At 37.9% G+C, this 57,671-nt stretch carries 44 protein-coding genes (1 of these 44 running past the window's edge); 23 read left to right on the top strand and 21 right to left on the bottom strand.

Features of this window, described 5'->3' with window-relative positions; all coding sequences use genetic code 11:
• On the top strand, positions 1-507 hold the 3' portion of the coding sequence (locus LGQ90_RS09625) for a thioredoxin family protein (protein WP_229340551.1). The gene continues 36 nt to the left of window position 1, outside the view; only the last 507 of its 543 coding nucleotides appear in the window; its start codon lies beyond the left edge, outside the window; the stop codon is at positions 505-507.
• A 2-nt stretch (positions 508-509) separates the two neighbouring features.
• Here the strand turns inward: LGQ90_RS09625 and LGQ90_RS09620 are convergent, their stop codons facing one another.
• The 5 genes from LGQ90_RS09620 to surE are packed head-to-tail and all read right to left on the bottom strand — an operon-like array spanning position 510 to position 5,315.
• Positions 510-2,555 carry a ComEC/Rec2 family competence protein gene (locus LGQ90_RS09620; RefSeq protein ID WP_229340549.1) on the bottom strand — a complete coding sequence of 682 codons (2,046 nt, stop codon included), beginning with the start codon at positions 2,553-2,555 and terminating at the stop codon, positions 510-512.
• A 34-nt stretch (positions 2,556-2,589) separates the two neighbouring features.
• Positions 2,590-3,141 (bottom strand): C40 family peptidase, encoded by a 552-nt coding sequence (locus tag LGQ90_RS09615; protein WP_229340547.1) that lies wholly within the window; start codon positions 3,139-3,141, stop codon positions 2,590-2,592.
• Positions 3,142-4,257, bottom strand: a complete 1,116-nt coding sequence (gene lpxB / locus LGQ90_RS09610; protein ID WP_229340545.1) for a lipid-A-disaccharide synthase — start codon at positions 4,255-4,257, stop codon at positions 3,142-3,144. It lies immediately after the preceding gene.
• A 1-nt stretch (position 4,258) separates the two neighbouring features.
• On the bottom strand, positions 4,259-4,540 hold the full coding sequence (locus LGQ90_RS09605; RefSeq protein WP_229340543.1) for a hypothetical protein: 282 nt from the start codon (positions 4,538-4,540) through the stop codon (positions 4,259-4,261).
• On the bottom strand, positions 4,533-5,315 hold the full coding sequence (gene surE, locus LGQ90_RS09600) for a 5'/3'-nucleotidase SurE (RefSeq protein WP_229340541.1): 783 nt from the start codon (positions 5,313-5,315) through the stop codon (positions 4,533-4,535). The genes LGQ90_RS09605 and surE overlap by 8 nt, the downstream gene beginning before the upstream one ends.
• A 148-nt stretch (positions 5,316-5,463) precedes the next feature.
• On the opposite strand from surE, the gene LGQ90_RS09595 reads away from it, so the two are divergent.
• On the top strand, positions 5,464-7,617 hold the full coding sequence (locus LGQ90_RS09595) for a carboxy terminal-processing peptidase (RefSeq protein ID WP_229340539.1): 2,154 nt from the start codon (positions 5,464-5,466) through the stop codon (positions 7,615-7,617).
• Between the two features lie 135 nt (positions 7,618-7,752).
• On the opposite strand, the gene rodA is transcribed toward LGQ90_RS09595, so the two are convergent.
• The 6 genes from rodA to purH are packed head-to-tail and all read right to left on the bottom strand — an operon-like array spanning position 7,753 to position 14,809.
• Positions 7,753-9,003: a rod shape-determining protein RodA gene (rodA, locus tag LGQ90_RS09590; RefSeq protein WP_229340537.1), complete on the bottom strand. Its 1,251-nt coding sequence runs from the start codon at positions 9,001-9,003 to the stop codon at positions 7,753-7,755.
• Entirely contained in the window at positions 9,004-10,872 is a 1,869-nt protein-coding gene (locus LGQ90_RS09585) for a peptidoglycan D,D-transpeptidase FtsI family protein (protein ID WP_229340535.1), read from the bottom strand.
• Positions 10,869-11,375 carry a rod shape-determining protein MreD gene (locus LGQ90_RS09580; protein ID WP_229340533.1) on the bottom strand — a complete coding sequence of 169 codons (507 nt, stop codon included), beginning with the start codon at positions 11,373-11,375 and terminating at the stop codon, positions 10,869-10,871. The genes LGQ90_RS09585 and LGQ90_RS09580 overlap by 4 nt, the downstream gene beginning before the upstream one ends.
• Complete coding sequence (gene mreC, locus LGQ90_RS09575) at positions 11,365-12,192, bottom strand: rod shape-determining protein MreC (RefSeq protein WP_229340532.1); 828 nt, start codon at positions 12,190-12,192, stop codon at positions 11,365-11,367. The genes LGQ90_RS09580 and mreC overlap by 11 nt, the downstream gene beginning before the upstream one ends.
• Positions 12,193-12,206: 14 nt before the next feature.
• Positions 12,207-13,235, bottom strand: coding sequence for a rod shape-determining protein (locus LGQ90_RS09570; protein WP_229340530.1), 1,029 nt, complete (start codon positions 13,233-13,235; stop codon positions 12,207-12,209).
• Positions 13,236-13,276: 41 nt separating this feature from the next.
• Positions 13,277-14,809, bottom strand: coding sequence for a bifunctional phosphoribosylaminoimidazolecarboxamide formyltransferase/IMP cyclohydrolase (gene purH, locus LGQ90_RS09565; RefSeq protein WP_229340528.1), 1,533 nt, complete (start codon positions 14,807-14,809; stop codon positions 13,277-13,279).
• A 147-nt stretch (positions 14,810-14,956) separates the two neighbouring features.
• Between purH and LGQ90_RS09560 the strand changes: the two genes are divergently transcribed.
• Positions 14,957-16,213: an ABC transporter permease gene (locus tag LGQ90_RS09560; protein WP_229340526.1), complete on the top strand. Its 1,257-nt coding sequence runs from the start codon at positions 14,957-14,959 to the stop codon at positions 16,211-16,213.
• 296 nt (positions 16,214-16,509) lie between these two features.
• On the opposite strand, the gene LGQ90_RS09555 is transcribed toward LGQ90_RS09560, so the two are convergent.
• Complete coding sequence (locus LGQ90_RS09555; RefSeq protein WP_229340524.1) at positions 16,510-16,983, bottom strand: GAF domain-containing protein; 474 nt, start codon at positions 16,981-16,983, stop codon at positions 16,510-16,512.
• An 88-nt stretch (positions 16,984-17,071) separates the two neighbouring features.
• On the opposite strand from LGQ90_RS09555, the gene xrtF reads away from it, so the two are divergent.
• Complete coding sequence (gene xrtF, locus LGQ90_RS09550) at positions 17,072-17,620, top strand: exosortase family protein XrtF (RefSeq protein WP_229340522.1); 549 nt, start codon at positions 17,072-17,074, stop codon at positions 17,618-17,620.
• The gene (locus tag LGQ90_RS09545) at positions 17,605-18,060 is read left to right on the top strand and encodes an exosortase F system-associated membrane protein (RefSeq protein WP_229340520.1); all 456 of its coding nucleotides are present in this window, start codon (positions 17,605-17,607) and stop codon (positions 18,058-18,060) included. Before xrtF ends, LGQ90_RS09545 begins: the two co-directional genes overlap by 16 nt.
• Before the next feature lie 27 nt (positions 18,061-18,087).
• On the opposite strand, the gene LGQ90_RS09540 is transcribed toward LGQ90_RS09545, so the two are convergent.
• Positions 18,088-19,035: an NmrA/HSCARG family protein gene (locus LGQ90_RS09540; RefSeq protein WP_229340518.1), complete on the bottom strand. Its 948-nt coding sequence runs from the start codon at positions 19,033-19,035 to the stop codon at positions 18,088-18,090.
• A gap of 241 nt (positions 19,036-19,276) precedes the next feature.
• Here LGQ90_RS09540 and LGQ90_RS09535 point away from each other — a divergent pair, with 241 nt between their 5' ends.
• The 11 genes from LGQ90_RS09535 (at position 19,277) to LGQ90_RS09485 (ending at position 34,285) form a co-directional block, all read left to right on the top strand.
• Complete coding sequence (locus tag LGQ90_RS09535; protein WP_229340515.1) at positions 19,277-19,669, top strand: HYC_CC_PP family protein; 393 nt, start codon at positions 19,277-19,279, stop codon at positions 19,667-19,669.
• Between the two features lie 111 nt (positions 19,670-19,780).
• The gene (locus LGQ90_RS09530) at positions 19,781-23,605 is read left to right on the top strand and encodes an efflux RND transporter permease subunit (protein ID WP_229340513.1); all 3,825 of its coding nucleotides are present in this window, start codon (positions 19,781-19,783) and stop codon (positions 23,603-23,605) included.
• Complete coding sequence (locus tag LGQ90_RS09525) at positions 23,602-24,867, top strand: TolC family protein (RefSeq protein ID WP_229340511.1); 1,266 nt, start codon at positions 23,602-23,604, stop codon at positions 24,865-24,867. The genes LGQ90_RS09530 and LGQ90_RS09525 overlap by 4 nt, the downstream gene beginning before the upstream one ends.
• Positions 24,854-26,569 carry an efflux RND transporter periplasmic adaptor subunit gene (locus LGQ90_RS09520; protein ID WP_229340509.1) on the top strand — a complete coding sequence of 572 codons (1,716 nt, stop codon included), beginning with the start codon at positions 24,854-24,856 and terminating at the stop codon, positions 26,567-26,569. Before LGQ90_RS09525 ends, LGQ90_RS09520 begins: the two co-directional genes overlap by 14 nt.
• Positions 26,570-26,606: 37 nt before the next feature.
• Positions 26,607-27,095 carry a DUF305 domain-containing protein gene (locus LGQ90_RS09515; RefSeq protein WP_229340508.1) on the top strand — a complete coding sequence of 163 codons (489 nt, stop codon included), beginning with the start codon at positions 26,607-26,609 and terminating at the stop codon, positions 27,093-27,095.
• 55 nt (positions 27,096-27,150) lie between these two features.
• A complete protein-coding gene (locus LGQ90_RS09510; protein ID WP_229340506.1) occupies positions 27,151-27,720 on the top strand; it encodes a DUF3347 domain-containing protein in 570 nt (189 codons plus the stop codon).
• 78 nt (positions 27,721-27,798) lie between these two features.
• Entirely contained in the window at positions 27,799-28,365 is a 567-nt protein-coding gene (locus LGQ90_RS09505; RefSeq protein ID WP_229340504.1) for a helix-turn-helix domain-containing protein, read from the top strand.
• Between the two features lie 95 nt (positions 28,366-28,460).
• On the top strand, positions 28,461-29,468 hold the full coding sequence (locus tag LGQ90_RS09500; RefSeq protein WP_229340502.1) for a potassium channel family protein: 1,008 nt from the start codon (positions 28,461-28,463) through the stop codon (positions 29,466-29,468).
• A 116-nt stretch (positions 29,469-29,584) separates the two neighbouring features.
• The gene (locus tag LGQ90_RS09495) at positions 29,585-29,905 is read left to right on the top strand and encodes a four-helix bundle copper-binding protein (protein WP_229340499.1); all 321 of its coding nucleotides are present in this window, start codon (positions 29,585-29,587) and stop codon (positions 29,903-29,905) included.
• Positions 29,906-30,029: 124 nt separating this feature from the next.
• Positions 30,030-32,795, top strand: coding sequence for a heavy metal translocating P-type ATPase (locus tag LGQ90_RS09490; RefSeq protein ID WP_229340497.1), 2,766 nt, complete (start codon positions 30,030-30,032; stop codon positions 32,793-32,795).
• Positions 32,796-33,061: 266 nt separating this feature from the next.
• Positions 33,062-34,285, top strand: a complete 1,224-nt coding sequence (locus LGQ90_RS09485; RefSeq protein WP_229340495.1) for a permease — start codon at positions 33,062-33,064, stop codon at positions 34,283-34,285.
• 61 nt (positions 34,286-34,346) lie between these two features.
• Here LGQ90_RS09485 and LGQ90_RS09480 read toward each other — a convergent pair whose 3' ends face one another.
• From LGQ90_RS09480 to lysS, 4 genes are all read right to left on the bottom strand, one after another.
• A complete protein-coding gene (locus LGQ90_RS09480) occupies positions 34,347-34,706 on the bottom strand; it encodes a hypothetical protein (protein ID WP_229340493.1) in 360 nt (119 codons plus the stop codon).
• Positions 34,707-34,802: 96 nt separating this feature from the next.
• Positions 34,803-35,279 carry a hypothetical protein gene (locus LGQ90_RS09475; RefSeq protein WP_229340491.1) on the bottom strand — a complete coding sequence of 159 codons (477 nt, stop codon included), beginning with the start codon at positions 35,277-35,279 and terminating at the stop codon, positions 34,803-34,805.
• 128 nt (positions 35,280-35,407) lie between these two features.
• The gene (locus LGQ90_RS09470; protein WP_229340489.1) at positions 35,408-37,900 is read right to left on the bottom strand and encodes a zinc-dependent metalloprotease; all 2,493 of its coding nucleotides are present in this window, start codon (positions 37,898-37,900) and stop codon (positions 35,408-35,410) included.
• Between the two features lie 209 nt (positions 37,901-38,109).
• Positions 38,110-39,801 (bottom strand): lysine--tRNA ligase, encoded by a 1,692-nt coding sequence (gene lysS, locus LGQ90_RS09465; RefSeq protein WP_229340487.1) that lies wholly within the window; start codon positions 39,799-39,801, stop codon positions 38,110-38,112.
• 200 nt (positions 39,802-40,001) lie between these two features.
• Between lysS and LGQ90_RS09460 the strand changes: the two genes are divergently transcribed.
• The 4 genes from LGQ90_RS09460 (at position 40,002) to LGQ90_RS09445 (ending at position 45,409) form a co-directional block, all read left to right on the top strand.
• Complete coding sequence (locus tag LGQ90_RS09460) at positions 40,002-40,160, top strand: YqaE/Pmp3 family membrane protein (protein ID WP_229340485.1); 159 nt, start codon at positions 40,002-40,004, stop codon at positions 40,158-40,160.
• A 3-nt stretch (positions 40,161-40,163) separates the two neighbouring features.
• Positions 40,164-40,862, top strand: a complete 699-nt coding sequence (gene lipB / locus LGQ90_RS09455; RefSeq protein WP_229340483.1) for a lipoyl(octanoyl) transferase LipB — start codon at positions 40,164-40,166, stop codon at positions 40,860-40,862.
• A gap of 154 nt (positions 40,863-41,016) precedes the next feature.
• Positions 41,017-44,040 (top strand): SusC/RagA family TonB-linked outer membrane protein, encoded by a 3,024-nt coding sequence (locus tag LGQ90_RS09450; protein ID WP_229340481.1) that lies wholly within the window; start codon positions 41,017-41,019, stop codon positions 44,038-44,040.
• A 10-nt stretch (positions 44,041-44,050) separates the two neighbouring features.
• Positions 44,051-45,409: a RagB/SusD family nutrient uptake outer membrane protein gene (locus LGQ90_RS09445; RefSeq protein WP_229340478.1), complete on the top strand. Its 1,359-nt coding sequence runs from the start codon at positions 44,051-44,053 to the stop codon at positions 45,407-45,409.
• A 48-nt stretch (positions 45,410-45,457) separates the two neighbouring features.
• On the opposite strand, the gene LGQ90_RS09440 is transcribed toward LGQ90_RS09445, so the two are convergent.
• The 4 genes from LGQ90_RS09440 to LGQ90_RS09425 all read right to left on the bottom strand — a co-directional run bounded on the left by LGQ90_RS09440 (position 45,458) and on the right by LGQ90_RS09425 (position 50,319).
• Complete coding sequence (locus LGQ90_RS09440) at positions 45,458-46,303, bottom strand: cyanophycinase (RefSeq protein ID WP_229340476.1); 846 nt, start codon at positions 46,301-46,303, stop codon at positions 45,458-45,460.
• 469 nt (positions 46,304-46,772) lie between these two features.
• On the bottom strand, positions 46,773-47,174 hold the full coding sequence (locus tag LGQ90_RS09435; protein ID WP_229340474.1) for a hypothetical protein: 402 nt from the start codon (positions 47,172-47,174) through the stop codon (positions 46,773-46,775).
• A gap of 82 nt (positions 47,175-47,256) precedes the next feature.
• On the bottom strand, positions 47,257-49,689 hold the full coding sequence (locus tag LGQ90_RS09430) for a hypothetical protein (RefSeq protein WP_229340472.1): 2,433 nt from the start codon (positions 49,687-49,689) through the stop codon (positions 47,257-47,259).
• A gap of 33 nt (positions 49,690-49,722) precedes the next feature.
• Positions 49,723-50,319: a ribonuclease HII gene (locus LGQ90_RS09425; RefSeq protein ID WP_229340470.1), complete on the bottom strand. Its 597-nt coding sequence runs from the start codon at positions 50,317-50,319 to the stop codon at positions 49,723-49,725.
• Positions 50,320-50,488: 169 nt separating this feature from the next.
• Between LGQ90_RS09425 and LGQ90_RS09420 the strand changes: the two genes are divergently transcribed.
• The 3 genes from LGQ90_RS09420 to LGQ90_RS09410 all read left to right on the top strand — a co-directional run bounded on the left by LGQ90_RS09420 (position 50,489) and on the right by LGQ90_RS09410 (position 57,001).
• Positions 50,489-53,566: a SusC/RagA family TonB-linked outer membrane protein gene (locus LGQ90_RS09420; protein ID WP_229340468.1), complete on the top strand. Its 3,078-nt coding sequence runs from the start codon at positions 50,489-50,491 to the stop codon at positions 53,564-53,566.
• A gap of 9 nt (positions 53,567-53,575) precedes the next feature.
• The gene (locus tag LGQ90_RS09415) at positions 53,576-54,988 is read left to right on the top strand and encodes a RagB/SusD family nutrient uptake outer membrane protein (protein ID WP_229340466.1); all 1,413 of its coding nucleotides are present in this window, start codon (positions 53,576-53,578) and stop codon (positions 54,986-54,988) included.
• A gap of 114 nt (positions 54,989-55,102) precedes the next feature.
• A complete protein-coding gene (locus tag LGQ90_RS09410; RefSeq protein WP_229340464.1) occupies positions 55,103-57,001 on the top strand; it encodes a putative porin in 1,899 nt (632 codons plus the stop codon).
• Positions 57,002-57,671: the final 670 nt, after the last annotated feature.

Genomic DNA, 57,671 nt, shown 5'->3' with positions numbered 1-57,671 from the left:
TCTGTTGCCACCATTCAGGCGCAGGAAATTAAGTGGATGAGTATGAATGAAGCTTTAGAAGCACAAAAGAAAGTACCTAAAAAAATATTTGTTGATGCCTATACCACCTGGTGTGGGCCCTGCAAAATGCTTGATAAATATACTTTCACCAATAAAGATGTGGTTGAATACGTCAATAAGCATTACTACGCGGTGAAATTTAATGCGGAAGGCAATGAAGTGATCAACTTTAAAGACAAGGTTTTCAAAAATCCTAATTATGATCCCAATAAGAGCGGGAGGAATGCGGTTCACCAGTTTACGCTGGCAATGGGGGTTAATGCCTATCCCACTATGGTCTTCTTTGATGAAAATGCCGGTTTTCTATCTCCGGTGAAAGGATATTTAAAACCCGAACAGTTGGAAATTTTTCTAAAAATCTTCGCTACCGATGATTATAAAAAGGTAAAAACAGACGAAGAATGGAAAAAATATCAGGAAGAGTTTGAAGGCACTTTTTCCAGTTAGGACTATTTACCAGGTTTTATAAAATATGCTCCCTTTTCTCCAGTATGGTGAAAAGGGATTTTTTTATTCCCGGCGGTTTCCTGCCAACGCTTTACCAGATAATTATAATTACTGCCGTCTGCTACTATCTCTTTCGGTGAAAGTTGATCTATAATTCTTTCCAGATTTATCTTTGGAGAATTTCTAAGTATAATAATTTCAGGATTAAAATTACTCAGTTGGTAATTTTTTGTGGTGTCTATAATCAGGCTAAGTTTCGTTGAAAGATCCATTATTTGTGGGATCTTTTTTGTTTTTACTTTGCCAAGCTTTCTTTCTCTTACATAATCGGCTATGAAATCTGGGTCCAAATTTTCTTCAGAATAAAGGCTCAGGTTTTGATCGTTTTTAACCCCGATAATAGTTTGCCTGGACTTATGAAAAATTATAGCTTCTGAAGCAGGAATATTTTTTCTGAAATAGAACGTGGATAACTGAAAAACCAGGATGCTGATAAGGAAAAAATAGATTCGCTTATAATCGGGACTTCTAAGAAGTAGTAAAATGGCCAGAATAATCAGGTACAGGGAGAGGGTTTGAAAAAGACTTAAATGAATATTGCTAAAAACAAATGATTCCACCCCGGCAATCCATTCTATAAATCCGTTCATTAATCGCAGAATAAGATCAAAAAGTTCAGCAATAAAAGGAGGCAGCGAATTGATAGCGGCAAGGAGAATTACGATAATTCCATAGGCCAGGAGGAGACCTAGAAAAGGAAGTATAATTAAATTGGTGAGCAGAAAAAGACCCGGGAACTGATGAAAATAATAAAGGCTTAATGGGATAACGCCAATCTGAGCGGCTATACTTACCGAGCTTAATTTCCATAGATAATCTACAGGTTTTATCTTCGATTGGAATAGTCCTGAAATGAGTGGTTGAAATACGATAATACTAAAAACAGCCAGGTAACTCAGTTGAAAGCCCACCTGGAAAATATAATGGGGATTTATCAAAAGCAGGATAAATAATGAAAGAAACAAACTGTTGAGGGCACTGGTCTTTCTTTTCAGCTGAAGACCGATCGCGATAAAGGAAAACATCGTAACCGCTCTCACTACAGACGCGCTTAATCCTGTTAAAACTGCAAAACTCCACAGTAAAAGAATTAGAATAATAGCTTTGATAAGTTTTCCGTATTTAATTCTATCTAAAGCTCTGAAGAGAAAATTTAAAATAATTAGCAATATTCCAATGTGCAGGCCGGAAATTGCCAGAATATGAATCGCTCCTGCTGCGGCATAATTTTTATAAAGAGTATTGCTTATTTCCCTTCTTTGTCCCAGGATGAGCGCCTGGAAAATTGCTATTTCATTTTCTCCAAAATCATATTTTTTCAGATCTGAAATAAGTTGTTCCCGTAATTGCCAGGATCTCGATTGAAGATCATGACGCTCAATATTACTTATTTCGAGTTCTGACGTTTGGATATTGAGTTGTCTTTTGATGTTTAACTCATTCAGGTAGTCCTTGTAGCTAAATTGAAAGGGATTTAAGGGTTCTTTGATCTCTTGTGGGGACCATGGAACCAAAACCTGCATTCCCGGCTTTAAAATTGTCGTGCGGGTAGAATCTGGACTCAGGTTAAGTAATACTTTTCCTTTAACCTTAAGTTTTTCTTTCCTGCCAATTATCCTTTCTGCATTAATTACAAATCTTTGAGAAAAAGCGGTTGGTTTCAGTTCTTCAGAAATACGAGCAGAAACAATGGGATCCGGAAGTTCTTTACTATCCAGATTTATGAAATGCTCTTTCTGGTTTTCAGGAATATTAAAATAGGTAGCTGAAAAACCGAGGTAAAATATCAGCAGAAAAGCAGTTATTCCGAATAATGCGTCAGGAAAAATATTTCTGTTTGCTCTGAAATAGGCAATAAGGAACAGGCAGAAGATGAGTATGCCTGAAATTATTAAGATTTCCGTAGGTACGGAGAAATTAAATGCCGCGAGTATTCCTAAAATAAGATAGAAAGAGAGCCTTAAAAATATAAACCGAAAGTCCTTCAATGATTGTTTTTTGCAATCTGAAGGTATGAAAAAATCAAATCACCCGCCTGGCCATCACAAAATTATTATACCAATAAGACTCTGATAATGAGGAAATAATAACACCTCTGGAAGTGGAAGAGTGAATAAAATAGATCCCATCATCATCTACCTCTACCACCAGGCCTACATGGTTAATTACTTTGCGATTCTTATTGGTTTCGAAGAAAAGAAGATCTCCCACGCTTACTTCCTTTAGATACAAACGTTCGCCTTGTAAAGACATCGCTCTTGATGTCCTGGGAAGAGACACTCCTTCTTGGAGAAAGGAGGTATAGATCAGGCCAGAACAATCCATTCCCCTTTTATCGGTGCCGCCATATTTATAGCGCGTACCTTCAAACTTTTTAGCAGTACGCACCACCTTATAGGCTTTTTTGTCTTCAGGCTCTGCGGCAGGAGTTCGCTCGTATACTGGAGTGACTCTTTCTGATCTGTTATGTTCATGTTTGGTGGTCACAACCCTGGATCGCGAAGAGCCACAGGAAGCAAAAAGGAAAATGCTAAAAATAAGAATGGTAGATTTTAGAAAAAGTCCTTTTTTCATTTATGCTTTAGTATTATTATAGATCAATTTAGCAGTTTTCATACTAGCCCCTTTACCGCCAAGTTTTTGTTCAAGTTCAAAATAATCCTCAAAAATTCTTTTGCGATTGGTTTCATCAAGAATCTTATTCAGCTCAATTTTTAAATTTTTCGTATTGAAATCATTCTGGATCAATTCCTTCACCACCTCTCTGTGCATGATTAAATTGACCAGGGAAATATAATCCAGGTTTACGATCCTTTTTGCAATATGATAAGATATAAAACTTCCCTTATAGCAAACAACTTCCGGAACTTTAAAAAGTGCAGTTTCCAGAGTTGCAGTCCCCGAAGTTACTAACGCAGCATGAGAGATGCTTAGTATATCATAAGTCTTATTCATGATAAGACCGATATTGGATTTTTTAATAAATCTCCTATAAAATTCCTTATCCTGACTGGGAGCTCCGGCGATCACGAATTGATACTCTTTAAATTCTGAAGTTACGCTAAGCATTACCTCAAGCATTTTTTCAATTTCCTGTTTTCTGCTACCTGGGAGTAAAGCAATTACCGGCCTGTGATCTAAGCCATTATTCTTTTTAAAAGAATCAGTGTCTACAGGTGCACGGTTATCAATTGCATCTAATAGGGGATGACCTACAAAGTGTACCGGAAAGTCATGTTTTTCAGTATAAAAATCTTTTTCAAACGGAAGGATCACGTACATCTCATCTACATCACGTTTAATCTTTTTGATCCTGTTCTCTTTCCAGGCCCAGATTTGAGGGGAGATATAATAAGTGGTTCTATATCCTTTTTTCCTGGCCCATTCGGCAATTCTCATATTGAAACCGGGATAATCTACAAAGATGATCACATCAGGATCGTAGGTCTCAATATCTTCTTTACAGATCTTGATATTTCTGAAGATGGTTCTCAGGTTCATGATCACTTCAGAAAAGCCCATAAAAGCCAATTCTTTATAGTGCTTTACCAGAGTGCCTCCCTGATTTTCCATGAGATCGCCGCCCCAGAAGCGAAAATCTGCAGCATTATCTGTTTCTTTTAAAGCTTTCATCAAATTAGAAGCATGGAGGTCACCCGAAGCTTCACCTGCAATGATATAATATTTCATTTTAAAAGAATTTGAATATTGCTACAGCCACTGCAACGCTTACAGTTGCCAGTAAAACTCCGCGGGCATGATAATTTTGTTTCTTTTTTAGAAAAACAAAGAATGGCAGAAAGTTTAAAACAGCGCCAAGAGCTATTATTTTTCCTAAATAATCATTTTCAACAGCATCCTTTAAGGTCGCATCTAACTCGGCATTGGAAAGCAGGGAAACATACAACATCACCCCGGCGATATTCGCCGCGATGCCTGTTAAGAATCCTGTAAATACGTTTTGTTTAATCATTGAGGGACCAGCTGCTTAAATCTTTTATAAAATGATGAGCGGTTAGATCAAATTGAACTGGAACTACAGAAACATAGCCTTCTTCCAGTGCTTTTTCATCTGTGTCTTCTCCTTCATCTTTATTTACAAATTTCCCGGTAAGCCAGTAATATTCTCGTCCCTGCGGATTTGTTCTTTTATCGAATTCCTCTTCCCAATGCGCATTCGCCTGCCTGCAGACTTTAATGCCTTTAATGTCAGATTCTTTCAGTTTCGGGATATTTACATTTAGAACCACTCCTTTGGGTAAACCATTCTTTAAAACATTCCTTGTTATCGTTTTAATAAATTTTCTTGTCGGTTCAAAATCGGCATTTAAGGAATAATCAAGTAGAGAAAAGCCAATTGCCGGAATACCTTCAATTCCTGCTTCCACAGCTGCACTCATCGTTCCTGAATAAATAACATTTATGGATGAATTTGAGCCATGATTGATACCGCTAACACAAAGGTCCGGTTTCCTGTGAAGAATCTCCTGGGTGGCAATTTTTACACAGTCCGCTGGAGTTCCCGAGCAGCTATATTCCTTATGTTTGTAAGATTCCTTAATGGTAACCTGTTCGCAAAAAAGGGTGTCACTTATAGTGATAGCATGTCCCATGCCACTTTGAGGACTATCCGGAGCTACTACAATTACGTCTCCGAGTTCTTTCATTACTTCTACCAGGGTCCTTATTCCGGGAGCCGTAATGCCATCATCATTGGTCACCAGTATCAATGGTTTTTCTTTATTCATGCATAAGTATTTGGTTTTGCTAAAATAAGAATTTTAATATGGAAAGCTTATATTAGTGCGTTCACAAATTAGTGCGTAGGTTATAGCTTATTGGCACAGTTTTTACTATAATTATGGTAACCACACGATGACGAAATTTAAACGAATTATGAAAAGGAATTTTAAAATTATAGCAGTCGTACTTTTAATGGCTGCCGCTTCCTGTAGTTTTACTACCAAGAAGTTTGAAGACCCCAATAAAGATAAACTGCTTATAGACTTAATTACATATGTTCTTAATCAAGGGCATTATGAAGCGAAAGATATAAATGACAGTTTTTCAGCAAATGTCTATGAAGATTATCTTGAAGGTCTGGATCCTTCCAAGCGATTTTTCTATCAGAAGGATATTGAAGAATTTGATGCCTTCAAACAAAAGATTGATGATCAGATCAAAAACAAGAATATAGATTTCTTCAATCTTACTTATGCCCGTTTAGGCGATAGAATGGAAGAAACAAGATCACTTTACAAAGAGATCCTTTCAAAACCTTTTGATTTTTCAGAAAATGAAAAAATCAATACCTCCTACGATAGTTTAGATTACGCTTCTTCAAAAGAAGAGATGAGGAAGAGGTGGAAAGAACAATTGAAGTTCAATACTTTAATTACTTATCACGATCTTAAACAGGATGAAAAAAGTAAAAAAGAGGATGATGCGTCTTATGAAATGAAGACAGACGTTGCACTTGAAAAAGAAGCCAGAGAAACAACGCTTTCCAATATAGACAGGTATTATGACTTTACCGATGATCTTCAGAGAGAAGATTATTTTTCAGTATATATCAACGCGGTAGTTGAGGAATTTGATCCTCACACATTTTATTTCGCACCTCAGGATAAAGATAGGTTCGATATCGCCATGTCTGGAAAGCTTGAAGGGATAGGCGCACGTTTAATCAAGGATAGCGATAATATTACCATTACTGAAGTTATTTCTGGTGGACCTGCATGGAGAAGTGATGAGATCTCAGAAGGAGATGTTATCCTTAAAGTTAGGCAGGAAGACGAGAAAGAAGCGGTAAGCATTGTAGGGATGAGACTTGACGATGCGGTAGACCTAATTAAAGGTCCAAAAGATACCAAGGTTTACCTTACTGTTCGTAAAAAAGTAATGGGGAATATTGAAGAAGTTACTCTAGTTCGGGATATAATCGAAATTGAAGAAACTTATGCAAAAACTTCTATGGTTAAGAAAGATGACCGAAAATTTGGGGTAATAAATCTTCCAAAATTCTATTTTGATATGGAAGATTACAACAAGAGAAATGCTGCTTCAGATATTAAAGAAGATATTATCAAATTGAAAAAAGAAGGAATGGAAGGTCTTGTTCTGGACCTGAGAAATAACGGTGGTGGTTCCCTGAAAACAGTAGTGGATATCGCCGGAATGTTCATTGAAGAAGGACCTATTGTTCAGGTAAAATCAAATGGAGCCCGTAAAGAGGTCTTAAAGGATGAAGATCCACAGGTGTTATGGGATGGGCCGCTGGTAATTCTTGTAAACGAATTATCTGCTTCTGCTTCAGAAATTTTAGCCGCCGCAATGCAGGATTATAAAAGAGCCATTATCATAGGAAGCAAACAAACCTATGGAAAAGGTACTGTGCAGAACGTAATAGATCTTAACAGATGGCTTAGAAATAACGACATGGGAGACATGGGAGCTCTTAAGATCACCACTCAGAAGTTCTACCGCGTAAATGGAGGTTCAACTCAGCTGGAAGGTGTTAAGAGTGACGTAGTGGTGCCAGACAGGTATAGTTTTGTAGATATTGGAGAGAAAGACCAGGAAAATCCACTGCCATGGGATAAGATAGATGCAGCAGATTTTGATATTTGGAATGGATATGTGGGTTATGATGAAGCGATTGAGGCTAGTAAAAAAAGAATGGATACCAATAATCAACTTAAGCTTATTGAAGAAAATGCCAAATGGGTAAAAACTCAGAGTGAAGATAGAAGCTATCCTTTAAATTATGAGGAATATGCCGAGGAAGCAGAAAAAGATAAGGATATGGCAAAACAATTTGATGCCATTAAAGATTATAAAACCAATCTTACTTACAACTCTCTTCCGTATGAAGAAGATCTTTTCACTACAGATACTATATTAAAGGAGAAGAGAGAAAGATGGCATGAAAGTCTTAGCAAAGATGTTTATATTGAGGAAGCTATCAATGTACTTTCAGATATGAAAATGAACAATATCACCAGAAATAAACTGGCCGATACTAATTCTAAAAAGAAAGTAAAAAACTAATATTGAAATAATAAACTAAAACCCGGAAGTTTCTTTTCCGGGTTTTTTTATGTCTTATAATATGAAAAGAAAATATATCTATCCGGTTCTAATTTTGCTGGTTGCCGCCATTCTGTTGATGGTGGATAAATGTGCTTAGTAAGAAAGCCTGTCTGAATCTAATTTAATAAAGATAAAAAGCAGGATCGTAAATCCCCAAAGTCCCGATCCTCCATAGCTGAAAAAGGGGAGTGGAATTCCCACCGTTGGAAAAACACCAATCACCATCCCGATATTTACCAGGAAGTGGATAAATAATATTCCAATGACTGAATAACCATATATCCTGTAAAATTGATTGCGTTGTCTCTCTGCAAGTACAAGGAGTCTCAGGAGTAGTAACACAAATAGGATCACCACCATAGCACTGCCTAGAAATCCCCATTCTTCTCCCACAGTACTAAAGATATAATCAGTATGTTGTTCGGGCACAAAATGGCCTTTCGTTTGTGTTCCTTCGGTCCAGCCCTTTCCAAGCCATCCACCACTTCCAATGGCAATTTCACTTTGGTTAGTGTTGTAGCCAATACCTCTTGAATCAACTTCCTTTCCTAATACGATATTGAATCTATCCCGGTGTCTTTGTTCAAATACATTTTCAAAAATATAGTTAACTGAAAAGCTCAGGGCGATGGAGATTATGGCGAATAATGTAATTAATATTCTTCCCGGTCTTTTTTTACGCTTTCTGAAGAATACCATTAATGCAATAATAAAAACCCCTATGCTAACCCATATCGGACCAAAAAGCAGGGTGAATATAAATACAGCAACGGCAGATAATCCTGTTACCAAATAAAATCCGGATAATCCTTCCCTGTATAAGGGGAAAAAGAAAGCTGCATATACAAGTGCACTTCCGGGATCTGGTTGGGGAATGATTAAAAGTGCAGGAATTGCGATTATTATAAAGGCTTTGACCTGATGACTTAGTTGCTTGATATTGGTTTGAATGTCACTCAAATATTTAGCTAAAGCCAAAGCGGTAGCGAATTTGGCAAATTCAGAAGGTTGAATACCAAAACTACCGAAAGAATACCATGAGGTAGCCCCTGAAATTGTTTTCCCGAAAACAAATAACCCGGCCAGGGATAGCAGGGAAATTATATAAATAATACTTGAAAAACGCTGGTAGAACTTAGCTTCTATCGAGAGAACTATAATGACCAGGAATATGCTTAATCCAATGAAGAGTGCCTGTTTTCCATAAGGCTGATTGAGATCAAAAAACGATCCTGATGAACTTCCTAGGGAAGCAGAGTAGATATTAGCCCAGCCAAAACAGATTAAAATTAAATAAATAAAAATACTGATCCAGTCAAATCCTGCTGCGCTGCTCTTCGCCATTTACTGATTAATTATAAAAGGTTCCCCGCTAATAGGTTTTGCGTATTCATTTTCCAGACTGTGACTTAGTATCCAGTCTTCCATATCTGTTCTGGTAATTGTGCCTTTCATATATTTTTCTATCATTAAACTAGCCATACGGCCTGCGTAACGACTTCCCCAATATCCATTTTCCACAAAAACTGCGATGGCGATCTTCGGGTTTTCAACCGGTGCAAAAGCGACAAAAATTGAATGATCGGTTAATTGCACTCTTTTCCCACCCACTTTGGCAAAATTTTCTGCAGTTCCGGTTTTTCCTGCTATTTCAACCCCCGGAATTCTTAATGTAGATGCGGTACCACTTTTGTATACCTCATGCATCCCTTCGATCACGGGTTCATAATTTTTTGCGTCTATAGTGGTAAAATTCTTTTTGGTAAATTTTTCTTCCTTGATAGGCTGACCATTGATCTCTTTTAGAATATGAGGGGTGTAATACCAGCCTTTATTGCTAATGATCGCGGCCATGTTCGCTAACTGGATTGGTGTCATTAGAACCTCTCCCTGCCCAATTGCGTTAGATATAGTCGCCGTCGCATACCATTTATAGGTAGGGTAATCATATATCTGATTATAATATTCAGCATCAGGAATTTTTCCCGGCCTGCCTGTGCTAAGATCAGATCCCAGGTAATCTCCTAATCCAAAACTTTTCAGATGGGCATTCCAGGTATTCATACCTTCCTGTGGAGTTGGATATTTCTCAATAATACGCCGGTACACATTGGCAAAATATGCATTACAGGATTGAGCGATGCCGGGAACCATCGATAACGGGCTTGGATGTGCGTGACATCCTAATTTTCGTCCTCTACCGTAAGTATACCCGTGGTTACAGGAGAAACTGTCCTCAGTATCAACCACTCCTTCCTGAAGTCCGATCAGCGCATTTAAAGTTTTAAAAGGAGAACCCGGAGGATATTCGGCAAGTAAGCCCCGGTCATATAATGGTCTGGCAATGGTGTCGTAATATAATTCTGTGAAATTGGGAGAGCGTTTCCGGCCAACCAGTTTAGCAGGATCATAGGTTGGTGCAGTTATCAGGGCAAGGATTTCACCTGTTTCAGGTTCCAGGGCAACTATGCCACCTCTCTTTCCTTGCATCAATTTTGTACCGTAAGCCTGTAAAGCAGCATCTATGGTAATGGTAATGTCTTTTCCTTTTTCCGGAAGGGTGTCATAAATCCCATCTTTATAAGCTCCAATATCTCTGTTGAATCTGTCTTTCTGGATATATTTCACTCCTTTTACTCCACGTAATAATTCTTCGTACTGGCTTTCAACACCTGCACGACCAATAAGGTCACCTGAAATATAATAAGGGTTTTTACTTACGATGCTTGGGTTGACTTCAGCAATATATCCCAGAACGTTTGCACTATGATCTACCTGGTAATCTCTAAGTGATCTTTTCTGAATATAAAAGCCTTCATAATTCCTCATTTTCTCCTGAAGAATTGCATACTCACTTTTTGTTAACTGCGGAATCACCACAGAAGGTAACATGGGAGAGTAGATGCGTGCTTTATCCAGTTTTTTCTCCAGGTCTTCCCTGGAAAGATTCAGTATATTGCAAAATTCTGTAGTGTCAAAAGGCTTAAGGTTTCTTGGAATCACCATCACATCATAAGATGGTTGGTTAGAAACCATCAGCTCGCCGTCCCTGTCATGAATATATCCTCTTTGGGGATAATCATAAACCACTTTAATCGCATTATCCTGCGACCTAATAGCCAGTGAAGTATCTACAACCTGAAGATAGAATAGTCTTCCAATAAAGAGTATACCGGTAGTTAGAATGGTTATGTAGAGTAATACTTTTCTCATCGATATTTCTTACTAAATAGCGTAAGGCTTAAAAGTGTAAGGATTATAGTGAATATACTTGAAAAAAATGTCTTTTTCAGAATTAGGAGTATATGATTTAGACTGAACATTTCCAAAGAAAACAATACAAAATGGTGTATGATCACCATCATGAATATATAACTCAGTTTCGATCCAAATGCAGTGTTCGCAAGTCTTATGTTTTGATGATCATAGCTAATACCGAAAGAAAATCGAAGTAAATTTGGTCTAACAAATGCAGCCACCAAACAGGCTGCAGCATTGATTCCGCCGCTGTCTTCAAAAATATCAATGCTTATTCCCAGGAAAAATGACAGGAAAAGAAAAAGGCTTTGATTTCCGGTAAAGGGGTAAAGTAAAATAAATAAGACATATAAATGCGGATTTATATATCCCGCAAAATTGATATTATTAAGGACTAATACCTGTAGAAATACAAGAATTACAAAACGGGTGATATTTGAAAATAACTTACTGCTCATTGGTTGTTTTCTGTAATTCTTCTACCACCTCTTTATTCACATTTTCAATAATATAGACGTAACCTATATTTGTCATGTCATTGAATAATTTGATATTGATGGTATAATAACTTTGGGTCTGGTCTAAGCTGAAATCTTCAATACTTCCTATGGGAATTCCCTTTGGAAAGATCAATGAGCGTCCCCCGGTGATTATTGTATCTCCTTTTTGTAGTGGTGCCTGTCTGGGAACATCGGTTAATTGAACGACATTCGGGTCTTTTCCGTCCCAAATGAGGCTGCCAAAATGATTGGTGTTGCTTAGTTGGGCATTGATCCTGGACCTACTATTTAAAATAGAAATTACCCGGGAATATTCCTTATTTGTTCTATCTACAATTCCCACGATACCCTGACTGGTAATTACTCCGTATTCAGGTTGTATTCCAGAGTTTTCTCCACGGTTAAGAGTAAGATAATTATCTACTTTCGTGAAATTGTTATTGATCACTCTGGCCGTCCTGAATAAATAATCTCCTTCAAAAGATATACTGTCTAATTGTTTTTCAACAGAAATGCTATCGTTGATGTTGGAAATAATATTCCGAAGCTTATTATTTTCCTCCAGAAGTCGTTCGTTGTATTCGTCTAAATGGAGATAAGTATTAAGGTTGTTTGACCAGGAATAAACCCCACCTGTAACAAAATTGGCAGAGCTTATAAACCGGCTTTTTTGAAAGGCGTGATTCTGAATGGTTAGAAAAACAGATACAGCAAGCAGAATTAAGAATAAAATTGAATTCTTATTCCTTATAAGAAAATTGAAAATCTGCTGCATAAATTAAACTTCTCCTACTTGATCAAAATTCCTTTGTATCTGTTCAATGTTTTTAAGGTGATACCAGTTCCACGAACTACTGCTCTTAATGGATCTTCTGCGATATATACAGGAAGATCTGTTTTTTGAGATAGACGTTTATCCAGTCCTCTTAACATAGAACCACCACCAGCAAGATAGATCCCGGTGTTGTAAATATCAGCAGCAAGTTCCGGGGGAGTTTGAGATAAAGTTTCCATCACCGCATCCTCAATTCTAAGAATAGATTTGTCCAGAGCCTTGGCGATCTCACGGTAAGAAATATTTACCTGTTTAGGTTTTCCTGTTAGTAGATCTCTACCCTGAACACTCATTTCATCTGGCGGAACCTCAAGGTCTTCGGTAGCTGCACCAATCTGAATTTTTATTTTTTCTGCAGTACGCTCTCCTACATAAAGGTTATGTTGCGTACGCATGTAATATACAATATCATTGGTGAAGACATCCCCGGCAATTTTAATAGACTTGTCACAAACAATACCTCCAAGGGCAATTACCGCGATCTCTGTTGTACCACCTCCTATATCCACGATCATATTTCCTTTTGGCTGCATAATGTCAACGCCAATACCAATAGCTGCTGCCATTGGTTCATGAATTAGGTAAACCTCTTTTCCGTTCACTCTTTCTGCACTTTCCTTAACGGCTCGCATTTCCACTTCGGTAATACCTGAAGGAATACAAATAACCATTCTTAAGGCGGGAGTAAAAAGTTTCTTTTTAAGAGCCGGTATTTCTTTGATGAACATAGTGAGCATTTTTTCACTAGCATCAAAGTCGGCAATAACCCCATCCTTTAAAGGGCGAATAGTTTTAATATTCTCATGAGTTTTTCCCTGCATCATCGCTGCTTCTTTACCAACTGCGGTAATCTTGCCGGAAGTGCGGTCGCGTGCCACGATAGAAGGACTGTCCACAACAACTTTGTCGTTATGAATTATCAGGGTGTTGGCTGTACCTAAGTCGATTGCAATTTCTTCAATGAGAAAGTCAAAAAATCCCATAGTGTTTTATAAGTATTGAGGTTTGGGTAAATGTACTAAAATTAATGTTTAAAATGGCGTGTTCCAGTCATCAGCATTGCGATATTATTCTCGTTACAATAATCGATGCTCAGCTGATCTTTTATAGAGCCACCGGGCTGTATTACTGCTGTGATTCCTGCGTTTCCTGCAATTTCCACACAGTCTGGAAATGGAAAGAACGCATCACTCGCCATAACTGCCCCTTTTAGATCAAAATCAAATGATCTTGCTTTTTCAATGCTCTGGGTTAGGGCATCAACTCTTGATGTTTGTCCTGTACCACTTGCACAAAGTTGTTTGTTTTTTGCTAAAACGATGGTATTCGATTTAGTGTGTTTGCAGATCTTAGATGCAAATATCATGTCAGATAACTCTTCATCTGTTGCTTTATTGTTTGTAGCTTGCTTTAGATCTTCAATTGAATCTGTTTTTAGATCTTTATCCTGAACTAAAACACCATTTAAACAGGTTCTTACCTGGTTTTTCGGAAGTGCTACATCTTTAAGAATTAAAAGAATCCTGTTCTTTTTACCTTTTAAAATTTCCAGCGCTTTTTCTGAATATGATGGAGCGATCACCACTTCGCAGAAAAGTTTGTGGATTTCTTCAGCAGTTTCGGCATCAATTTCCACATTGCTTATCAAAATTCCACCGAAAGCAGAAACAGGATCTCCAGCCAGGGCATCTACATAAGCCTGGTGAATAGTGTCTCGTTGTGCAAGTCCACAGGCATTGTTGTGTTTTAAGATCGCAAAAGTTGGCGCTTCTCCTTTAAATTCATTCATTAAGTTCACCGCGGCATCAACATCAAGTAAATTGTTGTATGAAAGTTCTTTTCCATGAAGTTTATCGAAAATAGCCTCAAAATCACCGAAGAAAGTTCCTTTTTGATGCGGGTTTTCACCATATCTCAATTCCTTTCCTTTTAGTTCACTTTGCTTGAAAGAATTTACCTCAGCTTCTTTATTGAAATAATTGAAGATCGCTGAATCGTAATGAGATGAAATATTAAAGGCTTTGGTGGCGAATCTTTTTCTGTCTGCAAGACTTGTCTCTCCGTTTTTCTCATTTAGAAGATCAAGAAATTCCTGATACTCATCTACAGAAGAAACGCAGGTAACATCTTTGAAATTCTTAGCTGCTGCCCTGATCAGGGAAATTCCGCCAATATCAATTTTTTCAATGATATCCTGTTCTTCAGCTCCAGAAGCTACCGTTTTTTCAAATGGATAAAGATCCACGATCACAATGTCAATTTGAGGAATTTCAAACTGTTCCAGCTCTTTTACATCTCCTTCGTGATCCTGACGGTTAAGAATTCCGCCAAAAACTTTAGGGTGAAGCGTTTTTACTCTTCCGCCTAAAATAGATGGGTAAGAAGTAACATCTTCAACAGGAATCACATTAATTCCCAGGTCTTTAATGAATTTTTCGGTTCCTCCCGTAGAATATATGCTGATGCCCAGGTCGTCAAGTTTTCTAACGATGGGTTCTAGTCCGTCTTTGCTGAAAACTGAAATTAAAGCAGATTTTGCTTGTTTTAATTCGCTCATTGTGTTGTGTTTGTTAAAGCTGCAAAAGTAGTTAATTAAGCCAAAAATTTGAAAGTAGATTGAATGAATTCTCGATAAATTTTGTAACGAAAAATTCCTTTATGCGTCCTATCTTTAAATCGTCTAAAAACAGCTGATTACTATACCATGCTAATTTATTTACGCGTTCTCAAGGAGAGCTTTAATTTTGCGATAAACGCTCTTAAAAATAATCGTCTACGTACGTTTCTCTCTTTGTTGGGTGTTACTATTGGTATATTTTCAATTATTGCTGTGCTGGCTGCTGTAGATTCTTTAAAAAAAGATATCAAGGGAAGCCTGAGTTCTTTGGATAACAGCACGATTATCCTTATGAGATTTAATTTTGGACCTTCCGACATTCCCCGTTGGAAAAGAGAACAATTTCCCGATGTTTCCTACGAAGAATATCAGAGTTTAAAGAAAAGCATGCCAGACCTGGAAGCCATAAGTTTTGCTTTGGGAATCCCGGGAGGTGCTTCTTTAAAATACCGGGATGTGACCAGTGCTGGAGTAGATGTGGGTGCGGTAACTCATGAATATTATGATATCGAAGCTTTTGAACTGGCTGAGGGGCGTTTTTTTAATGAGCCTGAAGCGGTAAGCGGTTCCCCAGTTATTATTTTAGGGCACGAGGTCGCCACAAATTTATTTGGTGAAATCAATCCTATGGGGAAAGAGATCAGAATTTTTGGTAGAAAAGCTACGGTAATAGGAGTGATGAAGAAACAGGGGCAATCCTTATTTGGAAATTCCAGAGATGGGCAGGCTTTTGTTCCTGCAAATTTTGCACGTCGGGTTTATGGCACTACCAAGGGTACAGTCTTTCCGCAAATAGTTTTAAAGCCTGAAGAAGGGGTGGATAATGATGAATTTATTGCCATTCTGGAGCAACAGTTACGAAATATGCGGGGAATTAAACCCGGAGAGATCAATAACTTTTTTGTTAATCAGTTGCAGGGTTTTGCAGATTTTATAGACAATATTACGGGACAACTGAATATCATAGGTCTTGTGATTAGCGGATTTTCTCTTCTTGTGGGTGGTTTTGGGATTGCCAATATCATGTTTGTGAGTGTAAAAGAGAGAACAAATCTTATCGGGATCCAAAAATCCCTCGGGGCTAAAAATAAATTCATTCTTTCACAATTCCTTTTTGAAGCGATCATTCTATCAGTTATTGGGGGAATGGTAGGTCTCTTTGTTGTCTGGCTTGTTTCTGTTATAGCAACACAGTTTACCGGTGATTTTGAATTTGTATTATCACCTTTAAATATTTCGATAGGCTTAGCAGTTTCGGCTATGATAGGTTTGGTATCAGGGATAATACCCGCAATTTCAGCCTCTAAACTGGATCCTGTAGAAGCGATTAGAACCGGAATGTAAAAATCTCGTTAATATTCCTCGAGGCTTCCCACATAATTTTCCTTAAATTCTTATAAAAAGCACTAAAGTTAGTTAAATACCTAATTTCCAGTTATTCCCTGAAGTATATTTATCTCAAAACTAAGAAAAATGGGAAATGAAATTGAAAAGGATTATGTGTCTTCAGTAGTACAGTTACTGGGTTTTTTTATAATCTTATTTGTTATTATAGCATTTCAATTCTAGAAAAATATTGAACTTTAAAGTTCAAACTTGCCTACACGCTAAAAAAAAGCCCCGAAATTTCGAGGCTTTTTTTATTTGTTGAATTTTATCTTAAGAATTTCTGAAACTTTTTCATTTACCCATTCCAGAAAAAGTTCATCTTCATGTGAAAATGGATCTTCGGTATGACTATCTATATCTATCTGACCCACGTTCTCTCCTTTCACAAATAGTGGAATAACAATTTCAGCTTTTACATGAATACTACATGCGATATAATTGTTTTGAGCTTTTACATCTGGCACCACAAAATTTTTATTTGATACGGCCACCTGTCCACAGATACCCTTTCCAAAAGGAATAATTTCATGATCTGTAGGTTCCCCGGCAAATGACTTTAATTTTAATTCTTCTTTATCGCCATTTTTAAAATAAAATCCCACCCAATCGTAATACGGGATATTGCTTTCCAGAACCTCACAAACTTCAGTAAGACGCTTGTCTACGCTCGCATTATCGTTTTGAAGTATTTCTTCAATCTGTGGTTTTAATTTATCAAAAGTCATATTAACAATCTTTAGTGCAAAAGTATTCAATTTCTTATGTAAAGAGAGCACATGATTTCTATAAATTTGTTAAAAACCTCTCAGGAATTTGCTCGGTCTATTCAGAAAATATCGACTTGTTTTAAAATTCATATTTATATTTCTGGGGAGCTATTTTCTATTTTCCAGTCTTTATAATGGATTTCTGATCCTGTATGATACTGAAAATCCTGTTCCAGATCCTTTAACACAATTGGTTGCCCGGCAAAGTGGAACTCTAATGCAAGGACTGGGTTATGAGAATGTAGAGGTTGTAATGCACTATACAGGTCTGTCGATGAAGCTTATGGTAGAGGACTATTTTTTAGCCGGAATCGTAGAGGGCTGTAATTCTGCCAGCATAATAATTTTATTTGCTTCTTTCGTGCTGGCTTTTTTTGGGAAACCGATGTCTACTTTTCTTTTTTTATTTGCAGGTTCGGTCATTATTTACGCTATTAATATTTTAAGAATTGTCATTCTGGCGGTGAGTATATTGGAATATCCCCAATATTCCGGTTTCATGCATTCGATATTTTTCCCTCTTGCTATATACGGAACCGTTTTTATCCTGTGGCTGATCTGGGTTAGAATTTATTCGCAATGGAAAAGAAGCTAAACACAAAAATGAATCGGGCTCTCCAGATAGGTATTTTAATACTCATGCTTACAGCCGTTCGCTTTTTTGAGCAGGATATTTTCTACGATCCATTAATAGTTTTCTTTAAATCAGATTATCTTCTGGGGATTATTCCGCCCATGGATATGGCTGAACTTATGATCAACCTAACTTTTAGATATGCTTTAAACACAATGATATCGCTGACCATTATTTATATAAGCTTCCGCGATTTGAATATTCTCAAATTTTCGGCAATTCTCTACGTGGTCTTATATATATTGGCAACGGCTGTATTTATCTTTCTTGTGCTCAATATTGAAAGAGAACATTACCTGGCCCTTTTTTATGTAAGACGGTTCTTGATACATCCTTTGTTTCTATTAATACTTCTACCGGCATTCTACTATTACAGACTTAGAGAGTATAAGAAAATTTGAAAAAGATACTGCAGTTAAGTTATATTTTTAAATTTCCATTTTCTCCTTATTCTGCTGTAACCAATCTTTGAAATTGAGTAATTCCGGGTTAAGTTTTCGGGTGGTATTTACATCTCGCATGGTGCAAAAATATTCTTCCTGCTCTGCTTTGAACTGGAACATATTCCCCAGGTCATCGGCTCCGGGGAAGTCAAAATTTCTATAGACTTCCGGATCAACAGCATTATATTTTATCTTTTTACCATAGACTTCAGAAAATATTTCTGCCATTTCCTTACCGGTAAGATGTTCCCCGGCTATAGCGACAATCTTATTTTTATAGGTGTCTCCAGCCTTAAAAATTCTGTAGGCGCATTTGCCTATATCTTCTGCGGCAATTCCTGGTAGTTGCTTATTATCCATAGGGAAAGTTATGGCCAGCTCACCATCTTCTCCTTTTTGAGGTGCCATCCCGAAATTGATGAAATTATCCCAGTAAAAAGAGGTGAATAAAAGAGTATAGGGCACTCCGCTATCAGAAAAATATTGATCGGCCTCGCCTTTAGCGTCAAAATGCGGAACCTTATATTTTTCCATCAGCGTGGGCATGCGATCATCATCTAAAGGGATCCATTTTCTGGTGTCTTCCAGAGTAGACCAGATGACATGTTTTAAACCTGCTGCTTTTCCTGCTTCGGCCATGTTTTTAGCCTGTTGCATTTCTTTTTCAGGCGAAAAATGCTCCCAGAAGTTGGTCATACAGTAGGCGCCATAGACCCCCTCAAAAGCCTTAATGATACTTTTCTTATCATCAAGGTTTGCTTCAACGATCTCAGCTCCCAGATTTTTTAATTCTTTAGCTTTGTCTGAAGAAGCATTTCTGGTAATTGCTCTTACTTTGAAGCCACCTTCAGGATCATTTAATATTGCCCGAACCAATCCGCCTCCCTGGGCACCTGTTGCTCCTACTACAGCAATAATTTTCTTGTTTTCCATTTTTAAAGTTTTGATATACATAAAGTTACATATATTAAACTTAATTTCAAGCATGAAGATTTTACCAATAATAGAAATCTGACTGGTTCAAAAAATTCTTCTCATTCGTATAATATAATTGAAAGATTATTCCCAAAAACTGAAATTGATGCTTGCACATTTTTCCTAATTTTACAGCTTAAATAATCGGTTTTTTAGACTTAAAGTGCTGATAATTAAAAAAAATGTATTTTTGTAAGCAGTGAAAAAAGCATTTCAACATATTATTTCCTTAAGTATGGCCTTTTTGGTGATGCTTTCTACCATGTCTTTTACGGTAGATAAGCATTTTTGTGGAAACCATCTGATTGATAAAGCTGTTTTTTCAAAAGCAAAGACTTGTGGAATGCAGATGAGTGCAGATGCCGAAGATCATTGCTGTACGAATGAAAAGATTTCTGTAGAAGGACAGGATGAGTTGAAGATTTCTTTCGACTCTTTCGATTTTCATCAGCAGTTGTTCATTAGTACTTACACCTATACGTATTTGAATCTGTTTGAAAGCTTACCAAAACAGATCATTCCTTTTAGAGACTATTCTCCTCCCTTACTGGTTTCCGATATTCAGTTGGAAGACCAGGTTTTTCTTATTTGATCAGTTAATTTTTGAGGTCCGGGTATTTATAAAATGCCGGGATTTTACTTGCGTGTTATTTAGATGCCCGAGCCATTTTTATAATGGATTTCAAAAATTAATCATGAGATCATGTTCAACAGAATTATAAATTATTTTATTCATAACCGGCTGGTTGCGATGCTATTATTGATCGCCCTCGTTGGTTGGGGATTGGTGACCGCTCCTTTTAACTGGGATACCGGTTTTTTACCCCAGGATCAGGTTCCGGTGGATGCTATTCCCGATATTGGTGAAAACCAACAGATCGTTTTTACCGAATGGCCCGGCCGTTCTCCAGAAGACGTCGAAGACCAAGTCACCTATCCTTTAACCAGTTCTTTACTGGGGATCCCCGGCGTGAAATCGGTGAGGAGTACTTCTATGTTCGGTTTTTCCAGCATTTATATCATTTTTGAAGAGGATGTGGAATTTTACTGGTCCAGATCCAGGGTTCTGGAGAAACTTAACTCGCTACCGGCAGGCTTGCTCCCTGGGGAGGTTCAGCCTTCATTAGGTCCCGATGCTACAGCCTTAGGACAGGTGTTCTGGTACACCCTGGAAGGTCGCGATTCAGCAGGAAATGTGACTGGTGGCTGGGATCTTCATGAACTTCGAAAGATTCAGGATTATTATGTAAAACCGGGTCTAAGCGCCACCCAGGGAGTTTCTGAAGTTGCTTCTGTGGGAGGTTTTGTACAGGAATATCAGATAGATGTAGATCCAGATGCTCTTAAAGCCTACAATATAGGTATCGATGAGGTGATGATGGCGGTAAAGAATTCAAACCGCGACGCCGGAGCCAAAACATTGGAGGTGAATAAGGTAGAGTATCTCGTTCGGGGCCTGGGGTATATTAAGTCTATCGAGGATATTGAGAATACCGTGGTAACCGAGAAAGATAATACTCCGGTTCTTATTAAAGATATTGCCCGCGTAAATCTTGGTCCTTCCGAAAGAAGAGGTATTCTTGATAAAGGAGGTGCTGAAGTTGCCGGTGGAGTGGTAGTTGCCCGGTATGGCTCTAATCCCTTGCAGGTGATAAAGAATGTGAAGGAAAAGATTGGAGAAATCTCCTCCGGATTACCGTCAAAAACGCTGGAGGATGGGACAGAATCAAAATTGACCATAGTTCCATTCTATGACCGTACGCAACTTATCAACGAAACCATTGGAACGCTGGAACTGGCTTTATCTCATGAGATCCTCATTAGTATTATCGTGATCATTGTACTGGTTCTGAATTTAAGAGCTTCTGTGCTGATATCAAGTTTGCTTCCCATAGCAGTTCTAATGACCTTTATTGCCATGCGCTATTTTGGTGTAGATGCAAATGTGGTGGCACTTTCGGGTATTGCAATTGCCATCGGGGTAATGGTAGATGTCGGGATCGTTTTTATTGAAAATACGATTCGCTGGCTGGAATTGCCGGAAAATAAGAACGCGCGGGGTAAAAAACTACTGAAAGTTATTTATGGTTCCACAGTAGAGGTTGCTCCTGCGATAACCACGGCCTTACTTACTACCATTGTTAGTTTTATTCCGGTATTTTTTATGGAGAATGCCGAAGGAAAATTGTTCCGTCCACTCGCATTTACAAAAACTTTTGCCATAGCAGCAGCTTTTATAGTAGGGATCTTTATTTTGCCAATGCTTTCCTACTATACCTTCAATTTTAAGATAGACAGAAAGAAAACTCAGAAGATCTGGAATATCATTTTGATCATCTCGGGAATCATTCTGGCCTTAATTTTTTCATTCTGGTTGCCTCTAGCTTTGACCTTAATAGGTCTTATAAAATTATTTGAAGATAGAAACCCTGAATTCCTTGGTCGGTATTCAGATAAGATCATGCTGGGCATTACCCTGGCGGTGACCCTGCTTTTTCTTGCGGAGGAATGGATGCCTTTGGGTTTTCAAAAAAGCCTGATCTCCAATTATATATTCGTGATCCTATTGCTGGCGATCACCCTTAGTTTACTAATGGCAGTAGTTAAATTCTACGAACCTATTTTGAACTGGTGTTTGATCAACAAAGGAAAGTTTTTCATTCTGCCAATTATCACGGTATTCTTTGGAGCAATGATTTGGTTAGGGTTCCCGAAATTATTTGGATTCGCTGCCAATGGTTTTGATCAGGTTGGGATTGATATCAGAAAAACGAGCGTATGGTCCGGACTCACCCATACCTTCCCTGGTGTTGGAAAGGAGTTCATGCCCTCTTTAAATGAAGGGAGTTTTCTATTGATGCCTACCACAATGCCTCATGCAGGAGTTGAATATTCCAAACAGGTTGTTCAGCAACTAGATATGGCGGTAACGGCAATTCCCGAGGTAGAGATTGCCGTAGGGAAAGTAGGTAGAATAGAAAGTGCATTAGACCCAGCGCCGGTTTCTATGTTTGAAAACGTGATCAATTATAAGCCTGAATACATACTTTCAGAAGGTGGTAAGCCCCAAAAATTTAAGGTTAATGATGAGGATGCTTTTATTCTTAAGTCGGGTGATACGCTCACAAATGCCGAAGCTGTTCAGCAAAAAGTAACGAAAGAGCAACTTATCATAGATGAGGATGGCGAATATTATCGCAATTGGAGAGACCATATTAAGAATCCTGATGACATCTGGGACGAGATCGTTCAGAGAACGGATCTGCCAGGGGTTACCTCTGCACCAAAACTTCAGCCTATAGAAACCCGCCTGGTCATGTTGCAAACCGGGATGAGGGCTCCCATGGGAATAAAAGTTTATGGCCCAGACCTGCCTACTATCCAGTCTTTCGGGTTAAAGCTTGAAGAGCTTTTAAAAGAGGTTCCCTCGGTGAAGTCTGAAGCTGTATTTGCAGATAGGGTAGTGGGAAAACCTTACCTGGAGATCGATATAAACAGGGAGGCAATTGCCCGTTATGGTTTAAGCATTGAAAAGGTGCAGCAAACCATAGAAACTGCCATTGGAGGAATGGAGATTACCACCACCGTAGAGGGCAGAGAACGTTTTCCGGTTAGAGTAAGATATCCTCGTGAATTGCGTGATGACCCTGAGTCGATCAAAAGAATATCTGTTCCAACGCCCTCCGGGGCCCAGATTCCTTTGGGAGACCTTGCTTCTCTCAATTATGTTCGTGGACCACAAATGATCAAGAGTGAGGATACTTTCCTGGTAGGATATGTGCTTTTTGATAAGCGCGATGGTTACGCCGAGGTGAATGTGGTAAATGATGCTCAGAGCTATATTCAGGAAAAGATTGATAATAATGAACTAAAAGTACCCGCCGGAGTGAGTTATAAGTTTTCCGGAAATTATGAGAATCAGGTGAGAGCGGTGAAACGTTTGTCTATCCTTATTCCTATCTGTTTGATCATCATATTCCTGTTGCTCTATTTTCAGTTTAAGACGATAATTGCTTCTACCATTCACTTTTCCGGAGTATTCGTGGCCTTTGCCGGAGGTTTTATCATGATCTGGTTATATAGTCAGGGATGGTTTATGGACTTTGCATTGTTCGGAACAAATATGAGGGATCTTTTCCAGATGCAGGAAGTGAATCTAAGTGTGGCCGTTTGGGTAGGATTTATTGCCTTATTTGGTATCGCTACAGATGACGGCGTCTTAATGGGAACTTATATACATCAGGTTTTTGAAAGAAGACAGCCTCAAAACGTGCCCGATGTACGCGATGCGGTTATGGAAGCAGGAAAGAAGAGGGTGAGACCTGCAATGATGACTACCGCGGTCACGATAATTGCACTTTTCCCGGTGCTTACCTCTACCGGAAAAGGTTCAGATATAATGGTGCCAATGGCAATCCCAATTGTAGGCGGAATGATCATTCAAATTATGACCATCTTCGTAGTACCTGTATTGCAGGCTTACTGGCGCGAATCTGTGGTTAAGAACAAACAAAATACAGAAGCATGAAAAACTTGAAGAAATATATCATTTGTAGTATTGGCTTTCTGTTTTTATCTGTGAACAGTAGTTATGCTCAGCAAATCGACGATTATTTGATTTTTGCTGCAGAAAATAACCCTGAGCTTAAAGCGGCCTATACCAATTTTGAAGCTGCTCTAAAAAAAGCACCTCAGGTTTCATCGCTACAGGATCCAACGCTTACTGTTAGCGCATTCGGACAGATGATGGAAACGCGTCTGGGTTCTCAGGAAGCCAGATTTACCTTAATGCAAATGTTTCCCTGGTTTGGTAAACTTAAGGCAGAGAAAACTACCGCAGAATTGATGGCAGAAGCGCAATTTCAGCAATATTTGCTTAAAAGGGAAAGACTTTTTCTTCAGGTGCGAAATTTATATGCCGGGATGTTTTCTATGAAACAAGAGATCATGTTAAGGGAAAAGAACCTGGAGATACTTGATTCTTACAGGGAACTTGCCTTGAATAGATTTGAAGCCGGAAGTTCACCCATGGTAAATGTGGTAAAAGTAGATATCAAAAGAGAAGAAGCATTAACAGGAATTGAATTGCTGCAGGATGAACTTGAAACTTTGAAAAGACAATTCAATCTTCTACTGAATCGGGATACTTATGCTGAAGTAGAGATCCAAAATGAATTGGAGATAGAAGCCATGAATGAGCTTTTAATTGAGGCAGAAGAGATCAGTTTTAAGGCACATCCTGAAGTAGAAATGCTTGAAAAAGAGAGACAGGCTTTCAGTAATGAAAAGCTTGTGGCAAAAAAAATGGGAATGCCCATGATAGGCCTTGGGGTAGATTATACGATTATAGCCAAAAGAACAGATGCCAATCCTATGGATAATGGGATGGATGCGATCATGCCAATGCTTTCGGTAAGTCTTCCCATTTTCAGGAAAAAGTACAATGCAAGGATCGAAGAATTTGAGCTTCGGGCCAGAGCAAGTGAGGAGGAGAAGTTGGCAGTGATCAATGATCTTAAAAGTGAATTTGAAATGGCGGTTTATCAATTGAAAAAATCAAAAAGATTGATGCAGCTTTATGATAAACAGATAGGATCTTCAGAGCAGGCTAATAAATTATTGATCTCCGGCTTCAGCAATGCAGATTCAGATTTCGAAGAGGTTCTGCAAATGAATCAGGACATTTTAATTTTTAGAACCGAAAAAATAGCGGCTACAGCCGAGGCTTTTAAAGCGGCTGCTAAGCTTCAGTTTTTATTATTTCAAAACAATAGCAATGAATACAAATAAAAAAAATATCATTCTGGGAGTAGGTATTCTTATTGCCGGGATATTACTGGGCTGGTTATTCTTTGGAGGGAGTTCTGAAGAATCTGGTGTTGAAGAGGTACATGATCATGCTGCAGAACAGGAAGAGGTATGGACCTGCTCTATGCATCCGCAAATAAGGCAACCTGAACCTGGGGACTGCCCAATATGTGGGATGGACCTTATTCCCATGAGTGTAGAAGATAACTCACTGGAACCAAATATGTTCAAAATGAGTGAAAATGCCATGAAACTTGCCAATATTTCTACCATGGCTGTAGGAACCGGAAATGCTTCCAAAGAATTAAGACTTAACGGAAAAGTAGGGGTAGATGAACGTAGTTCTTATACTCAGGCAACTCATATCCCGGGGAGGATAGAACAGTTAAAGGTGAATTTTACCGGTGAAAAAGTTAATAGGGGACAAACTCTGGCTATTGTGTATTCTCCGGCTTTGGTTACAGCCCAGGAGGAATTGTTGCAGGCACAGGAAATAAAAGAGTCTCAACCCGAACTTTTTGAGGCAGCTAAGCAAAAACTAAGAAACTGGAAGATTGGCGATGCCCAGATAGAAAGAATGTTAAGTAGGGGTGAACCCATAGACAGATTCCCAATTACTGCAGATGTAAGCGGCGTGGTGACAGAACTAATGGCAGAGCAGGGTGATTACCTGGAACGCGGAATGCCGGTATACCAGATCGCGAATCTGGATAAATTATGGATACTCTTCGATCTTTATGAATCAGATCTGAATTGGGTTAAGGAGGGAAGCACTATCGAGTACACCGTCCAGTCCATTCCTGGAGAAACATTTGAAGCTAAGATCGATTTTATAGATCCTTTGCTTAATAATAATACCAGGGTGGCGACTGCCAGAATAGAGGTGCCCAATAAAGAAGACAGGTTAAAACCGGGGATGTTCGTAAGCGGGGTAGTAGAAAATGATATTTCAGGAGCTGAATCCCAGGAAATGGTCATTCCAAAATCTGCGGTGTTGTGGACGGGTAAGAGGTCTGTAGTTTATATAAAAGAAAACATGGAATCTGGAGCTGGATTTAAGCTGAGAGAGATCACCTTGGGGCCGGCACTTGGTGATTCCTATGTGGTGCAGGATGGACTGGAGGAAGGAGAAGAAATTGTGGTTAACGGAACATTTACCGTAGATGCTGCGGCACAGCTTCAGGGTAAAAGATCGATGATGAATCCTGCGCAGTCAGATATTTCAGCAAAAACTATGAATATGAAACTTTCAGAATCTTTTCAGTCTGGATTCAAAGGAATTTTAAATTCTTATTTCAACTTAAAAGATGTCCTGGTAGCTTCTGACGCTGAAAAGGCTTCTGTAATTGCTTCAGAATTACTTCAGGAATCAAAAAAATTAAAAGCTGAAGCTTCTTCGGAAATGCTATCCGCGCATTTGGAAAAAATCAATGAAATGTTACAGGCCATCTCTAAAAATAAGGATCTGGAAAAACAGCGCGATCACTTTAGAATTCTGTCTCAGCAAATGATTGCAATTGTTAGCAATGTGGAAGAACTCGATAAAACGATCTATGTACAGCATTGTCCCATGGCAAACAGCAATAAAGGTGCCGATTGGCTTAGCCAGTCTGCTGAAGTTAGAAATCCTTATTACGGGGAAGCGATGTTAACTTGTGGCGAAGTAACCTCAGAAATTAAATAATGCGACTATATTTTTATTAATCTAAAACTCTAATAAGATGGATAGCCAACCTAAAAATGACCAGAAGATGAGCGGAAATAATTACGGCAGATTTTTCGCTATGCTAGGCCTTTCATTTATAGCCATGTACATCACCATGTACCTGAATACCTATGAATGGGACCATGTTTATTTTAGCCTTACGCGATTTTATATGACCTGTTTGGGAATAGCAGCGATGGCAGTAATTATGTTGTCCCTTATGCTGAAAATGTATAAGAATAAAAAGAAGAATATTGCGATCTATGTGGGGAGCCTTGTGCTTTTTGTGAGTGCATTGGGGCTGGTTAGAGCACAGCGTCCCATAATTGGCGATGTTTTATATATGAGGGCAATGATCCCGCATCATTCAATCGCCATATTAACCAGTAAACGTGCAGATATTGATGATCCTGAAGTTAGAAAATTAGCCGATGATATTATCAAGGCACAGGTTAAAGAAATTGCAGAAATGAAGAAAATGATCAAAAGACTGGAGAATAAATAAGTTGTTATAATCAAGTTTTAAATACGTCAAATATTAATAGTAAATAATTAGAAAAATGAAAAAGAGACTAAGAAGTTTAATTACAGTAAGTTTAGTTGCAGGAAGTTTAATGCTATACTCTTGCGGAGACTCAACCAAAGAAAAGGACAATGCAGTTTCTGAAGAACAGCATGAAATGGGTGAACATTCTGAAGAGATGCATACCGAGCAAACGACTGAAGCAGCTGCGGCAGAATTCAGTGATGAAAAAGTAAAACAAGCTTTTGACGAATATCTTGCAGTTAAAGATGCACTGGTAAGAACCGATGCTGCTGCAAGCCGAAAGTCAGCTGAAAATTTAAAAAATACGCTATCTGAAGCTCAACCGGAGATTGCTGAGATCGCCGGAAGGATTGTAATTACAGAGGATGTAAATCAGCAAAGAGAGATATTTTCAGAATTAACGGCTGCTATGGAGCCTGTACTAAAAGAAGCTATTTCTTCAGGGAAGATATACAAGCAGTTCTGTCCGATGGCCTTCGAAGGGAAAGGGGATTTCTGGTATTCAAATTCAGAAGAGATAAGAAACCCATATTTTGGAGATAAGATGCTTAAATGCGGTCGTGTTGACGAAACTATTATGTAATCTATAAGAGATCAGGCTGAACATATTTCAGCCTGATTTTGTACCTTTAAGTGAATTTAGTTGAAGAACCCGACCAATTTGAGTAAAAATCATATTCATATAAAAAATGTAGTTTGCCAGCGCTGCATCATGACTGTCGAAGATATTCTTCAGGATCTGGAAATTCCATATTCCGGGGTTAAACTTGGCGAGGCGTTTTTAGACAGAGAACTTAACAGTATAGAAAGACATCAGCTTGAAAAGCGCTTTGAAAAAGTTGGCTTTGAAATCATCCAGGATCGCAATGAGCGGCTTATCAATACTATTAAGTCTGTGATCATAGAAGAGGTATATTCAAATGATACCTCCAACCAGAAACTATCCAGCATTTTAACAAAAGAGTTGAATTTCGATTATAGTCATATCACTCATCTATTTAGCGAAAGTGAGGGGCAAAGCATTCAGAAATTTTATAGCGCAGTTCGTATCGAACGTGTAAAAGAACTATTGAATTATGATGAATGGAGTATCGCCATGATCGCCGATAATCTTGGCTATTCTACCCCCGCCTATCTTTCTACTTCCTTTAAAAAGGCTACTGGTCTTACCCCTTCAGAGTATAAAAATATGCAAATGAAGGATCGTAAAAGTCTGGATTCAGTTTAAAAAAATCAAATTTTAGCATCATTTTGCATTTCTATACTGTTTACTTCAGGTTAGATTTATTAATTTGTTTGATAGACCCACCAAAAAATACCTGAATGGAAATTTATCTTATTATAGGGGTGATCCTCTATGTGTCTATAGTTCTCGATATTATTCAAACAACTTTATCCATGCAGGGTGGGGGCTGGTTAACCAGTAGGTTTTCACATCTTTTCTGGAAGCTTTTCCTTGCCGTTTCCGGTAGGAATGGAAAATCTAAAATTCTTGCTCATGCAGGTTATATTTTACTGATCTCCATTGTTCTGACCTGGGTAGTGTTTCTATGGGCAAGCCTTGTACTTATACTGTATTCTCATCCCGGCGCTATTGTAGACAGTACTACTAAAATCCCGGCTACATTTGGGCAGATCTCTTACTATAGTGGTTATACATTATCTACTTTGGGGATGGGTGATTATATAGCTTCTGCAGATATCTGGAGGATGATCACAAGTCTGTATTCCTTTACCGGGCTTATCCTGCTTACCATGTCTGTCACTTATTTCATTCCGGTTCTTTCTGCGGTCATAGATCAACGTAAACTTGGGATTAGCTTGAGTACTCTGGGAAGCAGTCCTCAGGAAATTTTAATTAGAAGTTGGAATGGGGAAAATTTCGATTCTCTAATTAATAAGGTCGATGGTATTTCAGACTCCCTTATTAAATATAGTCAGCAACATCGTGCTTACCCGGTAATTCATTTTTTCCATAATAATAAAGAGGAGAGTACCATTATTCTTCAACTGGCCAGACTTTATGAAGCTTTATTGATCATTTCTGAAAAGGTGAAAACAGAAATCCGGCCTGAAAATAAACATATCTATCCTTTAGAGGTGGCCTATGATAATTATTTTGAAGTGATTACAGAGGTAACTCATATAGGTCCTGATCAATCAGCTCCTACGGTATCCAAAACCGATAAACTCATAGAAAAAGAGCTTGTTTCTCAGTTTCATAAGGAAGCAAAATCATCTGAAAAAGTTAGCAGGAACAGGAAAATATTTAAAGCTTTGATTCGTCAGGACGGATGGGATTGGAGCCAGGTAGATATAAAAAGTTCTTAATTAACTTCTTTCTAAGTTAAATTCAATTTAAAACTGAAAGAACTTAGCATAATTTTAAAAGGATCTCCCGTGCTTCCTATTTAATTTTGGTTTAAACCAATAAAAATCAATTTATTATGAGAAATGAGAAATTAATTAAAGCATTAGGGAATTGTATTAACCATTGTAATTACTGCGCTGACGCCTGTCTGGATGAAGACAATGTGAAAATGATGAAAGATTGTATAAGAACAGATAAAGTTTGTGCTGAAGTTTGTTCTGCCTTAAATCAGGTGCTGGCTACTAATTATAAAGATGTAAAAGGTCTTGTGGAATACTGTAAAAAAGTATGTCAGGCCTGTGCAGATGAATGTTCCCAACATGAGCATCAACATTGCCAGGATTGTGCAAAAGCATGTAAAGAATGTGTAAGTGCATGTGAAGCCTTTTTGGCGTAAAAAACAACAGCCCGGATATTTAATCCGGGTTTTTTCTTTCCAATTGAAAGTATTCCCCCAAATATTGAAATTCTGCCTGTAGCGCAATGATTATCTTCGTTTTAAAGAATTAAGAGATATAAAAATGAAACATACCTATAAGATTACAGGGATGACCTGTAATGGATGCAGATCCCATGTAGAGAAAACACTTTCAGAGGTGGCAGGGGTGACGAATGCTGCAGTGAATCTGGAGAAGTCGGAAGCTGTAATCAGTATGGGAGAACATATTAAAATTGAAAAATTTGAAGAGGCTCTGGAGAATGCTGGTGGAAATTACCATATAATGTTGCCTGAAAATCCTGAACATTCTTCAGGAAAATCAATGCAGCATACCTATAAGATTACCGGAATGACCTGCAATGGTTGCCGCGCCCATGTTGAGAAGACCCTAAGTGAAGTAGATGGCGTTATTGAAGCTGCTGTAGATCTCGAAAAAGCAGAGGCTGAGATCAGTATGAAAGAGCATATCAATATTGAGAAATTGGAGGAGGCTCTTCAGAAAGATGGCGGGAACTATCATATTCATCCTCCAGGAACTAAAATATCTCAAAAGGAAAAACCATCAAAACCCCCTTCCTCCGGAGGGGGGTCGGGGGGAGGCTCATGGTATTGCCCTATGCATTGTGAAGGGGATAAAACCTACGACAAGCCCGGCGACTGCCCCGTATGTGGAATGGATCTGGTTGAAGAGGTGAGTTTAAGTTCCCCCTCCTTTGGCAGCGGCGGCAGGGGAGGATATACATGTCCTATGCATCCGGAAGTAGTGAAAGATGAACCCGGTGACTGTCCTATTTGCGGAATGGAGCTGGTACCTTTGGAGCCGGAAGCTTCAGCAGAGGAAAAAGGATATAAAAAATTACTTCGAAAATTCTGGATCTCAGTAGCCTTTACCTTACCCATCTTCCTGATCGCGATGTCTGAAATGGTTCCCAATAATCCGCTTTATGATCTGGCGGACATGAAAATTTGGAACTGGGTGCAATTCGGACTCTCTCTTCCGGTAGTGTTCTATGCTACCTGGATGTTCTTCGAAAGAGCATACAGGTCTATAAAAACCTGGAACCTTAATATGTTTACGCTTATTGGTATCGGTGCTGGAGTTGCCTGGGCCTTTAGTGTATTCGGAATGTTATTTCCAGATTTTTTCCCTTCACAATTCAAAACCCATATGGGCACTGTACATGTTTATTATGAGGCAGCCACGGTAATTCTAACGCTGGTATTAATGGGTCAGGTTCTGGAAGCCCGGGCTCACAGCAAAACAAATTCTGCCATTAAAGAACTCTTGAAACTTGCTCCCAATACAGCCGTAAGAATTGTTGATGGAAAAGAGGAAACAATTTCTGTAGATAAGATCCATAAAGGAGATGTGTTAAGAGTAAAACCCGGAGATAAAATTCCTGTAGACGGGATGATCAAAAAAGGTAAATCCAGCATTGATGAATCTATGATCACGGGAGAACCTATTCCGGTAGATAAAAGGGAAGGAGATAAAGTAAGCTCTGGAACCATTAACGGAAATCAGAGTTTTACCATGACTGCTGAAAAAGTTGGAAATGAAACTTTACTGGCGCAGATCATAAAGATGGTTAATGAAGCCAGTCGTTCGCAGGCGCCTATTCAAAAACTGGCAGATAGGATTTCGGCTTATTTTGTGCCGATTGTGGTAGCTATTTCTGTGATCACTTTTATAGTCTGGGCGGTATATGGTCCAGATCCGGCCTATGTATATGCATTGGTAAACGCTATTGCGGTTCTCATTATCGCCTGTCCCTGTGCTTTGGGGCTTGCTACTCCAATGTCCGTCATGGTAGGGGTAGGGAAAGGAGCTAAAAATGGGATTCTGATCAAGAATGCCCGGGCACTGGAAGAAATGAATAAGATTGATACATTAATTATTGATAAAACGGGAACGATCACGGAAGGAAAGCCTTCTGTGGAAAAAGTTATTTCTGTTTCTTCTGAATATTCTGAAAGCGAAATCATTCGTTTGATCGCATCGGTAAATGCTCAAAGTGAACATCCCCTTGCCACTGCTACGCTGAAATATGCCGATGCCGAAAAAGTTGAATATGGAGAAGCTTCAGAATTCAATTCGGTAACAGGCAAAGGGGTAGAAGCAAGATTTGAAGGAAAGCAACTGGCCCTTGGCAATGATAAATTGATGCAGGCTGAAAATGCAGAAATTTCAGAAGATATCAGAAAAAAAGTTTCTGCCGAGCAGGAACAGGGGAAAACGGTCTCTTATTTATCGGTTAATGGGAAAGTAGCTGGTTTTGTTACCATTTCAGATAAAATAAAAGAAACAAGTCGGGAAGCATTAATTGAACTTCAGAAGGAAGGAATAAAGGTGATCATGCTCACCGGTGACAATGAAAAGACGGCCGGCGCCGTAGCTAAGGAACTGGACCTCGCCGATTTTAAAGCGGGAATGGTACCGCAAAATAAAATGGATGAAGTGAAAAGGCTTCAGGCTGAAGGTAAAAAAGTTGCGATGGCCGGTGATGGGATCAACGATGCTCCCGCACTTGCCCAGGCTGATATTGGGATCGCAATGGGCACAGGAACCGATGTGGCTATTGAAAGTGCCGAGGTTACTCTGGTAAAAGGTGACCTGAAAGGCGTTTTTAAAGCGATAAAACTTAGTGAAAAGGTGATGAGGAATATTAAACAAAACCTCTTTTTTGCTCTCATCTATAATACCCTTGGGGTTCCAATTGCAGCCGGAGTGCTGTATCCATTTTTTGGGTTATTATTGTCCCCAATGATCGCTGCGCTGGCGATGAGCTTTAGTTCTGTATCGGTTATCGCAAATGCGTTGAGGTTGAAAAGTGCAAAGTTGGATTAATGAATTGTCATTTCGAACGCAGGGAGAGATTTTGAGAGAAGTGAAAAATAAATTTCTCAGTCGCTTTTCTCCTTCGAAATGACCGTATTCTATTGGGTCTCATTTCGACCAGTGGGAGAAATCTCATCAAAATTCGTACTTTTTAAAGAGATTTCTTCCACTCTACTTAAACGAAATAACACAAAAGCACTTCGACAAGCTCAGTGCATCATCCTTAAATATCGGGACAGCGAAACCAAATGAATCATTAATTAGAATTATTGATTATGAATGACTTTTTAAGCAAATGGGGCGAAGCAGCTTATACAACTACCGGATTTTTCTGGATGGCCTTATGGGCTTTCGCGCTGGGTTATGTAATAAGTAGCTGTATCCAGGTTTTTGTGACCGAAAAGAAAATGCAGGAAACCATGGGTAAAGAAGAATCCAAGGGTTTATTATTAGGAATTTTTTTTGGTTTTATTAGTAGCTCCTGTAGTTTCGCCGCTCTGGCTTCCACCAAAAGTCTGTTTAAAAAGGGAGCGAGTTTTGTCTCTTCAATTGCTTTTTTACTTGCATCCACGAACCTGGTTATTGAATTAGGGATCATTATTTCAATCTTTCTGGGCTGGCAATTTGTAGTGGGAGAATATGTAGGAGGGATTATCCTGATTCTCATCAGCTGGTTGTTGATACGGGTGATCAACCCAAAAAAGCTTATTAAAAAGGCGAGAGAAAGATTGGAGAGCGAAGATGATGACGATGAAAATTCAGATAAATCCTGGAAGAAAAAGATGAAATCGGAAACCAGCTGGGCCAAAGTTTCTCAGCAGTATGGGATGGAGTGGAAAATGGTATGGAAAGATGTAACCGTTGGTTTTACCATAGCCGGGATAGTAGCTGCTTTTATTCCCGATTCTTTTTTTCAGACACTTTTTATCAATAGCGGACAGGGAAATACCAATTTCGGATTTTTCACCATTCTAGAACATATTATCGTTGGTCCCCTAGTGGCCTTTATCACTTTTATTGGCTCTATGGGAAATATTCCTCTGGCAGCATTATTATTTGGGAAGGGAGTCAGTTTTGCCGGGGTTATGGCTTTTATTTTTAGTGATCTAGTGGTTTTTCCTATACTTAGGATCAATGCGAAATATTATGGATGGAAAATGAGCTTTTTTATCCTGTTCCCTTTATTTATCTCCCTAATTGGAGCCTCGCTGCTTTTACATTATGGATTTGATCTTTTTGGTGCTTTACCCGATCCGTCTTCCGTTAAAATTCAGAATACCCAGTACTTTAAAATTAATTATACTTTCTGGCTGAATATGGCTTTTCTCGCGATTTCAGGATTTATGTTATACCTGGGGTTCTTTAAAAGAGATGATGTAATGTTCATGAAAGAAATGGCACCTAAGAGTAAAACTTTAGAAAACACCTTGAAATATCTTGCTTTTGCATGCTATATATGGCTAGCAGGAGGTTTGCTCGTAAAATTCTTTTTAAATTAAAAAGGACCTTTCCCGGTCCTTTTCCTAATAAACAATTAAAATATGAGACTTAATTCTTTCTTTAATTCTTAGGAGGCTGTCTTCCTTTTCGCCTTTTTTCCTGAAGTTGTTCCCATTTTAAATATTGCTCTTCAGTAAGAATCTCACGTAATTCCGCTTTTTGTTTTTCGGTCATCTCCATTCGCTCCTCGCGCATCTTCTGTCTTTCTTGCCTGAGCTCTTTATTGGATTCCATTCTTTTGGCAAAGAATAGTTTAAGTTTTTCCTGCTGTTCCACGTTAAGATCCAATTGCATTGCTAATCTTTTAGCCCTAAGTGTCGCCATTTCGTCTTCAGAAATATCAGCTCGGCGGCTTTCTTTTTCCTGCGCGAAGACCGTAATACTTAACAAAAGAAATATCGCTGTGATCAATTTTTTCATTCTTCTTAGTTTTAAGCTTGTGGTTATTTGATTTGTGAAAACACAAAAATTTAAAAATAAAGGATCAAAAGTCCTGTTTATTATGGGTATCTCAGATTAGTAATCTGAATCGTCTTTATCTTTGTTCAGATTGTTATTCTTTTCCTTATTTTTCATCTTTCCATGCATTTTCATATCTCTTTCATGCATGGGCTCCCATTTTTTATACTGTTCAGAGGTCAGAATATCTTTCATTTCTCCCTTGAAATCCTCCTGAATCTTCATTCTTTCTTCTTTCATTTCAGCATTGTCAGATCCCCTATTTCCACTTTCGTTCATCATCTCAGCCATCATTTCTTTTTGACTTTCCAATCTCTTCATTTGTGCCTGCTTAATCTGTTCTTTCTGCTCCAGGCTTAAATTTAGGCGGGTGGTCATTTTATCGGCATACATCATTGCATGCGCCTCATTATCTATATCAGCACTCATCTTATGGGTCTTATGCTGTTTTTCCATTTTGTCTTTTTTATCTCCCTGGGCAAATGCGCCAACTGAAATAAATACAAGAACTAAAATTATACGCATCTGTTTCATCACTCTGATTTTTAGAATTACACCTACTTAAAATTAATCTATGTGGCTTAAAATCAGCAATGCTTTAACAAAAAAAAGCTACCGTTGTAACAACGATAGCTTTTAAAAAAGTAGGGTTTTTTAAAGATCTATTTAACTGGATTCAGTATAAGATCTATTCTTTTTAAAAGATCCTGCTTGTGGTAACGGGTAAGCTGATCACCAGAATTTACAGAATTCCTCAATTGTCTCTGTAATGTGTTCAATTCTCCTCGAACTATTGGTCTTATATCACTCTGAGAAACATTAACATTACTTCTTGTAATCCAGCTTCTCCATCTTGCCGGAATCTCATCCTGCTCTTCGGTCATTAAGAATTCCATTCTTTCAACATAAGCACGCTGAAGATTTCTACGGTAACGATCTATGGTTCTACCATTATATACTTCGCTCCAGATACCTCTTCTAAGATCTGTCATCATATCCATTAAGGAATAAGCTTCATCACCATTGATCTCTTCATTCTCCATCAATCTCGCCATTCTTCCGAAATCAAGGATGTTATTAAGAGATCTCTGTTGCATAGATCTTATACGTTCAATATTACCGTCGAACTCTATCTTATTGAAGATTTCCTGATTGATCATCCATTCGGGAGTTTCAAAAAGTTCATCGTTTAAGAACTCCATAGCTCTTTTCTGCTTTTCAGCATCTACGTGAGTATATACGGCACCTTCCTGATCATAGGTTTTGTACTCTTCGTAAACACCACCAATATTAGCGGCAACGTGTCCCATGTATCGGTTATACTGAGATAATACCTGGCCGTAAAGATCGTCAAGATCTTCATAATCTTTTCCGTCTTCGGCAGTCCACTCAATTAGCTTAGGTACAATTCTCTTTAAATTCTTGATCCCGTATTCACTTGCCAGCATCGCATCATCACCAAGATCTTCAGTCTGAGAACTAGGGTCGATTACGTTTCCTTGCTGTCTTCCGAAGCGATATTTAGCATCTCCTGCATGTTCCAGGATCCACTCATCAAGAACTGACTTTTCTTCTTTCGCTGTTTTTCCAGGAATTGGCTTATAACCCCATTTAATTGCATATTTATCATAGACCCCAATTTCAGGCATTAAAGCAACGTCTCCATCTTCTGGTTGCGCGATATAATTGAAACGAGCATAATCCATGATAGAAGGAGCTGTTCCAAATTCTTTCGTGAATTCTGGATCTCTAAGTTTCTCAACAGGGTAAGCAACACTACTTCCCATGTTATGAGGTAAACCTAAGGTGTGACCAACCTCGTGAGAAGATACAAAACGGATCAATCTCCCCATTACTTCATCTTTAAAAGCAACACTCTGAGCATCTTCGTTGATAGCTGCAGTTTGTACAAAGAACCAGTTTCTAAGCAGGGTCATTACATTATGATACCAGTTGATATCAGATTCTAAAATTTCACCAGATCTAGGATCACTCACGTGAGGTCCGTTAGCATTTGGTATAGGAGAAGCCAGATATCTAACTACAGAATATCTAACGTCTTCCGGGCTCCAGTCTGGATCTTCTTCTTTGGTAGGCGCGTCTTTTGCGATAATCGCATTTTTAAAACCAGCCTCTTCAAAAGCTACCTGCCAGTCTTCGATCCCTTGCTTGATAAATGGCACCCATTGCTTAGGGGTAGCACGGTCTATATAGTAAACGATCTGTTCTTTTGGCTCAACAAGTTCTCCATTTTTGAACTTCTCCATATCCTCGTCTTTAACTTCAAGTCTCCAACGGTCAAGATATTCAATAGTCTCACTCTTTTGAGCTTCTAAGCCATAATCTGTTTGTTCTGTAGTAAACCAGCCTACACGTTCGTCGAAATATCTTCTTTCCATCGGAACCTTTGGAAGAAGGATCATGGAATTACTGAATTCAAGAGAGATAGATCCCAAACTTTCATTCGAAGGTGGTTCACCGGCATTATAGGTTTTTACGTGTCTTATTTCGATGTTCTCAGGATAACTTCTAATGGTATCGATATAAGACCTGCTTTCGTCTAATCTTGAAACTTTGTATTCTTTTCTGGTTCTGTCTGGCAGTCCAAGCGCCTGGACATCTTTAGTGTAAAGATCGGTTACTTCGATCACCGTGGATTTTGAAATTGAATCTTTCCCCACAGTTTTAATATCGAAAGATTGAACGATCGGTTCAAAATTAGAATTTACAACTGCCTCATGTACTGGAAGTGTATCTGCGGCGTAAATGTCATAGGAAACTACTCTAAGAAGTACTTTATTTCCTTTTTTCTGCCATCTGTGCACTTGTGTGTTCTGTTTACCTCCACCAAATCCAATTCCGCTAGCGGTTTTGGCAATTCTAGTTACGGTAAGCATTTCGCGGTTAAAAAGACTGTCCGGAATTTCGTAGAAATATTTATTATCTACTTCGTGAACTGTGAAAAGTCCCTTATCACTTTTAGCATCCTTGGTGATAACTTTTGCGTAGGGTTTTAAGTCTCCGTCTTTCTTCTCTTCACTTTCGCCGTTTTTAGTGCTTTCTGAAGATTTTGTTTCCGGTTGAAAAACTGCACAGCTGGAAACAGACAAAGAAAGGGCTACAAGCATTAGCCTGAAACTTTGTTTCTTGATCATAAAAAAGTAATTATTTGGTGAATAACTGAATTTAATTAGGGTGGCAATTTAATTGAAAGTTAAAAGATCCACCGGTTTGGTAGTCGTTTGACTGATAATAATCTAAATGGTTTAAAGTGAAAAATGTTAAAACCTATGTTGGTTTGCAGGGATTAATAAAAAAAGCCCTGTGAGAACAGGGCTTTTATCAATTTAATATTCCAATCTAATTAGAAGATTTTTATACTTAAGGTCTCTCCTTCTTTAAAAACATCTATCATCTTATGTTTTCTCAATGATTTAATGGCTTTATCCCATTTCTTATTACTTAGCCCGGATTGTTCTTTAATAGTATCCAAGATATGAACTTCATCATTTTTCAGAAGTTTATAAACTTCCTTTTCCTCTTCATTTAATTCTACCGCTTTTTTCTCCGGCTTCATTTGCGGGAAGAATAAAACTTCCTGAATAGATTGTTTATTTGTTAAGAACATGATCAATCTATCCATGCCTATACCCAGTCCCGATGTTGGAGGCATTCCGTATTCAAGGGCTCTAAGAAAGTCATTGTCGATGAACATCGCCTCGTCGTCTCCCTTTTCTGAAAGTTTTAATTGGTCTTCAAAACGCTCTCTTTGGTCAAGAGGGTCATTAAGCTCAGAATAAGCATTTGCGATCTCTTTTCCGCAGACCATAAGTTCAAAACGTTCAGTAAGTTCAGGGTTATCTCTGTGTTCTTTACAAAGCGGACTCATCTCTTTAGGATAATCTGTAATGAAGGTAGGCTGAATAAATTTCCCTTCACATTTTTCTCCAAAGATCTCATCTATAAGTTTTCCTTTACCCATAGTTTCGTCTACTTCAATATCCATGCTTTTAGCAGCTTCGTAAAGTTCTTTTTCAGATTTGCCAGTGATATCGAAGCCAGTGAACTCAATAATTGCATCGGTCATGCTAAGACGCTTATAGGGAGCTTTGAAATTAATCTTATGTTCTCCAAAAGTAGCATCTGTAGTGCCATTTACTGCTATCGCACAATGCTCCAGCAACTGTTCAGTAAACTCCATCATCCAGTTGTAGTCCTTGTAGGCTACATAGATCTCCATGGCTGTAAATTCTGGATTATGAGTTCTGTCCATTCCTTCATTTCTGAAGTTTTTAGAGAATTCATACACACCATCAAATCCACCAACGATCAATCTTTTTAAATAAAGTTCATTCGCAATCCTAAGGTATAAAGGGATATCCAGGGCATTGTGATGAGTAACAAAAGGTCTTGCCGCAGCTCCTCCGGGAATTGACTGTAGAATTGGGGTCTCTACTTCAAAATATTCTCTTTCATTAAAGAAGTTTCGCATAGCGTTGAACAATTTTGTTCGCTTCACGAAGATCTCCTTAACCTTAGGGTTTACCGCAAGATCTGCATAGCGCTGACGATATCTCTGTTCTGGATCGTTAAATCCGTCATGTGTATTTCCTTCTTTATCAGTTTTTGGAAGTGGTAAGGGTCTTAGTGCCTTACTTAAAAGATGAAAATCTTTCACCATGACGGTCATTTCTCCCACCTGGGTTTTGAAAAGCTCTCCTTCAAGACCGATAAAATCACCTATATCCAGCAATTTTTTATAGAAATCGTTGTACTTCGATTTATCCTCGCCAGTACAAATTTCATCCCTGTTAAAGTAAACCTGGATCTTGCCTTTAGAGTCCTGAAGTTCAGCAAAAGATGCCTTTCCCTGAATTCTACGTGACATCAACCGACCGGCGATCACTACCTTTTTTCCTTCTTCAAAATTCTCCTTAATATTCGCGGTAGTATGGTCTACCGGAAATAGATCGGCAGGATATGGATTGATACCGGCTTTTCTTATCGCCGTTAATTTCTCTCTTCTAATCTGTTCCTGTTCTGATAACTGCTGCATATAATTTTTTTTATGCATTCAACAATGCGGGTGCAAATATAGTGACTATCAGGCTGCCGTACAACGCAATTAAAAGCCGAAATAATAATTCTATCTTTGCATGAAATGAGCTATAAAAGTCTTGAGTTTACAAAGAATGTTGATTGGCGAATTGCATCTGGCCTTTAAAAAAAGTATAAACAGATGAAAATTTACTTTTAATGAGTGTTTGGAGAGTTGTTTTATCAGTGCTATTCCCACCGCTGGCCGTATATGATAGAGGTTGCGGTTCTATCCTGATCGTTTTGATACTGACTCTTCTTGGATGGATTCCTGGAGTGATAGCTGCTCTCATCATTTTGAACAATCCTAAGTCATAGGTTATGAATAAGAAGGTAGAAGTACAGAATTTAGGGATTAGAGACTATAAGGAAACCTGGGATTATCAGGAGGAACTTTTCAAACAAACGCTTGATCTAAAGATCAAAAATAGAAGAGAGGAGCAGGATGTTCCCACCAAAAATTACTTATTATTTGTAGAGCATCCGCATGTATATACCCTTGGTAAAAGCGGGGATGCAACCAATCTACTGGTTTCTGAAGATGAATTAAAGGCAAAGAATGCTTCTTTTTATAAGATCAATAGAGGTGGAGATATCACTTACCACGGACCAGGGCAGATCGTAGGCTACCCAATTCTAGACCTGGATAACTTCTTTACCGATATTCATAAATATCTGCGTTTTCTTGAAGAAACGGTGATCCTTACACTTGCAGAATATGGATTAAAATCTGAACGCAGTCCCGGTGAGACTGGCGTATGGCTAGATGTAGGTACTCCATTTGCGCGGAAAATCTGTGCCATGGGCGTTAGGGCCAGCAGATGGGTAACCATGCATGGTTTTGCTTTAAATGTGAATGCAGATCTTGGGTATTTTGACAATATTATTCCCTGTGGAATCAAAGAAAAGGCTGTCACTTCCTTAAATGTTGAATTAGGTCAAAAAAAGGTGAATATGGAAGAAGTTCAGAAAAAATTGCTAAAGCATTTTGAAGGGCTTTTTCAAGCGGTAATTATTTAGAATATTTTTCATCTAAAATTTAAATATTTGCTAAAACGGATGCATTATTTCTAGTAATACCATATTTATCCTGTGTTACGTCTTTATTTTTAAGGGTTTTTTTGAATATTAATAAATATTTAAGAATTTAGATAAAACTTTAAATATTAAAAATATGATGAAAAAACTACCCTACGCAGGTGTGTTCTTTTTTTTATTTCTTACTCAAATTCTTTTCGCTCAGCAAAAGGAATTGAATGGTACAGTTACAGATGAAATGGGTATTCCTATTCCAGGTGTAAATGTGATCGTAGAAAATACAAATAGAGGAACCCAAACCGATTTTGACGGAAATTTTAGTCTGGAAGTTACGAACGGAGAGGTTTTAACGTTTAGTTACGTTGGATATTCTACTCAAACGTACACCGTTGGAGCAGAAGATGCTATAAATATTCAAATGGTAGAAGACGCTGCTCAGTTAGATGAAGTATTGGTAGTAGGCTTTGGAACTCAAAGTAAAAGAAAGGTCACAGATAATATTGCCTCTATTTCATCGGAAGAAATAAATAATGTTCCTATTCCCAGTCTTCAGGGAGCACTTACTGGTAAAGCTGCGGGAGTTCAAATAACCCAGATCAATGGTAAAGTTGAGGGAGGGGTTAAAATGAGAATCCGAGGGATTTCCAGTATTTCCTCGTCTCAAGAGCCTTTATATGTAATAGATGGGATGCCATTAATAAATGATGATGAGAGTGTTAGTGAAGCGCCTATCAACCCCTTAATTTCTTTAAATCCTAATGATATTGAATCTATAGAGATTTTAAAGGATGCATCTTCTGCGGCTATCTATGGGGCCCGAGGAACAAATGGAGTAGTTCTAATTACTACTAAACAAGGAAAATCAGGGAGAACCAAAGTTTCCATAAATAGTTCTACCGGTTGGAGTACAGCAACTAATAAATTAGATTGGTTAAATGCGGAACAATATATAGAATTGCTTTCTGAAGCCAATGCAAATTCTTATGGAGAAGAAGATACGTACTATACTGAAGAAGGTGGAGGATTTGACCAAATTGCGAATGGTACAGATTGGAGAAACCTTGCTGTAGATACAGATTGGCAGGATTACGCCTTGGTAGAGGGTTCTGTACAGGATCATACCGTTTCTGTTTCCGGAGGATCCGAGAAAACACAATTTTTTATCTCCGGAGGATATAATAGAACAGAAGCAATTATAAGAGGGAACGACCTGGAACGTTACTCTTTGCGTAGTAATCTTGATCACACTATTTCAGATAAATTTAGTGTTGGGCTTAATCTAGGAGTTAGTAAAACGCATATATCCCGAATAGGAACCGATAACTCTTTTTCCACACCTCTGCAGGCTGTTGCGCAAGCTCCAATATCTCCTGCTTATTTAGAAGGAGGTGTAATTCCTAATAATGAGTCTACCATCTATTATAATTTTTTAATGCAGGAATATAATGGAGATTGGGACTCAGACATATTTAGGGTGTTGATGAACAGCTATATAAATTATCAGATAATTCCAAGCCTTAGTTTCCGATCTGAATTTGGATATGACAATAACGGCCAAACTGAAGAATATTTTGCAGGAAGTTTGACTGAATCTGCCTCCACCAACGGATATGCTGATGCCAACTCTGTACAGTCAGATAAATATAACCTGAATAATTATTTCACTTATACTAAAACTTTCAAGGAGGATTATGATCTCGAGGTTGTAGCAGGGATGAGTTTTGAGGAAAGTACAAGAAAGAGACAGTTTGTGTCAGGAACTGGGTTTCCCTCAGATGATCTGCAAACGGTAGAAAGTGCTTCTGAAATTACCTCTGGAACATCTTCACGAACAAAATATAATTTCCTTTCCTATTTTGGTAGGGCTACCTTTTCGTTATTTGATAAATATCTGATGAAGGGAAGTTTGAGATATGATGGATCATCGAGATTTGGTGCAGATAATAGGTACGGTTTCTTCCCTGCAGCTTCGGCAGGATGGATAATTTCCGAAGAAGACTTCTTGGAAGATTCAAATGTGATCTCTCTTCTTAAACTTAGAGGTAGTTGGGGTGAAACAGGGAACGCCGGGATTGGAAACTTCGCCAGTTTAGGATTGTTTGGAGGAAGAGCCTATAATCAACGTTCAGCACTAAAGCCGGTGCAGTTGGGGAACCCAGATCTAAAGTGGGAAAGAACTACTCAGGTAGATATAGGTCTTGATTTTGGATTGTTGAGCAATCGAATTTCTGGAGAAATAGATTATTATGTAAAGAAAACAAATGATCTTTTACTAAATGAACCAATTCCGGGAACCTCTGGTTTTCCAAGTATAACCAGAAACGTTGGATCGCTTAAAAACAGCGGATTTGAATTTGTTTTGAATACCACCAATATCGATAATGACTATTTAAACTGGTCTACCTCTTTTAATCTTTCAACCTTAAAAAATGAGGTAACAGATTTGCCAGGAGGTGATATTGTTGCGGGACAGAATATTGTAAGAGTGGGAGAAACTATTTCTTCATTCTATATCGTAGAATATGCTGGAGTAGATCCAGAAAATGGAGATGCTTTGTTCTATAGGAATACTTTAAATGAGGATGGTTCACGAGATAGATCTACCACAGCAAATTATAGTGAAGCTGAAAGAATTATTATGGGAAGTCCGTATCCAGATCTTATGATTGGCTTGACAAACAACTTGAGATTTTGGGATTTTGATTTATCATTTACTTTCCAGGGGGAGTGGGGAGCTTCTCTATATAATAGCGGAGGTAAATTTCAATCGGGAAATATGAGATATGAAGATAACCAAACAGTAGACCAATTAGACAGATGGCAGAATCCTGGTGATATAACCGATGTGCCTCAGGCTCGCTTATTCAGTACTAATGGGCAACAGGATTCTTCGAGATATTTGGAGGAGTCAGATTTTATAAGATTAAGAAATGTCGCTTTTGGATATACCCTGCCATCTAATGTTTCACAGAAATTCCATGTAGACCGCTTAAGAGTTTATTTATCAGCAATAAATTTGCTAACCATTACAGATTATAGTGGATGGGATCCAGAATCTTCTTACGATAACTTAGGGAATTCAAACATACAGAGAGGGATTACTTTTTATTCCGCTCCGCCTGCAAGAACAATTACGTTAGGATTTAATATTGACCTATAAAAAATCATTTATGAAAAAATTGAGCAATTATAAAATTATATTCTCATTGCTGGCAATATTATTTTTTGCCTGTGATGATAATCTTGATATAGAACCGGAACAAAATCTTTCTCCGGAGGTAGCAACTTCAACTCCGGCAAACCTAATGACCATCCTAAATAATATTTATGGAGAATTGAGATCCAGCGATAGTTACGGCGGGGGTATCGCAATCGCTTCCGAATTAATTGGGAATGAAGGAGATCTTTCCTGGAATGGTACTTTTGTAGGTCCTGGGGAGTATAACGAAAAGGCTATCCTGGCTGATAATGGTTTTGTCGAAGATATTTGGATGAATGCTTATGATATTAATAATCAGGCAAATATTGTATTGAGTAACCTTGACGTCTTTGAGGATGAATCTGAAAGAAATGCAGTTGAAGGAGATGCGAAATTTCTAAGAGCCATTACTTATTTTGATTTAGTTAGATTGTTCTCGCAACGCTATGATCAGGATGGGGGGAATACACAGCTTGGTGTGCCTATTGTAACGGAGCCTGTTCTTGATGCTTCTTCAATTACTTATCCTGCGAGGAATACCGTTCAGGAAGTCTACGATTTTATATTATCAGATCTTACAGATGCTAATGCTCTTCTAGCTGAAGATAATGACTATTTTGCTAATAAATATAGTGCCCAGGCCTTGTTGGCCAGGGTGTATCTGGAGATGGGAAATTATGCAGGTGCACGTGATGCCGCCAATGAGGTTATAGAAAACAGCGGAGCTTCTCTAACTGCAACTTTTGAGGAGGCTTTCAATAATTCGGTAAACTCTTCCGAAGATCTTTTTGCAATTCAGGTCACAGGTCAGGATGCAAGTGAGCAGGGATTTAATGTTTACTGGGCCGGATCAGATTTTGGAGGAAGAGTGGGTAATCCAGATATTTCTGTGAATGAGGTTCATTTTGATAAATATGATGATATGGAAGATGACCGTGCAAATTTCTTCTATACTACTGATGATGGCACTGCCACCACAAAATGGCAAAATCAGTTTGGGAATATTCCTATTATTCGTTTAGCTGAAATGTATCTCATAAGAGCCGAAGCGAATGAACGTTTAGGAACCGAAGTGGGTGCAACCCCTTTAGAAGACATAAATACTCTTAGAGAAAGAGCTAATGCCAGCTTGTTTGATTCTGTAGATCTGGATGAAATTTTGAAGGAACGAAGAAGGGAATTAGCTTTTGAAGGCTTTGCTTTATTTGATGCTAAAAGATTAAAAATGGATGTTGGAGACATAGATTATAATGCAAACAGTTTAGTGCTGCCAATACCATTAAGAGAAATTGATGCTAATCCTGAACTTACTCAGAATCCGGGATATTAAAATCTAATTCAACACAACATAAAAAGGCCAATTCAAAATTGGCCTTTTTTACATTTTAAATTTATCACCGTTTAAGTAAATACTCATTTTGATGTTTTTTGCAGCCAGTTTCTCTTTTGAATTATTTACGGGTTTATCTGGATTGCTAATCACAATTACCTGTGATTCTCCAACGACTTCAGAAATATTGTTTCTTATTAGGATAGCGGTAGATTCGTCAATACCAATTCCTGTAATTTCTGGAAACTCTATAACAGCAGTTAACAGGCGGTTATAGCGGCTCCGTCTCACGAAATGCTGATCTATAATCACATTTTTTATGAGGCCCAATCCTTCCTTTAGCTCGAGATTATCTTTTTCAAGATGTAGAAAAGTGGAATGGTATTCGGGGTGCTTAAGTTCGGTACCGGTGATCATTTTCTTACTCATAACCGCGGCGCCTGCACTTGTTCCTGCGATCATTCCACCATTTTGATAATTTTCATGAATCGCCTGTTCCACAGGAGTGTTTTTAATTGCCTGCATAAATCTGTCCTGATCCCCTCCGGAGATATAAATAAGATTTGCATTTCTTAGCGAATCCAGTCTTGTTGGAGCGATCTTTTCATTTTTACTGAAATTAAACCCTACTATATTCTTCATTCCCAGTTTTGTAAATTGCTTTTTTGCATAGAAAATAGCCGAATCTGGCTCGGAACTGGCCATAGGTAAAATTACGCCATATCCTCCTTTATCTATTTCCGACTCCCTGATAATGCGCTGTACCATTTCCACCGGGCGAGAACCTCCTCCAATAATGAATAAAGTTCCGCTTTTGTTTTTATTTTGGCCATTTGCAAGCGTGATAACTAACAATCCTATTAAAAGGATCTTTTTTTGGAAAAATGTATTCATGAGGATTTTAGCTTTTAATTGAAACTGTAAGTTAAAATTTATAAAGCAATATCTCATTCTCTTCTCCTTTTACTATAAGTTCCAGTCTGGAATAAAGATCGGGATTTGCAATATCTACCTGGGAGGTTCCGTAGATGGGGAAGCCAGGGAGTAATTCTGCATTTCGATCAAAAACATAGACTTTTTGAGCCTGTAGATCGGTTATAGCGATATAAGCTTTTCTGCCAATCCCAGATTCTTCATGGAAACTGCACCGCTTTGTCTTACTGAACTTACTCAGAATCAGGGATATTAAAAATCTAATTCAACACAACAGAAAAGGTCAATTCAAAATTGGCCTTTTCTGTTATCATATTATCTTTCTGATAATTACAAAAACCTGTATCGTAGAATTGATTTTTTCCGCAGGTTTTGTCTTTATGGTAGAATGAATTAAATGTCTTCTGATCTTTATATATAAAAGGATTCTCTATTCATAATTGACATTCTGAGCCAGTAATATTTTTTCGCTGGCTGTGCGGGAATAATAGACCGCTCTTTTAGCTTTTTCCAAATGAATTGTAGCCTGGGTGCGGGTGATGACATTTTTCTTTTTAAAATGTACTTTTGCTGCGATAGCTTCCTGAATTATATTTTCAGAATTCAAGAATATCTTCTCTACTTCACAAATATCTTCCGGGCAAAGAAGCTCTCCCTCTTTTATACGGGTTTCATAATCAAAAAGCAGGTCGTAAAGATCGAAAGATTGTGCTACAATAGAATCAATACTTTTTATCCCGACAATTCCCGAGGGTCGGTTTAGCTTTTTCTGAGAACTTAGATCTGTACAAAAGCATAAGAAAATCGAGAGAAGAATTAACTTTAGTTTCATAACTATTCATTCATAGTTATTCGTGCAAAGTTAGAACTCTCTTCTGATTTTTCTAATAGGGGACAGCCTGTAAACTTATGCATTAGAATTCATAAAGAAGTATCTCATTCTCTTCTCCCTTTACAATGAGTTCCAGTTTAGAGTCCAGATCGGCATTTGCAATATCTACCTTTGAGGTTCCGTACACGGGGAAACCAGGGAGTAATTCTGCATTTATATCAAAAACATAGACTTTTTGAGCCTGTAGATCGGTTATAGCGATATAAGCATTTCTGCCAATTTCAAATAATTGTGGATCTGTATATAATCCAAAATCCAGGCTGAGCCTTTTGTCATTTATAGATAATTCATTTTCATTTAAATAGACCAGGAGATCATCATTCGCTACTACCCGATGATTATCTGCCAATCCTAAATTTTTCCTGGAAACCGCACCGCTTTGTGTTACTGAAATCAGATTAGAATCAGGTTCAGAAGAAATGAATTTCCCGTCATAGCCATACCATTCATTTTCTGAATAATTAAAATTCTCATTAACAGGCACTCGTATGCTTCCCTGTCTGCTTAAAATATTCAGTCTACCCGATTCTTCAGCAATAAGAATATAATCTTTTGAACCAAGTCTTATATGTTTTGGTGCTTTTACAATATTAGCTTTGGCATTTTCAAAGTCGAAGCCTTTAATAGACTTTCCTTTGGGTCCAAGCATGTAAACCCTCTTGTTTTGCGTTAATACAAATCTATAAGTCCTATTATTATCATAATCAAAAACCGCTAGAGGCTGAGTGAGCGCTTCATTGAATTTAACAGGAAATGGCTTGACGCTATTTCCATTTCGGTCCAAAACTTCAAGCTGATAGCCAGTTGAGAAAGCGAGCTGTTTATTGCCGTTTTTAAAAAGATCAACTTCATGTATTTCCCCGGTGATCTGGCTATCCAGTTTCTTTTTCCAGAAAACTGTTCCTTTATTCGAGATAAGATATAATGTATTTTTCTCATCCTGCACCGCCATATCCATTTGGTCTGTTTCATGATTCTTAAAGAAATAAGGCGTTAGGTTTACCGGCGCATCAAGTTTGAAATAAGCTGTCTGCTCCGCACCGCTCCCATTCATCTTTTGGCCTTCAGAATTTGAAAATATGCCGTGAAGATGGGCGAAATTATCTTCGCTGATTATTTGAAAAGCAGCGAGGCTATTTTTTTTAAAGCTAAGTTTTTCTGATGCCGGAGATTTGTCAAGGCTTGCATAGAATTCCGGTAAGCGGGAGACCATGAGTATGGAAGATGCTGAAGAGAGAGAAGAAGTTAGTTCAGAATAATAGCTTTTTCCAGCAATAGTATTTGAATTCTGATAATCTGCGATCGCTTTTTTAAGGGGATCAATCTCATTTGAGAATATTATAAAATGATCCACTATTCCGTAGAACCGATTTTCCTTGATCAGCATAAGCTCCGGAATGGGATTTTTAAAAATTCCCGGATTCTCTAATTCGAATATGGGAGTGTTCCGGTAATTTTCGACTTCCACTCCTAATCCGGCGAGATTCTCCTTGGCGATTTCGATTTCTACCGCATTAAGAACGAAAAGATTACCAGATTTTAATTTTATTGAGGCAAGTTCCCGGACATATTGCAGTATTTCCGGAAACTCTCTTGCAATACTGTCTTTAGAATAATTATTTAGATTCTTCTCAAGGCTGTCGAAAGAGGAGAAATTAACAGAATAAAAACTCAGGAAATCTGACGGACATACTTTAGCAACCTCTGCTTCTTTAGGATTGACTCCGGAAAGAAGATTCATAAAACTATTATTACCGGGAAGACTTATGCCGTTAAGCTTCATCTCAGATTTAGTAATGTCCAGGTCTAATATACTCCATTCTGAAAAATTCCTGAAGCCTGGAAAGTTGAAGTTTTCAAAAAGGCCTGTAATTTTTTTAAAAGCAGAATTTCTTAAAAAAACTGAAGTCTTATTTGGATCGGCTGCATTATAAGCATTCTTAAATGTTTCTGATTTCAGTAGGTTTTTCCTCTGGGCGATATCCAGGATTTTGGTTTTGGAATTACTTATAATACTTGTAGTGCCGGTTTCATATAAGAAGAATTTATCATCTTCAATAGCAATTCTCTGAAGTTCCACACCATCTTCCTTTAAGGTCTCTACACTTTTATTTTGAAGTGAATCCAGTACAACCAGTGCGGAATCTTTTTTGGTGGTAATTGTGTAAACCATCGTTTCAGAAGAAATACGCGAAAGGTTTATTCCGGTTTTGGATCTTAAATTTAAGTGTTTAATAAATTGTAATTGGCTGCTAAGTCTTTCCTGTAAACCAAATTTACTTTCCTTAATAAAGCTGTTGTTTTTAAGGTTTTCAATAAATTCTGGGAGGTTGGGGGTTAAAATAATAGCTTCAGTATCATCTGGGATATGATTGGTTAAGCTGAATTCAGCTTCTTGGTTTGTAGAACAGGCGAAGACAGAAAGTATTATAGCAAATACGATGAATCTTTTCATGGTTGGATAGTGGGTTTGAGCAAAAATAGCAACTTAGAATTCAATCTTCAATTGATCAGGGAGTAGTTTGAAGGTTTTTCGGTGATATTTTGTGATTCCATGCTTTTCAATTGCCGCCCTATGCTCCCTGGTGGGATATCCCTTATTCTTTTTCCAGTTATAGGCAGGGAATTCTTCATGAATCTTTTCCATATAATTATCCCTATTGGTTTTGGCTAATATGGAAGCTGCCGCAATAGACATGAATTTACCATCCCCCTTAATTATGCAATTATGACTGATATTTTGGTAAGATTTGAACCTGTTTCCATCTACAATAATATGCTCCGGATCCAAATTTAACTTTTGTAGAGCTCTGTGCATGGCTAATATGGAAGCGTTTAAAATATTTATTTCATCTATTTCTTCCATAAAAACATGTTCCACTCCATAAGTTAATGCTTCAGCTTCAATTTGCGATTTTAGTAGTTCCCTGTTTTTTAAACTGAGTATTTTGGAGTCATTTAGTATCTTACTTTTAAAGCTTCTAGGTAGTATAACAGCAGCAGCAGTAACGGGTCCCGCGAGACAGCCTCTTCCAGCTTCATCGGTGCCTGCTACTGTTAATTCAAGATTATAATAATTAAGCATTCGCAAGTTTTGTATTGAAATTTTACAAATATATTAAGATGATTAGGGAACAGGACGATAAAGATTAGGCTAAATGTTAAAGTTTGGATAAGTTAAAATGAAATTAATTTTGGTTTATTAAGAATTTATTATGATTTTTGGCGCAGGCTAATTCAAATTTAACGAAATAATGAAAAAAAGATTACATGGATTTCTAACACTGTTACTGGTGTTAGTGGTGCAAATTAGTTTTGCACAACAGAAAACCGTATCAGGTACGGTTGTGGATGAAGACGGTTTGCCTGTGCCAGGAGTAACAGTTATGGTACAGGGAACTGGAGAGGGTACTCAAACAGATTTTGACGGGAATTACAGTATCTCTGTAAACCAGGGTCAAAGGTTGGTATTCAGTTTTGTTGGTTTTGTTTCTCAGGAAATTCCTGTAGGGACATCCAGCGTATTAGATGTTACAATGCAAACTGATGTAGGAAAACTTGAAGAAGTTGTCGTACTAGGTTATAGTACAAAAGGGGTAGAAGAAGTTACTGGATCTTCAGTAACTATTGGGGGTGACGAAGTTGCTCAGATTCCTGTTCCTTCTGTAGAACAAGCTTTACAAGGTAAAGTTGCCGGTGTTCAAATTTCTATGTCTTCTGGTACTCCTGGTTCTACTCAGGATGTTCGTATCCGTGGTCTTAGTTCCTTGGCGCTTAACAACGAACCTTTATATGTAATTGATGGGGTGCCGGTTGTAAACAATAACAATAGTGGTAGTGCTAACCTTAGTTCGCTTAACCCTCTTGCAACTATCAATAGTCAGGATATCGAAAGTATCACTGTATTAAAAGATGCGTCTGCAACTGCAGCTTATGGAGCCAGAGGTTCTAATGGGGTAATTGTAATTACTACTAAGAGTGGTTCTAGTGGAGAAACTAAATTCTCTTTTAACTCTACAGTTGGTTTTCAAAATGATGCCTATAACGAAAGAGAGTACTTAACAGGTCAGCAACGTTATGACCTATTAATTGAATCTTTGGTTAACTCTTATGGAGCTAACGGTGTTAATGGTGATTTTGGATTTACTGATGGGAATGCTCTGCAATTAGGAGTTGATTTTGGTATCCTGGATCCAGATGTATTAGACTTCGATCCTGCGGTTGATGGTTATAACTGGGATCAGAATATCAAGAATGAAGATGCATTGACTCAGAATTATACTTTTTCTGCTACAGGTGGAGATGAAAAGTCTAATTTCTATGCTTCTTTAGGTTACAACAAAACTGAAGCTACTGTAAAAAGTGTTGATTTCGAAAGATTGAACGGAAGTTTTAGTTTCGAAAGAGAATTGAGAGATAATTTGGATCTTTCAACGTCTATAAATGTTTCAAATATTAGACAAAATCCAATTCTTGAGCAGGGATCTTTCTTTTCAAATCCTTTTATCACAAGAACTTTGATGAGTCCTTTCAATAGTAGATTTAATGACGACGGAACAGAGAATATCGACCTAAAATTCGGTTCTCTTCCAAATATCTTCTATGTATTGGAAAATAACTTTAACAGAAACATGTTAACCAGAGCTATCTCAAATACAAAGTTAGATTGGGAACTGTTTGATGGTTTAACATTTAGTAACAGAATAAGTTTAGATTATCAATTAACCGAGTACAAGTCTTTTATCAATAGATATGAAGGTGATGCTGAAGATTTGAATGGTTATGCTGAAAGTAGTGATGAAAAGAACTTTAACTGGGTTTACCAGGGATCTTTAAACTATGTATTCACACTTGGTAAGGATCATAATTTTGATGCTACTGCTTTATTTGAATATCAGAACAACCAGAATTCTTACCTTTACGGTTATGGAGAGAACTTTCCAACTGATGGATTGATCAATATTGCTTCTGCTAGTGCTAACTTTGATGCTTTTTCATCTTTTTCAGATTGGATTAACTCATCTTACTTAGCTTTATTGAACTATAACTATGCTGGAAAGTATGTTTTAGATTTAACTTACAGACGTGAAGGATCTTCTAGATTTGCTCCAGGAAACAGATACGGAGATTTTGGTTCTGTAGGTGCTGCTTGGAACATTCATAGAGAAGAGTTCATGAACAATGATATTTTCAATACTCTTAGATTAAGGGGTTCATATGGTATCACTGGTAACAACAGTGTTGATATCAATGCTTACCAGGCTTTACTTGCCTTTGGAGGTGATTATAATGCCAACGGAGCGGCTACTCCATCACAGTTTGGAAATCCAGACCTAGAGTGGGAAAAGGGTAAAACTTATGACGTAGGTGTTAACTTTGGTATGTTTGACAGTAGATTAACGGGTTCTTTCGCATATTATAACAGAACAACTTCAGATCTTCTACAAAATGTACCATTATCTTTGACTACTGGATTTTCTGGTCAGGATAGAAACGTTGGAGAAATGGAAAACTCAGGTATAGAAGCTCAATTAACTTATGAGGTAATTCGTACTCAGGATTTCTTATGGAGTGTAAACGGTAACTATGCTACGGTAGATAACGAAGTAACAGAACTAGCTTTAGGAGCTGATGGAGAACCATTAGATCCACTTGCAGGTAGTTCTTACAAAACAACTAGAGAAGGTCTTCCTGCAGCTGCTTGGTTCATGAGAACTTACGCTGGAGTAGATACTCAAACTGGTTTACCTACCTGGTATGTGAACGGTGTTGACGGTGAAGTTACTTCTAATTATAATGCAGCTGAAAGAGTTTATCAGGGTGCTTCTGCACTTCCTACTTACTCAGGAGGTTTTGGAACTCGTGTTCAGTATAAAGGTTTCTTTGCTGAAGCAAATGCATATTTTGCAGGTGGACACAAAATTTACGAGCAGTATGCACAGTTCTATTTAAGAACTAATAGCTTTACTTTAGGTACTTATAATGGTGCTCAGGAATTATTAGATAGATGGCAGCAGCCAGGTGATGTAACTGATGTTCCTCAGTTAGCCTTTGGAGGAAGTAACAACTTCCATACTACTAACTCTCGTCATTTATTTGACGGAGATTACATCAGACTTAAGAATGTTGCTTTAGGTTATAGCCTTCCATCTACATGGGCACAATCTGTAGGTATTGATGGTTTATCTCTTACTTTGAGAGGTACAAACATCGCTACCTGGGTGAAAGATGATGGACTTAAATTAGACCCTGAGGTGAGAGCTAATGGTTATACAACTCTTACTACTCCTCCTGTTGAGTCTTATACTCTAAGTGTTAACGTAAACTTTTAAAAAATAACTATGAAATTTAAATATTTATTAATTACAGTTTTGACTGTGGGGCTTTTCGCTTCATGTTCCGAGGAGGATCTGGATCCAACTTTGGCACAGTCGAAAAGTATTGAGACAAGTATCAATACAACAAACGATCTTGAGGCCGTTTTGAACGGAGCTTATGATAGAATGTCAGCATCTGCTTACTATGGTAGAGATGTAGTTGTCCTGGGAGATATATTCTCAGACAACGTTTATTCAAATGCTAATTCTAACCGTTTTGTGGTTGAAGGGCAAATGGATTTAAACTCAGAATCTGGAATTGTTGAAACGCTATGGGCTCAAATGTACGGTGTTATTGCTTCTGCAAACATTGTGATCAATGCTGAGAACATTGAAGGTGATCAGGAAGTTTTAGATCACCTTAAAGGTCAGGCGTATGCTTTAAGAGCTCTTGCGCATTTTGATCTTGTGACTTTCTACGGTCAGCAGAATGTACAAGGTGGAAGTGAAAGCTCTGTTGGTGTACCTTACGTTATGACATTTAGAGATAATGAGAATCTTTTCCCTGCTCGTAATACAGCGGGAGAAGTAAAGCAGTTTGCGTATGATGATCTTGATATGGCTTCTAGCCTAATGTCAGAGTCACTTAATGATAATGCTGTATTTATTACTACTTATGCCGCAGATGCTTTAAAGGCTAGAGTTGCAGCTTACTTTGGTGACTGGCCTACTGCTCTAACTGCTTCTAAAGCCGTTATTGATTCTGGAGCTTTTGATGTTGCCACTGAAGATGAGTTCTTATCTACTTTTGCATTAGCAGGTGGAGTGAATACTATATTCGAGATTGCTTTTACAGCAATTGACAACCCTGGGATTAATGGTCTTGCTAATATTTATCAGGATACTAACTATGGTGATGTTGTAGTACTTCCTAATCTTGCAGCTATCTACGGTGAAGACGATGTAAGAGGTGTTCAGGATGTTGCGGAAGATGGAACAGTTACTGATCCTGGTGTAATTCAGGTTGATGCTGCTGGTCTTTTCCGTAATATTGGAAAATATCCTTCTATCGCTCCTTATGATGATAATGTTCCGGTTATTAGATATGAAGAAATCGTTCTTATCTATGCAGAAGCATTACTTGAAACAGGAGGTGCAGATGCTCTAACCTGGTTGAACATGATTCCTATGAATAGAGGTGCTGAACTTTATACAGAAGCTACCAAGGATAATATTCTACTAGAAAGAAGAAAAGAACTTGCATTTGAAGGATTCAGATTCCATGATCTTGCAAGAACTGGAAAAGATATTCCTACTCCAGATCCAGTACAGCAAACGCATGGTGGACCAATGTATGGTGATTATAACTTCGCTCTACCAGTGCCATTTGCAGAAGTGGATTCAAATGCTAACATAGATCAGAACTTTGGATATTAATTTTTAATATCTTTTAATAATAAAAACCACCCAATTCGGGTGGTTTTTTTGTTTTAATAAACTTCAGCTATCTTTCGTTAATTATTATATTTTTGTCCATAAGTCTTTATGTACATGAGAAAATTCCTTTTTTGTCTTATTTTAATATCTTCTTTCCAGGCATGGAGTCAGAATCCTGATAAAAGCGAAAGAATGAATACTTCAAAGAAGAAGGATAGCATGCCACCTATTGAAGATTATAAGATCATTTCTGTAAAGAACGATACCACCTATCTGGATACCACCTTAACAATATTAAAAGATTATAAATTCAATTACCTGCGTAAAGATAATTTTGAGTTATTGCCTTTTTCAAATACCGGCCAGCCCTATAATAGTTTAAGCCTTAGAAAAGATTATAAAAAAACTTTTCCTGAGCTGGGTGCAAGGGCGAAACATTTCGCTTATATGGAGGTAGAAGATGTTAATTATTATCATGTTCCTACTCCCTTAACTGATCTTTATTTCAAAACCGTCCCAGAACAGGGTCAGCAACTTGATGCCTTGTTCACCGTAAATACTTCAGAAAATCTCAATTTATTCATTGCTTATAAGGGAACACGCGCTTTGGGAAGATATCAGCATATTCTAACCAGTGCTGGAAATTTAAGGATGGGCTTTAGTTACCATTCAGATAATAAAAAGTACCAGGCAAAAGCACATTTTGCTTCGCAGGATCTTTTAAATGAAGAAAATGGCGGACTGGATAGTCTGGCCATAACCCAATATATTAATCAGGAGCCGGAGTTTGATGACAGGTCGGTTTTATCTGTGAATTTTGAAAATGCTGAAAATATCCTTTTTGGGAAACGATTCTTTTTAGATCATCAATATACGTTGACGAAGGTTACCGATTCTACGAATATGCTCAGTATAGCTCATGTTTTTGATTATAGCTATAAGAAATTTGTTTTCAATCAGGATTCAGCCGAAAATGAATTATTTGGCGAGTCCTTTGAGTCAAGCAATCTTAATGACGAAACCAGGTTAAAGAATCTGTTCAATGAAGTTTCGGTGAATTATGCCAATAATTTATTAGGAGAGCTTTCTTTTGGAGCGGGACATACTTTTTACGATTATGGTTATAATTCAGTCTTTATAAAGTCTGGAGATACTATAGGAAATCGTATCAACGGAAATTTATTGCATGTGGTGGGCTCCTATAAAAAGAAAATAGGCGGCTTCGGTCTGGAAGCTGATGCGAAATTGAACCTTTCCGATGAATTCTCCGGAAATTATATTGCTGCAACTGCTTCTTATGAGTTCAATAGAGATAATTGGATACGTTTTGGGATCAATCAAAATAGTACTGCTCCAAACTTTAATTTCCTTTTATATCAAAGCGATTATTTAAATTATAACTGGCAGAATGAATTTGATAATGAAGTTTCTCAAAGACTTTTTGCCGATTTTAAATCGAAAAAGCTTTTTGATATTTCTGGAAGTTTATCACAAATAGAGAATTATACTTATTTCTCCACAGATGATAGTGGTAGTGTGAAACCTTTCCAGGCCGGGTCGCAGGTTCGGTATCTGAAGCTTCGGGCAGAGAAAGAATTTGATTTTGGTTTATTTGGCTCATACAATACTATAATGTATCAGAATGTTCTGGAGGGCCTTGGGGTTTTTAATGTTCCTGAATTTGTTACCAGGAATTCTATTTATTATAAAGATTTTTGGTTTGATAATGCACTTTATCTACAGACAGGATTTACTTTCAAATATTTTTCTGAATATGAGATGGATGCTTACGATCCAGTTTTAGCTGAATTTTATGTCCAGAATTCTCAAAAACTTGGAGGATATCCTATGCTGGATTATTTCTTTAATGCTAAAGTAGACAAGGCAAGAATATTTTTTAAGCTTCAAAATTTGAATGATCTTATAGATTCCAATAACGATTTTTCTGCTCCAGGCTATCCCTACACCGATTTTTTGATCAGATTCGGACTTGTTTGGGATCTTTTTCTCTAGATTTTCAGGAGGGCCATTGCTGAATTCTTTTCTTATTGTGTATTTAACTGAATTATTCTATAACCTTTTCAGTTGAAATCTGTCAATTCAGTTGTGTTTTGATTGAAAAGATTCCATTAACATAAAAATAACTAAAATAGTAGATTGCTATTGTGTAATCAAAAATCAACTGTATATTTGCAGCCGCTTTGAGAGCAAGGCGTAAGTTCACTGAGAGTACTGGGAGTAAGCAATAGCAAGGAAAAGCCTTGAAAAAAATAATTAATTTTTTTAGGAATTAATTTGGTTGGAGAGCAAAACTCGTTTTATATTTGCACCCGCTTTGGAAACGAAGGGATGTTCATAGGGGGAGAAGGAGTTAAGGAGTTGCTACTGAAAGCTTTAAAAAGAATCAAAAATTTTTATTAAAAAGTTTTGGTTGGGAAAGAAAAAGCGTTGTATATTTGCACCCGCTTTGAGAGAGAGCAAGCGTTCATAAGTACAGATTGAGAATAAGAGAAACCGCCAGACGGGGCGTAATTTAGAGAGGTTCGAATCCTCAGGTTTTAACAAGAGAATCCCTTTTGGATTCGGTTGATTCTCCCTTTTGGGGAGATGTCCGAAGGACAGAGGGGTCGTTCATTGATATATTGAATTGACAAGGATTTTATTTAGCGATAAATAAAATCAA

Source organism: Christiangramia sediminis (genome assembly GCF_020552705.1).
GTDB lineage: Bacteria > Bacteroidota > Bacteroidia > Flavobacteriales > Flavobacteriaceae > Christiangramia > Christiangramia sediminis.
The sequence above is the reverse complement of the archived record's forward strand: the minus strand, read 5'-3'. Positions and strand labels throughout refer to the sequence as shown.

Bases quoted from the DNA above. Each gene is read 5' to 3' on its own strand.
- LGQ90_RS09615 (WP_229340547.1), bottom strand. From the start codon at position 3,141: ATGAAAAAAGGACTTTTTCTAAAATCTACCATTCTTATTTTTAGCATT.
- lpxB (WP_229340545.1), bottom strand. From the start codon at position 4,257: ATGAAATATTATATCATTGCAGGTGAAGCTTCGGGTGACCTCCATGCT.
- LGQ90_RS09605 (WP_229340543.1), bottom strand. From the start codon at position 4,540: ATGATTAAACAAAACGTATTTACAGGATTCTTAACAGGCATCGCGGCG.
- surE (WP_229340541.1), bottom strand. From the start codon at position 5,315: ATGAATAAAGAAAAACCATTGATACTGGTGACCAATGATGATGGCATT.
- LGQ90_RS09595 (WP_229340539.1), top strand. From the start codon at position 5,464: ATGAAAAGGAATTTTAAAATTATAGCAGTCGTACTTTTAATGGCTGCC.
- rodA (WP_229340537.1), bottom strand. From the start codon at position 9,003: ATGGCGAAGAGCAGCGCAGCAGGATTTGACTGGATCAGTATTTTTATT.
- LGQ90_RS09585 (WP_229340535.1), bottom strand. From the start codon at position 10,872: ATGAGAAAAGTATTACTCTACATAACCATTCTAACTACCGGTATACTC.
- LGQ90_RS09580 (WP_229340533.1), bottom strand. From the start codon at position 11,375: ATGAGCAGTAAGTTATTTTCAAATATCACCCGTTTTGTAATTCTTGTA.
- mreC (WP_229340532.1), bottom strand. From the start codon at position 12,192: ATGCAGCAGATTTTCAATTTTCTTATAAGGAATAAGAATTCAATTTTA.
- LGQ90_RS09570 (WP_229340530.1), bottom strand. From the start codon at position 13,235: ATGGGATTTTTTGACTTTCTCATTGAAGAAATTGCAATCGACTTAGGT.
- purH (WP_229340528.1), bottom strand. From the start codon at position 14,809: ATGAGCGAATTAAAACAAGCAAAATCTGCTTTAATTTCAGTTTTCAGC.
- LGQ90_RS09560 (WP_229340526.1), top strand. From the start codon at position 14,957: ATGCTAATTTATTTACGCGTTCTCAAGGAGAGCTTTAATTTTGCGATA.
- LGQ90_RS09555 (WP_229340524.1), bottom strand. From the start codon at position 16,983: ATGACTTTTGATAAATTAAAACCACAGATTGAAGAAATACTTCAAAAC.
- LGQ90_RS09545 (WP_229340520.1), top strand. From the start codon at position 17,605: ATGGAAAAGAAGCTAAACACAAAAATGAATCGGGCTCTCCAGATAGGT.
- LGQ90_RS09540 (WP_229340518.1), bottom strand. From the start codon at position 19,035: ATGGAAAACAAGAAAATTATTGCTGTAGTAGGAGCAACAGGTGCCCAG.
- LGQ90_RS09530 (WP_229340513.1), top strand. From the start codon at position 19,781: ATGTTCAACAGAATTATAAATTATTTTATTCATAACCGGCTGGTTGCG.
- LGQ90_RS09525 (WP_229340511.1), top strand. From the start codon at position 23,602: ATGAAAAACTTGAAGAAATATATCATTTGTAGTATTGGCTTTCTGTTT.
- LGQ90_RS09520 (WP_229340509.1), top strand. From the start codon at position 24,854: ATGAATACAAATAAAAAAAATATCATTCTGGGAGTAGGTATTCTTATT.
- LGQ90_RS09515 (WP_229340508.1), top strand. From the start codon at position 26,607: ATGGATAGCCAACCTAAAAATGACCAGAAGATGAGCGGAAATAATTAC.
- LGQ90_RS09510 (WP_229340506.1), top strand. From the start codon at position 27,151: ATGAAAAAGAGACTAAGAAGTTTAATTACAGTAAGTTTAGTTGCAGGA.
- LGQ90_RS09500 (WP_229340502.1), top strand. From the start codon at position 28,461: ATGGAAATTTATCTTATTATAGGGGTGATCCTCTATGTGTCTATAGTT.
- LGQ90_RS09495 (WP_229340499.1), top strand. From the start codon at position 29,585: ATGAGAAATGAGAAATTAATTAAAGCATTAGGGAATTGTATTAACCAT.
- LGQ90_RS09490 (WP_229340497.1), top strand. From the start codon at position 30,030: ATGAAACATACCTATAAGATTACAGGGATGACCTGTAATGGATGCAGA.
- LGQ90_RS09485 (WP_229340495.1), top strand. From the start codon at position 33,062: ATGAATGACTTTTTAAGCAAATGGGGCGAAGCAGCTTATACAACTACC.
- LGQ90_RS09480 (WP_229340493.1), bottom strand. From the start codon at position 34,706: ATGAAAAAATTGATCACAGCGATATTTCTTTTGTTAAGTATTACGGTC.
- LGQ90_RS09475 (WP_229340491.1), bottom strand. From the start codon at position 35,279: ATGAAACAGATGCGTATAATTTTAGTTCTTGTATTTATTTCAGTTGGC.
- LGQ90_RS09470 (WP_229340489.1), bottom strand. From the start codon at position 37,900: ATGATCAAGAAACAAAGTTTCAGGCTAATGCTTGTAGCCCTTTCTTTG.
- lysS (WP_229340487.1), bottom strand. From the start codon at position 39,801: ATGCAGCAGTTATCAGAACAGGAACAGATTAGAAGAGAGAAATTAACG.
- LGQ90_RS09460 (WP_229340485.1), top strand. From the start codon at position 40,002: ATGAGTGTTTGGAGAGTTGTTTTATCAGTGCTATTCCCACCGCTGGCC.
- lipB (WP_229340483.1), top strand. From the start codon at position 40,164: ATGAATAAGAAGGTAGAAGTACAGAATTTAGGGATTAGAGACTATAAG.
- LGQ90_RS09450 (WP_229340481.1), top strand. From the start codon at position 41,017: ATGATGAAAAAACTACCCTACGCAGGTGTGTTCTTTTTTTTATTTCTT.
- LGQ90_RS09445 (WP_229340478.1), top strand. From the start codon at position 44,051: ATGAAAAAATTGAGCAATTATAAAATTATATTCTCATTGCTGGCAATA.
- LGQ90_RS09440 (WP_229340476.1), bottom strand. From the start codon at position 46,303: ATGAATACATTTTTCCAAAAAAAGATCCTTTTAATAGGATTGTTAGTT.
- LGQ90_RS09435 (WP_229340474.1), bottom strand. From the start codon at position 47,174: ATGAAACTAAAGTTAATTCTTCTCTCGATTTTCTTATGCTTTTGTACA.
- LGQ90_RS09430 (WP_229340472.1), bottom strand. From the start codon at position 49,689: ATGAAAAGATTCATCGTATTTGCTATAATACTTTCTGTCTTCGCCTGT.
- LGQ90_RS09425 (WP_229340470.1), bottom strand. From the start codon at position 50,319: ATGCTTAATTATTATAATCTTGAATTAACAGTAGCAGGCACCGATGAA.
- LGQ90_RS09420 (WP_229340468.1), top strand. From the start codon at position 50,489: ATGAAAAAAAGATTACATGGATTTCTAACACTGTTACTGGTGTTAGTG.
- LGQ90_RS09415 (WP_229340466.1), top strand. From the start codon at position 53,576: ATGAAATTTAAATATTTATTAATTACAGTTTTGACTGTGGGGCTTTTC.
- LGQ90_RS09410 (WP_229340464.1), top strand. From the start codon at position 55,103: ATGAGAAAATTCCTTTTTTGTCTTATTTTAATATCTTCTTTCCAGGCA.